At 69.3% G+C, this 57,169-nt stretch carries 48 protein-coding genes (2 of these 48 cut by a window edge); 29 read left to right on the forward strand and 19 right to left on the reverse strand.

Going from position 1 to position 57,169, the window contains the following annotated elements:
* On the forward strand, positions 1-334 hold the 3' portion of the coding sequence (locus EV670_RS09410; RefSeq protein WP_130431574.1) for a hypothetical protein. It extends 92 nt beyond the left edge of the window; only the last 334 of its 426 coding nucleotides appear in the window; its start codon lies beyond the left edge, outside the window; its stop codon occupies positions 332-334.
* A gap of 58 nt (positions 335-392) precedes the next feature.
* Here EV670_RS09410 and EV670_RS09415 read toward each other — a convergent pair whose 3' ends face one another.
* From EV670_RS09415 to EV670_RS09445, 7 genes are all read right to left on the reverse strand, one after another.
* On the reverse strand, positions 393-1,565 hold the full coding sequence (locus EV670_RS09415; RefSeq protein WP_130431575.1) for an ABC transporter permease: 1,173 nt from the start codon (positions 1,563-1,565) through the stop codon (positions 393-395).
* 177 nt (positions 1,566-1,742) lie between these two features.
* A complete protein-coding gene (locus EV670_RS09420; RefSeq protein WP_130431576.1) occupies positions 1,743-2,909 on the reverse strand; it encodes an ABC transporter permease in 1,167 nt (388 codons plus the stop codon).
* A 5-nt stretch (positions 2,910-2,914) separates the two neighbouring features.
* Positions 2,915-3,220: an HVO_A0114 family putative DNA-binding protein gene (locus EV670_RS09425; protein WP_207225037.1), complete on the reverse strand. Its 306-nt coding sequence runs from the start codon at positions 3,218-3,220 to the stop codon at positions 2,915-2,917.
* Positions 3,221-3,336: 116 nt separating this feature from the next.
* Entirely contained in the window at positions 3,337-4,047 is a 711-nt protein-coding gene (locus tag EV670_RS09430) for an ABC transporter ATP-binding protein (protein ID WP_130431578.1), read from the reverse strand.
* 3 nt (positions 4,048-4,050) lie between these two features.
* On the reverse strand, positions 4,051-5,319 hold the full coding sequence (locus EV670_RS09435) for an efflux RND transporter periplasmic adaptor subunit (protein ID WP_130431579.1): 1,269 nt from the start codon (positions 5,317-5,319) through the stop codon (positions 4,051-4,053).
* Between the two features lie 63 nt (positions 5,320-5,382).
* Entirely contained in the window at positions 5,383-6,519 is a 1,137-nt protein-coding gene (mnmA, locus tag EV670_RS09440; RefSeq protein WP_130431580.1) for a tRNA 2-thiouridine(34) synthase MnmA, read from the reverse strand.
* Between the two features lie 2 nt (positions 6,520-6,521).
* Complete coding sequence (locus tag EV670_RS09445) at positions 6,522-7,034, reverse strand: NUDIX hydrolase (protein ID WP_130431581.1); 513 nt, start codon at positions 7,032-7,034, stop codon at positions 6,522-6,524.
* Positions 7,035-7,233: 199 nt separating this feature from the next.
* Here EV670_RS09445 and EV670_RS09450 point away from each other — a divergent pair, with 199 nt between their 5' ends.
* From EV670_RS09450 to EV670_RS09465, 4 genes are all read left to right on the forward strand, one after another.
* Positions 7,234-8,364, forward strand: a complete 1,131-nt coding sequence (locus EV670_RS09450; RefSeq protein ID WP_130431582.1) for a Re/Si-specific NAD(P)(+) transhydrogenase subunit alpha — start codon at positions 7,234-7,236, stop codon at positions 8,362-8,364.
* A 9-nt stretch (positions 8,365-8,373) separates the two neighbouring features.
* Positions 8,374-8,682, forward strand: a complete 309-nt coding sequence (locus tag EV670_RS09455; protein ID WP_130431583.1) for an NAD(P) transhydrogenase subunit alpha part 2 — start codon at positions 8,374-8,376, stop codon at positions 8,680-8,682.
* Positions 8,679-10,100, forward strand: a complete 1,422-nt coding sequence (locus EV670_RS09460; protein WP_130431584.1) for an NAD(P)(+) transhydrogenase (Re/Si-specific) subunit beta — start codon at positions 8,679-8,681, stop codon at positions 10,098-10,100. The genes EV670_RS09455 and EV670_RS09460 overlap by 4 nt, the downstream gene beginning before the upstream one ends.
* A 110-nt stretch (positions 10,101-10,210) precedes the next feature.
* Positions 10,211-11,407: a Fic family protein gene (locus EV670_RS09465; RefSeq protein WP_130431585.1), complete on the forward strand. Its 1,197-nt coding sequence runs from the start codon at positions 10,211-10,213 to the stop codon at positions 11,405-11,407.
* 298 nt (positions 11,408-11,705) lie between these two features.
* Here the strand turns inward: EV670_RS09465 and EV670_RS09475 are convergent, their stop codons facing one another.
* A complete protein-coding gene (locus tag EV670_RS09475; protein ID WP_130431586.1) occupies positions 11,706-14,147 on the reverse strand; it encodes a DNA/RNA helicase domain-containing protein in 2,442 nt (813 codons plus the stop codon).
* Between the two features lie 25 nt (positions 14,148-14,172).
* On the reverse strand, positions 14,173-14,523 hold the full coding sequence (locus EV670_RS09480) for a nucleotide pyrophosphohydrolase (protein ID WP_130431587.1): 351 nt from the start codon (positions 14,521-14,523) through the stop codon (positions 14,173-14,175).
* A gap of 74 nt (positions 14,524-14,597) precedes the next feature.
* On the opposite strand from EV670_RS09480, the gene EV670_RS18675 reads away from it, so the two are divergent.
* The 4 genes from EV670_RS18675 to EV670_RS09495 all read left to right on the forward strand — a co-directional run bounded on the left by EV670_RS18675 (position 14,598) and on the right by EV670_RS09495 (position 18,288).
* A complete protein-coding gene (locus EV670_RS18675; protein WP_165393284.1) occupies positions 14,598-14,750 on the forward strand; it encodes a hypothetical protein in 153 nt (50 codons plus the stop codon).
* 273 nt (positions 14,751-15,023) lie between these two features.
* A complete protein-coding gene (locus tag EV670_RS09485) occupies positions 15,024-16,700 on the forward strand; it encodes a long-chain-fatty-acid--CoA ligase (protein ID WP_130431588.1) in 1,677 nt (558 codons plus the stop codon).
* Between the two features lie 105 nt (positions 16,701-16,805).
* Positions 16,806-17,468: a hypothetical protein gene (locus EV670_RS09490; protein ID WP_130431589.1), complete on the forward strand. Its 663-nt coding sequence runs from the start codon at positions 16,806-16,808 to the stop codon at positions 17,466-17,468.
* Positions 17,469-17,529: 61 nt separating this feature from the next.
* Positions 17,530-18,288, forward strand: a complete 759-nt coding sequence (locus EV670_RS09495; RefSeq protein WP_130431590.1) for a 5'-methylthioadenosine/adenosylhomocysteine nucleosidase — start codon at positions 17,530-17,532, stop codon at positions 18,286-18,288.
* Positions 18,289-18,294: 6 nt separating this feature from the next.
* Here EV670_RS09495 and EV670_RS09500 read toward each other — a convergent pair whose 3' ends face one another.
* Positions 18,295-19,794: a M20 family metallopeptidase gene (locus EV670_RS09500; RefSeq protein ID WP_130431591.1), complete on the reverse strand. Its 1,500-nt coding sequence runs from the start codon at positions 19,792-19,794 to the stop codon at positions 18,295-18,297.
* 182 nt (positions 19,795-19,976) lie between these two features.
* Here EV670_RS09500 and EV670_RS09505 point away from each other — a divergent pair, with 182 nt between their 5' ends.
* The 3 genes from EV670_RS09505 to EV670_RS09515 are packed head-to-tail and all read left to right on the forward strand — an operon-like array spanning position 19,977 to position 25,911.
* Positions 19,977-21,152: an efflux RND transporter periplasmic adaptor subunit gene (locus tag EV670_RS09505; protein WP_130431592.1), complete on the forward strand. Its 1,176-nt coding sequence runs from the start codon at positions 19,977-19,979 to the stop codon at positions 21,150-21,152.
* A gap of 18 nt (positions 21,153-21,170) precedes the next feature.
* Positions 21,171-24,425 carry an efflux RND transporter permease subunit gene (locus tag EV670_RS09510; RefSeq protein ID WP_130431593.1) on the forward strand — a complete coding sequence of 1,085 codons (3,255 nt, stop codon included), beginning with the start codon at positions 21,171-21,173 and terminating at the stop codon, positions 24,423-24,425.
* Positions 24,418-25,911: an efflux transporter outer membrane subunit gene (locus tag EV670_RS09515; RefSeq protein ID WP_130431594.1), complete on the forward strand. Its 1,494-nt coding sequence runs from the start codon at positions 24,418-24,420 to the stop codon at positions 25,909-25,911. Before EV670_RS09510 ends, EV670_RS09515 begins: the two co-directional genes overlap by 8 nt.
* 26 nt (positions 25,912-25,937) lie before the next feature.
* On the opposite strand, the gene EV670_RS09520 is transcribed toward EV670_RS09515, so the two are convergent.
* The 4 genes from EV670_RS09520 to EV670_RS09535 all read right to left on the reverse strand — a co-directional run bounded on the left by EV670_RS09520 (position 25,938) and on the right by EV670_RS09535 (position 32,544).
* Complete coding sequence (locus EV670_RS09520; RefSeq protein WP_130431595.1) at positions 25,938-26,804, reverse strand: alpha/beta hydrolase; 867 nt, start codon at positions 26,802-26,804, stop codon at positions 25,938-25,940.
* Positions 26,805-26,907: 103 nt separating this feature from the next.
* Entirely contained in the window at positions 26,908-27,555 is a 648-nt protein-coding gene (locus tag EV670_RS09525) for a hypothetical protein (RefSeq protein WP_130431596.1), read from the reverse strand.
* A 5-nt stretch (positions 27,556-27,560) separates the two neighbouring features.
* Positions 27,561-30,134, reverse strand: coding sequence for a cyanophycin synthetase (gene cphA, locus EV670_RS09530; RefSeq protein WP_130431597.1), 2,574 nt, complete (start codon positions 30,132-30,134; stop codon positions 27,561-27,563).
* Between the two features lie 178 nt (positions 30,135-30,312).
* Entirely contained in the window at positions 30,313-32,544 is a 2,232-nt protein-coding gene (locus tag EV670_RS09535) for a cyanophycin synthetase (protein WP_130431598.1), read from the reverse strand.
* Between the two features lie 194 nt (positions 32,545-32,738).
* Between EV670_RS09535 and EV670_RS09540 the strand changes: the two genes are divergently transcribed.
* From EV670_RS09540 to EV670_RS09560, 5 genes are all read left to right on the forward strand, one after another.
* Positions 32,739-35,057 carry a cyanophycin metabolism-associated ABC transporter gene (locus tag EV670_RS09540; protein ID WP_130431599.1) on the forward strand — a complete coding sequence of 773 codons (2,319 nt, stop codon included), beginning with the start codon at positions 32,739-32,741 and terminating at the stop codon, positions 35,055-35,057.
* Complete coding sequence (locus tag EV670_RS09545; protein WP_130431600.1) at positions 35,057-35,542, forward strand: cyanophycin metabolism-associated DUF1854 family protein; 486 nt, start codon at positions 35,057-35,059, stop codon at positions 35,540-35,542. The genes EV670_RS09540 and EV670_RS09545 overlap by 1 nt, the downstream gene beginning before the upstream one ends.
* A gap of 25 nt (positions 35,543-35,567) precedes the next feature.
* Positions 35,568-36,365, forward strand: coding sequence for a MipA/OmpV family protein (locus EV670_RS09550; RefSeq protein WP_130431601.1), 798 nt, complete (start codon positions 35,568-35,570; stop codon positions 36,363-36,365).
* 271 nt (positions 36,366-36,636) lie between these two features.
* Complete coding sequence (locus EV670_RS09555; RefSeq protein WP_130431602.1) at positions 36,637-38,151, forward strand: lipopolysaccharide biosynthesis protein; 1,515 nt, start codon at positions 36,637-36,639, stop codon at positions 38,149-38,151.
* The gene (locus EV670_RS09560; protein WP_130431603.1) at positions 38,148-39,227 is read left to right on the forward strand and encodes a polysaccharide pyruvyl transferase family protein; all 1,080 of its coding nucleotides are present in this window, start codon (positions 38,148-38,150) and stop codon (positions 39,225-39,227) included. Before EV670_RS09555 ends, EV670_RS09560 begins: the two co-directional genes overlap by 4 nt.
* 4 nt (positions 39,228-39,231) lie before the next feature.
* Here the strand turns inward: EV670_RS09560 and EV670_RS09565 are convergent, their stop codons facing one another.
* Positions 39,232-39,786 carry an Lrp/AsnC family transcriptional regulator gene (locus EV670_RS09565; RefSeq protein ID WP_130431604.1) on the reverse strand — a complete coding sequence of 185 codons (555 nt, stop codon included), beginning with the start codon at positions 39,784-39,786 and terminating at the stop codon, positions 39,232-39,234.
* Between the two features lie 184 nt (positions 39,787-39,970).
* Between EV670_RS09565 and EV670_RS09570 the strand changes: the two genes are divergently transcribed.
* On the forward strand, positions 39,971-43,528 hold the full coding sequence (locus EV670_RS09570) for an indolepyruvate ferredoxin oxidoreductase family protein (RefSeq protein WP_130431605.1): 3,558 nt from the start codon (positions 39,971-39,973) through the stop codon (positions 43,526-43,528).
* Between the two features lie 138 nt (positions 43,529-43,666).
* Entirely contained in the window at positions 43,667-44,299 is a 633-nt protein-coding gene (locus tag EV670_RS09575; protein WP_130431606.1) for a hypothetical protein, read from the forward strand.
* Positions 44,300-44,301: 2 nt separating this feature from the next.
* Here EV670_RS09575 and EV670_RS09580 read toward each other — a convergent pair whose 3' ends face one another.
* Positions 44,302-45,378 (reverse strand): phospholipase A, encoded by a 1,077-nt coding sequence (locus EV670_RS09580; protein WP_130431607.1) that lies wholly within the window; start codon positions 45,376-45,378, stop codon positions 44,302-44,304.
* Positions 45,379-45,519: 141 nt separating this feature from the next.
* Here EV670_RS09580 and EV670_RS09585 point away from each other — a divergent pair, with 141 nt between their 5' ends.
* From EV670_RS09585 to EV670_RS09595, 3 genes are read left to right on the forward strand one after another with little or no spacing between them, the layout of a single operon-like run.
* A complete protein-coding gene (locus EV670_RS09585) occupies positions 45,520-46,077 on the forward strand; it encodes a cytochrome b (RefSeq protein WP_130431608.1) in 558 nt (185 codons plus the stop codon).
* Between the two features lie 15 nt (positions 46,078-46,092).
* Complete coding sequence (locus EV670_RS09590; RefSeq protein WP_130431609.1) at positions 46,093-46,674, forward strand: YceI family protein; 582 nt, start codon at positions 46,093-46,095, stop codon at positions 46,672-46,674.
* Positions 46,675-46,708: 34 nt separating this feature from the next.
* Positions 46,709-47,275, forward strand: a complete 567-nt coding sequence (locus EV670_RS09595) for a YceI family protein (RefSeq protein ID WP_130431610.1) — start codon at positions 46,709-46,711, stop codon at positions 47,273-47,275.
* 62 nt (positions 47,276-47,337) lie between these two features.
* On the opposite strand, the gene EV670_RS09600 is transcribed toward EV670_RS09595, so the two are convergent.
* Positions 47,338-49,125 (reverse strand): ATP-binding protein, encoded by a 1,788-nt coding sequence (locus EV670_RS09600; protein ID WP_130431611.1) that lies wholly within the window; start codon positions 49,123-49,125, stop codon positions 47,338-47,340.
* A 133-nt stretch (positions 49,126-49,258) separates the two neighbouring features.
* Between EV670_RS09600 and EV670_RS09605 the strand changes: the two genes are divergently transcribed.
* The 5 genes from EV670_RS09605 (at position 49,259) to EV670_RS09625 (ending at position 53,364) form a co-directional block, all read left to right on the forward strand.
* Positions 49,259-49,855 carry a YceI family protein gene (locus EV670_RS09605; RefSeq protein WP_130431612.1) on the forward strand — a complete coding sequence of 199 codons (597 nt, stop codon included), beginning with the start codon at positions 49,259-49,261 and terminating at the stop codon, positions 49,853-49,855.
* 114 nt (positions 49,856-49,969) lie between these two features.
* A complete protein-coding gene (locus tag EV670_RS09610) occupies positions 49,970-51,421 on the forward strand; it encodes a histidine kinase (protein WP_130431613.1) in 1,452 nt (483 codons plus the stop codon).
* Complete coding sequence (locus tag EV670_RS09615) at positions 51,418-51,921, forward strand: hypothetical protein (RefSeq protein ID WP_130431614.1); 504 nt, start codon at positions 51,418-51,420, stop codon at positions 51,919-51,921. Before EV670_RS09610 ends, EV670_RS09615 begins: the two co-directional genes overlap by 4 nt.
* Before the next feature lie 9 nt (positions 51,922-51,930).
* A complete protein-coding gene (locus EV670_RS09620; protein WP_130431615.1) occupies positions 51,931-52,806 on the forward strand; it encodes a LytR/AlgR family response regulator transcription factor in 876 nt (291 codons plus the stop codon).
* Between the two features lie 177 nt (positions 52,807-52,983).
* Positions 52,984-53,364, forward strand: coding sequence for a COG4315 family predicted lipoprotein (locus tag EV670_RS09625; protein ID WP_130431616.1), 381 nt, complete (start codon positions 52,984-52,986; stop codon positions 53,362-53,364).
* A gap of 47 nt (positions 53,365-53,411) precedes the next feature.
* Here the strand turns inward: EV670_RS09625 and EV670_RS09630 are convergent, their stop codons facing one another.
* Both EV670_RS09630 and EV670_RS09635 read right to left on the reverse strand, forming a co-directional pair.
* Positions 53,412-54,092: a lysoplasmalogenase gene (locus EV670_RS09630; RefSeq protein WP_130431617.1), complete on the reverse strand. Its 681-nt coding sequence runs from the start codon at positions 54,090-54,092 to the stop codon at positions 53,412-53,414.
* The gene (locus EV670_RS09635) at positions 54,092-56,224 is read right to left on the reverse strand and encodes an ATP-dependent helicase (protein WP_130431618.1); all 2,133 of its coding nucleotides are present in this window, start codon (positions 56,222-56,224) and stop codon (positions 54,092-54,094) included. The genes EV670_RS09630 and EV670_RS09635 overlap by 1 nt, the downstream gene beginning before the upstream one ends.
* A 269-nt stretch (positions 56,225-56,493) precedes the next feature.
* On the opposite strand from EV670_RS09635, the gene EV670_RS09640 reads away from it, so the two are divergent.
* Together EV670_RS09640 and EV670_RS09645 are read left to right on the forward strand one after the other, a co-directional pair.
* Complete coding sequence (locus EV670_RS09640; protein WP_130431619.1) at positions 56,494-56,814, forward strand: hypothetical protein; 321 nt, start codon at positions 56,494-56,496, stop codon at positions 56,812-56,814.
* A gap of 53 nt (positions 56,815-56,867) precedes the next feature.
* Positions 56,868-57,169 carry the start of an AEC family transporter gene (locus EV670_RS09645; protein ID WP_130431620.1) on the forward strand. Its footprint extends 679 nt past the window's final position, so 302 of the gene's 981 nt are visible here — the first part of the coding sequence; its start codon is at positions 56,868-56,870; the stop codon falls past the right edge of the window.

Consider the following 57,169-nt stretch of genomic DNA (forward strand, 5'->3'; position numbering starts at 1 on the left):
CTGGGTCGGCATGCCGGTCGAAGCACTCGACACACATTCGTTCTTCATTACCGTGCCGATGGTTCGTACGAAAACGGAGAGTGGCATTGAGATACGCAACTATGCCAACGGCCAGAACTTCGGCAGTTGCTCTGGGTATGGCTCCGCAAAGGTCGCCGGCTCCTGGGTAAACAGCAGCGCGTTCTCAAACTGCTCCAGCGGATGGGTCGGCTGCAACAACATTTTCTATATCAAAGAAGGAAGGGTCGTTGAGTACGCCCCGACCGGCCGTTGCTACACAGACTCAACGGTTCAGCCGCAAGAGCGCTACAAGCGCCTCAGAGCCGCAGGCTGACGATGGGGCTGGCCCGTGGGTCAGTCGAGCGCGAGTTGCGCATCTGGATCGCCTCGCCCTACGCCGCCCTCAAGCAATCCACGATCTTCAACCGCGCCGCCCGCCACGCCGGGATGAAGCCACCGACAAAGCCCATCGCCAGCGCGAACAGGATCGTCTGAAGCGCGATCTTCGGCGTCAGCCGGAACTGGAACGCTATCTCGGAGAAAGTCTGGAAGTTGGTGGTGGACAGGCTCACCGTCGTCATCAGCGAAGCCGCCGCCAGCCCGACCAGGCCGCCGACCAGCGCCAGCAGCAGTGACTCGCTGAGGAAGGCCGTCAGCACCGCGCCGCGCCTGAAGCCCAGCGCGCGCAGCGTGCCGATCTCGCCGATGCGCGAGGCGACCGCGGCGAACATCGTGATCGTCGCGCCGACCACCGCGCCGATCGAGAAGATGATGCTCAGCGTCAGGCCGAGGATGCTGATGAAGGTGGCCAGCGCGGCGCTCTGCTCGGCGTAGAACTTGTCCTCGCGCTTGGCATCGAGCTGCAGGCGCGGGTCGTTCTCGATCTCGGCCTTGATCGCGTCCAAGCGCTCGGCGTCGGCGAGGCGGAACACCACGCTGGAAAAGCTGTTGCGGCGGTAGGCCTGCATCATCTGCTCGGCATCGCCCCAGATCTCCGAGTCGAAGGCGCTGCGCGCGGCGTCGAACACGCCGACCACGTGCCAGTCGCGGCCGGCAAAGCGCAGCGTCTCGCCCAAGGCGGCGCCGCGAAAGCCCTTGGCCACCGCGCTGCCGGTGACGATCTCGCTGGTGCCGGGGCGGAACATGCGGCCCTCGACGATGCGCACCTGCGGTCGCAGCTCCAGCCCCTGCGGCGTGGTGCCGCGCACCGTCACGTTGGCCGGCTTGCCGGTGTCTCGCTTGGGCAGGTTGTTGAGCACCACCGGCTCCTTGCTGACAAGGCGCAGGCCGGTGGCGTCGGTGGCGATGCCGGGCAGGCTCTCGATGATCGCGGCCTGGCCGCGCGAGATGCCGGAGTTGATCTCGGAGCCGGCGCCCTTGCGCAGCACCATCACGTTGTCGGGCTGGCCGGTGGCGACCAGCGTGGCGCGGATGCCCTCGCTCATCATCAGCACCGTCGCGAACACATAGACCACCAGCGCCATGCCGCCGGCGGTGAGCGCGGTCGTGACGCGGCGCACCCAGAGGTTGCGCGCGATGTAGGACAGCGGGATGGCTTTCACGATGCGGCATCCCTCGCGTGCGGGACGGAGGAGTCGCTGGCACGGTCGGCGCCCCGCAGTCCTACGCCCTTTTGCGCTCCCGCCCCTTCCCCTCCCTCCAGGCGGGAGGGGTGGAGGGCACCCACCCTGTCCCTCCCGCCGGGCGGGAGGGGACGCGTGCCGGCGCCAAGCACCAAAGCGCTACGCGACATGTCGAAGGCCGTCGACGATGTCGATGCGGCTCATCTTCCAGGCCGGCCAGGCGGCGGCGACGACGCCGACACCGGCCGCGGCCACGAGCTGGAGCACGAGCGTGAGCTCGCTCAACTGGAACACCGGGAACAGCGTGCCGGCCGCGGTGCGGAATGCGGCCGCGAGCGGAAAGCTCAGCGCGATGCCGATCACGCCACCGATCAGCGCGATCAGCAGGCTTTCGCCAAACAGCAGCCGCACCACGAAGCCGGGTGGAAAGCCCAGCGCCTTGAGCGTGGCGTACTCGGCCAGCCGCTCGCGCGCCGTCATGCTCATGGTGTTGGCCATCACCGCCAGGATGATGAGGATCACGATCAGGCTGACCGCGCGGATGGCAGCGATGATCGCGTCGCTCATCGCGACGAAGCCGAGCTGGAAGGCCTTCTCGGTCTCGGTCAGCGTTTCGCCGAGCGAGTTCTGGAACAGCTTGTCGATGCGCTGCGAGACGCTGGCGGCGGCATCGGGATCGCGGATGCCGACGACGTAGACGCCAACGTAGTTGGCCGTTCCGGCGCCGCCACCGGCGCGCTGACGCATGCGCTCGGACAGCAGCTTCCAGTGGAACAGCATCTGGCTCTCGTCGGTGCTCGCGTCGGCACCGTCGTAGATGCCGCGCAGCGTGAAGTTCCACGTGCCCGGGTAGATGGTGCCGCGCAGCGGGATCTGGTCGCCGAGCTTCCAGCCGAACTTGTCGGCCAGCTTGCGGCCGACGATGGCGCCCTGGCGGTCACGAATGAAGGCAGTGCGTTCGGCGTCGCTGAGCTTGTACTCGGGATAGAGCGCCAGGTAGCTCTCCGGCTCGACCGCGAACTGTGCAAAGAAGTTGCGCTCGGTGATGTAGACGCCGCCAAACCAGTTGGCCCAGCTGACGCTGGAGACGCCGTCGACGGCCCGGATGCGTTCGGCGTAGTTCAGTGGCAGCGGAAAGGTCAGCGAGATCGCGTTGCGGGTGATCAGCCGTGTCGACGAACTCGCCTCGACGCCGGCGTACCAGGCGTCGACGATGGTGCGCAGCAGGCCGAAGGCGCAGACCGCGACCACCAGGCCGAGCAGCGTGAGCAGCGTGCGCAGCTTGTGGCGGAAGGCGTTCTTCAGCAAGAGGCGGAAGGTGAACATGCGCTCTAGGCCGCCTGCAACACGAACTCGACCTTCACCGCCTCGAACGGGAACACGATGCCGCCGCCTGCGGCGCGGTCGAGCAGGCCGGCATTTAGCAGCGCCGTGACGTCGCCGTGCACCGCCTTCACGTCGCGCTCGACGCGCCGCGCCGCCTCGCGGATCGAGACCGGCCCGGCGCCGCACAGCGCCTTGAGCAGCGCCCAGCGCTTGGCGGTGAGCACGCGCCACAGCAGCTCCGGGCTGGCAAAGCTGATCCGCACCGACTTCTCGGCCTTGCCGGATTGCCAGGTGCGCGCGAAGTCCGACATCGCTGCCGCGGGGGCGCGTATGGCAAGCGTTACTACCTTCATGCCTTCACCTCGTAGCATCGGTGCAAGGGCTTCGATCCCTCAGCCCGAACGGAGTTTGATCCGGCGGGCGGCAACTACCGCTCCGCCTCCTCGTCATCCACCAGCACCCCCTTCTCGAGGTGCACCATCCGCCCCGCCCGCGCCGCCGCCTTCGGGTCGTGCGTGACCATCACGATGGTCTTGCCGAGCTCAGTGTGGAGCGCGTCCATCAGGCTCAGCACCTCCTCGCCGGTGGCGCGGTCGAGGTCGCCGGTCGGCTCGTCGGCGACGATCAGGGTCGGGTCGCTGACCAGCGCGCGCGCGATCGCCACGCGCTGCTGCTGGCCGCCGGAGAGTTCGTTCGGGTAGTGGTCGAGGCGGTCGCTCATGCCGACCATGTCGAGCACCGCCTCGGCCTGCGCGCGCCGTTGCGAGGACGATAGGTTCGTCAGCAGCAGCGGCAGCTCCACGTTCTCGAGCGCGGTCAGCACCGGCATCAGGTTGTAGAACTGGAAGATGAAGCCGACGTTGGCGGCGCGCCAGTCGGCCAGCTCGCCCTCCGAGAGGCGCCCGATGTCGACGCCGCCGATCTCGATGGTGCCGCCGCTGGGCTTGTCGATGCCGGCGATCAGGTTCAGCAACGTGCTCTTGCCGGAGCCGCTCGGCCCCATCAGCGCGACGAACTCGCCGGCCTGTACCTCGAGGCCGATGTCGAGCAGCACCGGGATCGCCTGGCCGCCGCGCACATAGCCCTTGCTGAGCTGGCGGATGCGGATCAGCGGCTCGGCGCCGCCGTTGCTGGCCACGGCCTACTTCCCGGCGGCGATGCGAACCGCCTGCCCGTCCTTCAGTTCGGCCGGCGGGTTGAGCACCAGCTTGTCGCCGCTCTTGAGCGCATTGCCGCTCACCTCGAGCGACTCGCCGAGCATGCGGCCGGGCGTGACCGCCAGCGCCTGCACCACGGGCGCCTCGCCGTCCTTGCCCGGCTTGCCGACCCGGAACACCAGCTTCTTGCCGTCGCGCTCGACCACCGTGGCCGGGTTCACCGCGATCACGCTCCTGAGGTCGGCGTCACTCACCGCCTGCGACAGGAAGCTCACCTTGGCGCTCATGTCGGGCAGGATGCCGGGGTCGAGCTGCTCGAACTGGATCTTGGTCATCACCGTGGCCTTGGCCCGGTCCACCGTCGGCACGATGGTCGCGACCTTGCCGCGAAAGCGCTTGTCGGGCAGCGCATCGAGCGTGATCTCGACCGGCTGGCCGATCCTGGCCTTGGCGAGATTGCTCTCCGAGACGTCGGCCTCCACCTCGAGCGTGCCCATGTCGGCCATCGTCACCACCGAGCCGAGCGAGCCGGCTGCGCTGGAGAACGGCGTGATGATGTCGCCGACGTTGGCGTTCTTGACCAGCACCACGCCGTCGAAGGGCGCGCGAATCTCGGTGAAGTCGCGGTTGACCTGCTGCAGCTTCAACTGCGCCTGGCCCTGGCCCACGGCGGCCTGGGCCGACGCGATGGCGGCGCGCGCAGAGGCGGCCTTGGCGGTGCTCACATCGAGCGCGGCCGGCGACAGGAATCCTTGCGCCACCAGTTGCTGGTTGCGCTTGAGTTCGGCCTCGGCGTTGGCCGCCTCGGCCTGGGCCTGCTTCACGGCCGCCTCGGCCTGGCGCACGCCGGCGCTGGCGGCGTCGATCTGGGCCTGCACGTCGGAGGCGTCGACGCGAGCGATGAGGTCGCCCTTCTTCACGCGCGAACCCTCGCGGACGTTGAGTTCGAGCAGGCGGCCGGTGGCCTTGCTCGCAACCGCGGCACGCCGCTGCGCGACAACGTAGCCGGAGGCGGTGAGCTGCGCGTACTGCTGCGAGGGCGTGGAGAGCAGCACGCTGCTGGTCTGCACCTCGGGTGCGCGCGGTCTCAGTGCGACCGCTGCTGCTGCCGTGATGCCGACCGCGACCGCGATCCACAGCCCCCAGCGGCGGCGCTTGCGGCCGGGCTTGGGTCCGCCGCGGTCGATCTTGAGTTGCGAGAGCCTTGACGCAGGGTTTGCGGCGGCGGGGCTCGAAGCTTGGGCTTCACTCATGGGCGGCGCGGAGGTTGGGGCCGCCGCATTGTGTCCGAGCCCGCCGCGCCGCGGGCGGTCCGATCAGGGGGCGGCGCCGTCGATCACGCCGCCGCCCAGGCAGAGCTCGCCGTCGTAGACCACCGCCGACTGACCCGGCGTGACGGCCCATTGCGGTTCGTCGAAGCGCAGGCCGAAGCTGCCGTTGGCGTTGCCCGCCAGCGCGCAGGCGCTGTCGGCCTGGCGGTAGCGGGTCTTGGCGGCCAGCTGGCCGGCAGCCGGCGGTTGGCCCGCGACCCAGCTCGCATCCTCGGCGCGCAGCGAGCGCGACAGCAGCAGCGGGTGATCGTGGCCCTGCACCGCGACCAGCACGTTGCGCGCCATGTCCTTGCGCGCGACGAACCAGGGCGCGTGGTCGCCATCGGCCGCCGCCACCGGGCGCGCACCGCCGCGGCCGGGCTTGACGCCGCCGATGCCCAGGCCCTGGCGCTGGCCCAGCGTGTAGAAGCTCAGGCCCACATGCTCGCCGATCACGCGGCCGCGCTCGTCCTCGATCGCGCCCGGCTGGTTGGCCAGGTAGCGCGCCAGGAACTCGCGGAAGGGCCGCTCGCCGATGAAGCAGATGCCGGTGCTGTCCTTCTTCTTCGCCACCGGCAACCGGATTTCCTCGGCGATGCGGCGCACCTCGGTCTTGGGCAGTTCGCCGACCGGGAACAGCGTCTTGCTCAGCTGCGCCTGCGTCAGCCGGTGCAGGAAGTAGCTCTGGTCCTTGGTGGTGTCGAGGCCCTTGAGCAGTTCATGGCGCTGCGCCGCTTCGTTCAAGCGAACGCGCGCGTAGTGACCGGTCGCGATTTTCTCGGCGCCGAGGCGCAACGCGTGGTCGAGGAAGGCCTTGAACTTGATCTCGGCGTTGCACAGCACGTCCGGGTTGGGCGTGCGGCCGGCCTGGTACTCGCGCAGGAACTCGGCGAAGACGCGGTCCTTGTAGTCGGCCGCGAAGTTGACGTGCTCGATCTCGATGCCGAGCACGTCGGCCACCGAGGCGGCGTCGAGAAAGTCCTGGCGCGAGGAGCAGTACTCGTCGTCGTCATCGTCTTCCCAGTTCTTCATGAAGATGCCGACCACCTCGTGGCCCTGCGCCTTGAGCAGGTGTGCGCTGACGGCCGAGTCGACCCCGCCGCTCAGCCCCACCACCACCCGTTGCTTCTTCTGGCTCGTCATGCTCAGGATTTGATCTCAGGCTGGTAGATGCTGGGGTCTACCCAGACCGAATCCAGTGGCAGCGTGCGGCCTTCGCGGTCGCTGCAGATGCACTTCCACAGCAATGGGCTGCGGTGGCGCGCGCGCTCGGCGTCGATCTCCGCCGGGGTCAGCCACAGCGTGCGCACGATGCCATCGTCAAGCTTGCGGCCGGGCTCGGGCTCGCCGACGCTGCCGACGAAGGCAAAGCGCAGGTAGGTGATGTCCTCGCCGGTGGCCGGGCGCCGGAAGCGCGACATGCAGACCGGCAGCATCGCCGTCGGCGTGAAGCGGCAGCCGGTCTCCTCGAGCACCTCGCGCTGCACCGCCTCGATCAGCGACTCGCCCGGCTCCAGGTGCCCGGCCGGGTTGTTCAGGCGGATGCCCTCGCTGGTGTGTTCCTCGACCAGCAGGTAGCGGCCATCGCGCTCGATGACGGCGGCCACGGTCACGCTCGGGCGCCAGCGCCTGTCGCCGGGATCAGCAGTGTTTTGCATGCGGCGATGCTAACGAGGGCCGGCGCGCGTCAGTTTCTGTAAGGTAAGCTCGCCTGCAAATTCAAGGGGGCCACGAGCCTGCGGCCGGGCGCGGCGTCGAAGACGATGCCGGGCACCGCCCCGACCCGCGAGAGATGATGATCGGGCCATCCGCGCCGCAGGACTGCGCGGGGCACCATGTTGCTGGAGGAGAGCTCACATGCTGATCGGAGTACCCGCGGAAACCGCCGCCGGTGAAACCCGGGTTGCCGTCACGCCGGAGACCGCCAAGAAGCTGGTCGGCCAGGGCCACCTGTTGCGCGTGCAGTCCGGCGCCGGCCTGCGCGCCAGCGCCACCGACGCCGCCTACACGGCCGCCGGGGCCGAGATCGTCGACGCCGCCGGCGCGCTGGCGGCCGACCTCGTGCTCAAGGTGCGCTCGCCGAGCGAGGGCGAGCGCGCGCAGATGAAGCCGGGCGCGGCGCTGCTCGGCATGCTCGACCCCTTCGACAAGGCCGGCCTGCAGGCGCTGACCGACGCGCGGCTCACCGCCTTTGCGCTCGAGGCCGCGCCGCGCACGACGCGCGCGCAGAGCATGGACGTGCTGTCCTCGCAGGCCAACATCGGCGGCTACAAGGCGGTGATGATCGCGGCCGACAACTACCCGCGGCTGTTCCCGATGATGATGACCGCGGCCGGCACCATCAAGGCCGCGCGCGTCGTGATCCTGGGCGTCGGCGTCGCCGGGCTGCAGGCGATCGCGACCGCCAAGCGCCTGGGCGCGGTGATCGAGGCCAGCGACGTGCGGCCCTCGGTGAAGGAGCAGGTCGAGTCGCTCGGCGCCAAGTTCATCGAGGTCGCCTACGAGACCGCCGAAGAGAAGGAAGCGGCCGAGGGCGTCGGCGGCTACGCGCGGCCGATGCCGCCGAGTTGGCTCGAGCGCCAGAAGGTCGAGGTCGCTAAGCGCGTGGCCGCGGCCGACGTGGTGATCTCGACCGCGCTGATCCCGGGCCGGCCGGCGCCGGAACTGATCACCGAGGCGATGGTGCAGAGCATGAAGCCGGGCTCGGTGATCGTCGACATGGCGGCCGGACGCGGCAACGGTGGTGGCGGCAACTGCCCGCTGACCGAGGCCGGCAAGACGGTGCTCAAGCACGGCGTGACGATCGTCGGCGAGACCAACCTGCCGGCCCTGGTCGCGGCCGACAGCAGCGCGCTCTACGCGCGCAACGTGCTCGACTTCCTTAAGCTCGTGCTCGAGAAGGACGCTGCCGCGCTCAAGATCGATCTCGAGGACGACATCGTCAAGGCCTGCCTGATGTGCCGCGACGGCACGCTACTTAGAACTTGAGGAGCCAAGATGGAAGCCGTCTCTCCCACCGTCATCAACCTCATCATCTTCGTGCTCGCGATCTACGTGGGCTACCACGTGGTGTGGACCGTCACGCCCGCGCTGCACACGCCGCTGATGGCGGTGACCAATGCGATCTCGGCGATCGTCATCGTTGGCGCGATGCTGGCCGCGGCGCTTACCGAGACCACGCTCGGCAAGAGCATGGGCGTGCTGGCGGTGGCGCTGGCGGCGGTCAACATCTTCGGCGGCTTCCTGGTCACGCGCCGGATGCTGGAGATGTTCAAGAAGAAGGACAAGAAGGGAGACGCCAAGTGAGCCTGAACCTCGTCACCCTTCTCTATCTCATCGCCAGCGTCTGCTTCATCCAGGCGCTCAAGGGCCTGTCGCACCCGACCACCTCGATCCGCGGCAATCTCTTCGGCATGGTCGGCATGACCATCGCCGCGCTGACCACGGCGGCGCTGATCGTCAAGCTCGCCGGCAGCGGCCTCGGCCTGGTCTGGGTGTTGCTGGGCCTGGTGGTCGGCGGCAGCTATGGCGCCTGGCGCGCCAAGACGGTCGAGATGACCAAGATGCCCGAGCTGGTGGCCTTCTTCCACAGCATGATCGGCCTGGCGGCGGTGTTCATCGCCATCGCCGCGGTGGCCGAGCCCTGGGCCTTCGCTATCGTCGAAAAGGGCGGCCCGATCCCCGGCGGCAACCGCATCGAGCTGGCACTCGGGGCCTTCATCGGTGCCGTCACCTTCAGCGGCTCGGTGATCGCCTTCGGCAAGCTCTCGGGCACCTACAAGTTCCGCCTGTTCAAGGGCGCGCCGGTGGTCTTCCCGGGCCAGCACTGGCTCAACCTCGGGCTCGGGCTGGCGGCGCTGTTCTTTCTGTTCGGCTTCTGGCATTCGCAGAGCCCGATCGACTTCGCGCTGATCTGCGCCTTGGGCTTCATCCTCGGCGTGACGATCATCATCCCGATCGGCGGCGCCGACATGCCGGTGGTGGTGTCGATGCTCAACAGCTACTCGGGCTGGGCCGCGGCCGGCATCGGCTTCTCGCTCAACAACCCGATGCTGATCATCGCGGGTTCACTGGTGGGCAGTTCGGGCGCGATCCTGAGCTACATCATGTGCAAGGCGATGAACCGCTCGTTCTTCAACGTGATCCTGGGCGGCTTCGGCGGCGAGGCCGCCGCTGGCGCAGCAGGTGCCGCCGAGCAGCGGCCGGTCAAGAGCGGCAGCGCCGACGATGCGGCCTTCGTGCTCGGCAACGCCGAGACCGTGATCATCGTGCCGGGCTACGGCCTGGCGGTGGCGCGTGCGCAGCATGCGGTCAAGGAACTGGCGCAGAAGCTGATCGCCAAGGGCGTGACGGTGAAGTACGCGATCCATCCGGTGGCCGGTCGCATGCCGGGCCACATGAACGTGCTGCTGGCCGAGGCCGAGGTGCCCTACGACCAGGTGCACGAGATGGAAGACATCAACGGCGAGTTCCAGCAGGCCGACGTCGCGATCATCCTCGGCGCCAACGACGTCGTGAACCCGGCCGCGTTGACCAAGGGCAGCCCGATCTACGGCATGCCGATCCTCGAGGCCTACAAGGCGCGCACCGTGATCGTCAACAAGCGCTCGATGGCAGCTGGCTACGCCGGCCTCGACAACGAGCTGTTCTACATGGACAAGACGATGATGGTCTTTGGCGACGCCAAGAAGGTGGTCGAGGCGATGGTGAAGGCGGTCGAGTAGCGAAGCTCCGGAAACCTGTCTTCAAGCAAGTTGAAATAGACGACGCGTCTAATCCAATTTAGCCGCTAATTTGGATTAGCATTGGCTGCTATTCCAATCTCACCCGCTGAATGAACCGTATCCCGACCGGTCGGCTCGAACCCACCGTAGCCGCCGGCATGGCCTGTCAGGGCTTCGTTCCCGATCCCTTGCCGCCGCGTCCGCCGCTGACCGTCGATGCCGCGCTCCAGCAGCGGCTGGATGATGCTCACCTGGCGCTCGGCAGGCTCGACAGCCTGACCACCTTGCTGCCGGATGCGCAGACCTTTCTCTACAGCTACGTACGCAAGGAGGCGGTGCTGTCGTCGCAGATCGAGGGCACCCGTTCGTCCTTGTCGGACCTGCTGCTGTTCGAGGAAGAGGCAGCACCGGGTGTGCCGATCGATGATGTCTCGGAAGTCTCGTGCTACGTCGTCGCGCTCAATCGCGGCATTCAACGCCTGGCCGAAGGGCTGCCGATCTCCTCGCGCCTGATCCGGGAACTCCATGCCGAGCTGATGCAGTCCGGCCGCGGCGCTGGCAAGGCTCCGGGCGAATACCGGCGGGTGCAGAACTGGGTCGGTGGCATGACACCCACTTCGGCCGAACTGGTGCCGCCGCCGCCCCAGTTTGTCGAGTCCTGCATCGCCGATCTGGAGCGCTTCGTCAACGACGTGCCGCAGCGGCACCCGCCACTCGTCAAGGCCGCATTGGCGCATCTTCAGTTCGAGACCATCCACCCCTTTCTGGACGGCAACGGCCGCGTCGGACGGCTCCTGATTCCGCTGTTGCTGATGAAAGAGCGGGTCCTGCAACAACCGCTGCTCTACCTGAGCCTCTACTTCAAGGTCCACCGCGCGCGCTACTACGAGTTGCTGTCCGAAGTGCGCCGAACGGGCGACTGGGAAGCCTGGCTCGGCTTCTTTGCCGACGCCGTCACACATTCGGCCACGCAGGCGGTTCAGACCGCACGCGCGCTCACCGACCTGGTAACGGTCGACCGCAAGCGCATCGTCACGCTCGGCCGGCATGCCGCCAGCGCCATGCTCGTCTTCGACACGCTGGCGCGGCGGCCGGTGCGCAGCATTCCGCACGTCTGTGCCGAAACACAGCAGAGCGCCACCACGGTCGGCACCACCATGCAACGCTTGACGGAGATCGGACTGGTTCGCGAGCTGACCGGACTCAAGCGCAATCGCGTGTTCGGCTACATCGCGTACCTCGACCTGCTAAACCGCGAGGCATTGTTCGACGCGCCGCGCGCAGCGCCTGCCTCACCCTCGATCTGAACTCATCGGCGATTCATGCCCACCCTCGACTGGCTCAACCGCGACGCCGCCTTTCGCATTGCCGAGCGCGTGCCCACCCCGCGTGTTGCGCCCGCACACGGCGGGCTATCAATTCGGCGAACCCGGCAGCACCGACACCCTGCTGATCCGGGGCGACAACCTTGAGGCGCTGAAGGCGCTGTTGCCTCTCTATCGTGGCCGCGTGAAGTGCCTCTTCATCGGCTCACCGTACAACACCGAGAGCGCGTTCGCTGCCGGCACGCCGGTCGAACGGCGCCGCTGGAGCCGAAGGGCACCTTCAGGCAGCCGCTTCGGCCACGACCATCAGCATTTCAGCAACAACGGAGAAGCCGTCCTCGTCCTCGCCAATGTCGATGACGATCGGTTCGAACTCGGGCCGATCGGAGTCAGGGTGCAGGGTAATGCGTTGGTGTCTCCAGTCACCGTACTCGGCAGGGATCTTCTCGCTCGCGTAGCGTTTGATGGTGTATCGCCCACCTGTGTCCGGGTCGGAGATGCTGCGATGCTGAACCACCACCACTTTGCCTTCGCGCGTCCCCGCTGGGTTTGCGCGGAAGAGGCACCACGATCCATTCGGGATGCTGCGGTTCATCGATTCACCCACGACCTGCGCGACAAACAGGCCGGGTTGCGGGCGCACCCAATCGGGAAGAGCTACCCAATCGTCCGCACCGTCCCCGAGGGCCTGCGCGTCGGAAAAGGCGCCGGCAGCAATACGCAGGTCGATGAGCGGCGCCGCCACCACGCCCGCGGCACGTTCCTCCTTCGAGACCCGTCGCAAGGGAATGACGTTCGACGGAGCATGGACCGCCACCGAGGAGACAGCTTCCGCGACGTCAGTGAAAGCGGTCTCCGACACTGTCTGCAACCGGGTGCGCAGGTATGCCGCCAGCGGCGCGTCGACGCAGTACACGTAGCACCCCTTCATACCTCGGGTCATGAGGGTCCGGTACGTGTTCTTGACGATGGTGTCGGCCAGGGCGCGGGCCCCCTCGTGTTCGGCCTTCAGCATCTGCTTGAGCCCCTTGACCGTCTGGTCCGAGGACGCCCGCTTCGTCGCGTCGGTCACGATGCGCCCGTCGCGGTAGGCGAGATCCGGGCCGATGATGACGCCGACGTAGTCCAACTCGAGCCCCTGGCAGGTGTGGATGCAGCCCACTTGCTCCACTGACCCCAGGGCCACGATCCACAGGCTGCCGTCCTTGTCCAGGTTCCAGCGGCGTCGATAGTCGAACTGGGGCAGTTCGATGTCCCAGGCTTGCGCATCCTTCCTGCTCGGCCACTTCCAGCAATATCCCGCGACAACGCGCGACCGGTTGTTGGTGCGGTTCTTCAGTTCGACCAGCGCGTGCAGTTCGGCTGGGTTGTCGAAAACACGAAAGTCGTACTCGACGGCATCGAGGGTTTGGTTCGCGGTCGGGCGTATGTCGAGCGTGTCGTCGAGCCACGCAAGATAGCCGTCGGACCCATTGCATCTAAATTGCGACGAGAGTTCGAGCTCGGTTACCTCGGCGCCGAACTCATGGGCGCAGCGTCGAAGTTCTTCAGTGTGTCCAATATCGAGCAGCGTGACCCGCTGGTCGTCATCGACAAAGAAGACGGTGCAGCGAGCGGACCGGATCAACTCCTTCACCTGGTTGTCGCCGAGGTTGCGGTACAGGCCGCTCTTCTCGTTGAGGCGGTGGGCTTCGTCGACGATCAAGGTGTCATAGGTGTCGGGTTGGTCGTTGACGAACGCGCCGGAACCGCTGAACAGGTTGCTGATTCGCGTCTTCGTGAACGTGCCAGTCAAACGTGCCTCGTACACCGCACGTGGCGCCGCGTTCTTGGATACGTAACGCGCGTTTCGCTTGCGCCCGATGAGGGCTCCAAGCAGGTTGATGGCAACGACCGACTTGCCCGTCCCCGGCCCACCCTGAACGATCACGACCTGCTTGCGCTGCACGGCGCGCGCATCGACTTGCAGGATGCTCTCGTGCACCAGCTTTTGGTCGTCGATCAACACGAACTCAGGCTTGCCCTGGAGCAGTCCGGCCACGCTGTCGATCAGCATCTTTGACGGCCGGATGCGCCCGTTCTCGATCGCGTACAGCGCGCCCTTGCGGTCGCCATGGCACACATGCTCGCGGATGAAGGCCTGCAGCTTTGAGCGCTCGCGCGCCAAGAACAGCGGCGCACGCGCCAGGTGGTCACGATAGTGCGGGTGATCGATCTCACCGTCGCGCGGGTGGTTGTGCAGGTAGGCGCAGGGCTGCAGCGTCATCGCGCCGTCCTGCACCGCGGCGTTGAAGTCCTGCAGGTAGGCGGCATAGGACCACGCCTGATACGAAGGGTGCGGGCCTTCGCGCTCGCCCGCGCGGCCACCGCGACGCGCCCAGACGATGGCGTCTTTGTCGCTGCGCCGCGACTCCGACCACTGCTTGAGCTCGACGATGATGACCTTGGTGTGCGCAGCGGCGTCCTCGCCGGTGATGACAAAGTCGATGCGCTTGGAACTTTGCGGAAGTTGGTACTCGATGGCCACGCCCGCGTCGCCCGGGATCTCCTCATCGTGCAGCACCTTGGCCATCTCCAGCAGGGAGTGCTTCCAGGACTGGATTTCGGATGGCCCTACGCCTCGGCCAGTCGCGTCGCGGAACTGCCGCGACACGATGTCTTCGATGTCGTCGTGGAGTGCGTGCTGGAGGAACAGGCTCTTCGTGGCCTGGTAGATGATCACGGGTGCTTCCTCTATGGCGCCGCACTCATAGTTCGTCGTACTTCTTGCTGCTACCGCGCGCCCGGTCGACCGGGTACTTCAACTCGTTGAGCTTCAGCTTCGACTGCGCTGCCGCGATGGGGTCGATGCCCAGAGCGGCCGCCAGCTGAATCAAGTACAGCAGCACATCCGCAAGCTCGGCACCCACGGCGTCTCGCTTGTCAGGCGCCAGTTCGCGGCTCTGCGCTTCTGACATCCACTGAAAATGCTCCAGCAACTCCCCGGCTTCCACCACGAGCGCCGATGCGAGGTTCTTCGGGGAATGGAATTGCTGCCAGTCGCGGTCTTTGGCGAACAGGTCGAGTTGCTGTGCGAGTCGGCTGAGGGAGTCAGTCATGGATTTTCGAGCGTGCAACTACAGCCAGCTACGGTCGGCTGGCTCCAATAGTGTCGCCAATTTTGAACACGAAGTTGGCACGGTTCGCGCACGGCTTCTACAACTACTTTGCCGATGCCAGCTTCTACCTAAATCTCGTCTGCGAACTCCGCTTGTTCGTTGCCGAGTACAAGGGCGAGCACCTGAGAACGGTGCCGCGCGAGATCGAGAAGGCGCGGGTCGGATAGCTCGGGCGCAACGCAGTGGTGGCCGCCGTGTGTTTGCCATGTCGTGCAAGGTCGAGCGGGGCATGAAACTGTCTCAGTAGCTAGACGTTGCCGCGAAGGCCTGAGCAAAGCCATTGCCGCTCGCAACCAACAAGCGTGAACGATTGCGCGACTTGGTGCGGCTGGTCGCTGGACGCTCGCCCCTACCCTCCGCTATCGAAAGCCCCGATGCGGTTGCCATCGCCACCGACTAAGAATCCAAGACCTCCCGCCAACAACTCGAACGAAGACATCATGGAAGCAACCTGGTTCAAGCATTACCCGGCCGGCGTGCCGCACACGATCGACCCCGATCAGTACAGCTCGCTGGTGCAATTGCTCGACGAGAGCTTCCAGAAGTTCAAGGAGCGTCCGGCCTATCACTTCATGGGCAAGACGCTGAGCTTCGGCGAGGTCGACGCGCTGTCGCAGGCCTTCGCGGCCTACCTGCAGTCGCAGGGCCTGGTCAAGGGCGACCGCGTCGCGGTGATGATGCCCAACACGCCGCAGTACCCGGTGGCGGTGGCCGGCATCCTGCGTGCTGGCCTGACGCTGGTGAACGTGAACCCGCTGTACACGCCGCGCGAGCTCGAGCACCAGCTCAAGGACTCCGGCGCCAAGGCGATCGTCATCATCGAGAACTTCGCGGCCACGCTGCAGGCGGTCTACGCCGCGGTGGCGACCAAGAAGGTGATCCTGGCCTCGATGGGCGACCTGCTCGGCTTTCCGAAGGGCATGGTCGTCAACTACGTGGTGCGCAGCGTCAAGAAGATGGTGCCGGCCTTCAGCCTGCCCGGCGCGACCAAGTTCAACGACGCGCTGGCCGCGGGTCGCGGCGCGAGCTTCAAGGCGCCCAAGATCACGAGCGACGACATCGCGGTGCTGCAGTACACCGGCGGCACCACCGGTGTCTCCAAGGGCGCGGTGCTGAAGCACCGCAACATCATCGCCAACGTGCTGCAGAGCGAGGCCTGGAACGGCCCGGCGATGAAGAAGATCCCGCCCGGCGAGCAGACCATCACCATCTGCGCGCTGCCGCTGTATCACATCTTCGCGTTCACCGTGAACATGATGCTGAGCCTGCGCATCGGCGGCGCCAACGTGCTGATCCCGAACCCGCGCGACCTGCCGGCGGTGTTCAAGGAACTCTCCAAGCACAAGTTCCACAGCTTCCCGGCCGTCAACACGCTGTTCAACGCGATGGCCAACCATCCGCAGTTCAACACGGTCGACTGGTCGAGCCTGAAGATGAGCCTCGGCGGCGGCATGGCCGTCACCGCCGGCACAGCCAAGCTCTGGCTCGAGAAGACCAACTGCCCGATCGTCGAGGGCTACGGCCTGTCCGAGACCTCGCCTTCGGCCAGCTGCAACCCGGTCGACAGCACCGCCTACACCGGCACCATCGGCGTGCCGATCCCGTCCACCGAGCTCAAGTTGCTCGACGACGACGGCCACGAGGTGGCGCCGGGCCAGCCGGGCGAGATCGCGATCCGCGGCCCGCAGGTGATGGCCGGCTACTGGCAGCGCCCCGACGAGACCGCCAAGGTCATGACGGCCGATGGCTACTTCCGCAGCGGCGACGTCGGCATCGTCGACGAGCGCGGCTTCTTCAAGATCGTCGATCGCAAGAAGGACATGATCCTGGTCAGCGGCTTCAACGTCTACCCGAACGAGGTCGAGGACGTGGTCTCGTCGATGCCCGGTGTGCTCGAGTGCGCCGCGGTCGGCGTGCCCGACGAGAAGGCTGGCGAGGCGGTCAAGCTGGTGATCGTGAAAAAGGACCCGGCGATCACCGAAAAGGACGTGCGGGCGTATTGCGAAGCCAACTTGACCGGCTACAAGCGGCCGAAGGTTGTGGAGTTCCGCACCGAACTGCCCAAGACGCCGGTCGGCAAGATCCTGCGGCGCGAGTTGCGCGACAAGAAGCTCTGACAATGGCGCGCGGCCGCCCATGAGGCAGCCGCGCCGCCGCCTGGCATGCGCCGCACATGACGCCGCCGCCGGCGTCATTGATTCGACGACGTTGGGAAGCTGAAGATGGAAGCGCGCTACGCCAAGACCGAGTCCGGTCGCGAAGAGATCCGTACCCGCAGCCGCGGCCTGCCGCGCACCACACGCAACCTGCTGCTGATGATCGACGGCGAGCGCAGCTCGGCCTACCTCCTCGAGAATCTGCAGGGCGTGGGCGTGGCGGACCTTGAGCAGCTGCACGCCGAAGGGCTGATCGAAGCGGTGGCCGGCGCGGTCGAGGCACCCGCTGCGGTGGCGGTGCCGGCGGCGCCGGCGAGCGCCCAGCTTGTAGAACTCGACCTCACGCTCCACAGCATGCCGGGCACCCTCGGCGAGAGCATCGAGGCGGCCGCGCCGGTGGCCGCGGCAGCGCTGCCGGCTGCCGTGGCGTCGTCGTCGTCGCTTGGTGAAGCCTCGCTGCCGATGGGTGGCGCCCTGCGCGCCGAGGACCGTGAGGTCCGGGCCGCGATCGAGGCACTCAACTATGAGCAGCTCTACAAGCTGCTGTCCGACCAGGCGCGCGAGCGGCTCGGCATGATCCGCGGCTACAAGCTGACGCTCGACATCGAGCGTGCCCAGAGCCTCGACGCGCTGCGCGTGCTGGCGATCCAGTTCGTGACCACCGTGCGCGAGCTGCGCGGGCCGGTGATTGCCGGCGAACTGCGGCGCGAACTCGAGAACGCGGCCTGACGCGAGCCGGGGGCCGCCCCGGCGTCGTGGCACCATCCGCGGCCTGCAACCAGGAGCCGCGATGCTTGCCCTGATGGCCGCCCTGCCCGAGGAACTCGGGAGCCTGCGCGCCGCGCTCGATGCGCCGGCCGTCCATCACCACGCCGGACGCGAGTTCACGACCGGCCGGCTCGATGGCTACGAGGTGGTGCTGGTGCTCGCGCGGATCGGCAAGGTCGCGGCGGCGATCACCGCGACGCTCGCGGTCGAGCGCTTCGGCGCCCAGGCCGTGATCTTCACCGGCGTTGCCGGCGGCTTGCATCGCGAGGCGCGGGTCGGCGACATCGTCGTCGCGCGCGAACTGCTGCAGCATGACCTCGACGCCTCGCCGCTGTTCCCGCGCCACGAGGTGCCGCTGACCGGACGTGCCCGCTTTGCCACCGACGCCGTGCTGTCCGACGCCCTGGCGCTGGCCGCGCAGGAGGCGCTCGCGATCGAGAGCCAGGCGCTGGCTGCCTCGTGGGCAACCTTGGGCATCGTTGCGCCGCGTGTGCACGAGGGCCTGGTGGTCAGCGGTGACCGCTTCGTGGCCACCGCGCTCGAGAGCGAGGCGCTGCGCCACGAACTGCCCGACGCGCTGGCGGTCGAGATGGAGGGCGCCGCGCTGGCGCAGGTCTGCCACGACTGCGACCTGCCTTTCGCGGTGCTGCGATCGATCTCCGATCGCGCCGACGAGCAGGCTCATGTTGACTTCGGCCGCTTCCTGCGCGAGGTCGCGGGACCGATGAGCGCCGCGGTCGTGCGGCGCTGGCTGTTCAGCGGGGCGGTGGGGCTGCGCTGAGGCAGCTCAGCGGCTCGGGACCGCCGCGATCACCTCGGCCACCGCGGCGGTGAGCTTCTTGCCGTAGGGCAGGTGCAGGAACTCGTTGGGCCCGTGGGCGTTGCTCTTGGGGCCGAGCACGCCGCAGACCATCATCTGGGCCTTCGGGAAACCCTGCTGCAGCAGGCTCATCAGCGGGATCGTGCCGCCCTGGCCGATGGTGCCGCAGGGCGCGCCGTAGTGGGCATTCGATGCCGCGTCGAGCGCGCGCTGCAGCCAGGGCTCGATCTCGGGCGCGTTCCAGCCGCTGGCGCCCCAGGCGCCGACCCGGCCGTCGGGCACGAAGGTGACCTTGGCGTTGTAGGGTGCGTTGTCCTCGAGCAGCTTCTTGAGTTGCACCGCCGCACCATGGCCGTCGACCAGCGGCGGCAGGCGCAGGCTGAGCTTGAAGGCGGTGTAGGGCCGCAGCACGTTGCCGGCGTTGGCGATGCTCGGAAAGCCCTCGGCGCCGGTCACGGAAAGCGTCGGCCGCCAGGTGCGGTTGAGCAGTGCCTCGGTGCCGTCGGTGGTGGTCGGCAGCACGAGGCCGCCATCGGCGCCACAGGCCCAGGGCATGCGCTTCCAGACCTCGTCGCCGAGGATCTGCGCGGTCACGCGGGCCTGCTCGATGCGGGCCTGCGGGATCTCGCAGTGCAGCGCTGCCGGCAGCAGGCGACCGGTGGCGCTGTCCTCGAGCCGGTCGAGCAGCTGGCGCAGGATGCGCACGCTGCTCGGCACCAGGCCGCTCGAGTCGCCGGAGTGGATGCCCTCGGTCAGCACCTCGACCTTGAGCGTGCCGGTCACGTTGCCGCGCAGGCTGGTGGTGAGCCAGAGCTGCTCGTAGTTGCCGGCGCCGCTGTCGAGGCAGACCACGAGCGAGACATTGCCGAGACGCGCATTGAGCGCATCGATGTAGGCCGGCAGGTCGCCCGAGCCCGATTCCTCGCAGCTCTCGATCAGGCCCACGCAGCGCGGGCGTTCGATGCCCTGCGCGTCGAGTGCCTCGAGCGCCGAGATCGCGGCGTAGATCGCGTAGCCGTCGTCGGCGCCGCCGCGGCCGTAGAGCTTGTCGTCCTCGATCTTCGGCGTCCACGGCCCCAGGTCGGCGCGCCAGCCGCTGAACTCGGGCTGCTTGTCGAGGTGGCCGTAGAGCAGCACCGTCGGCGCGTCGGCGTCGTTGCCGCCGGCGCGCGTGGCCGGCAGCTCGAAGAAGATCACCGGCGTGCGCGGGCTGCCGTCGTCGTTGGGGATGCGCACCACTTCGAGCTTGAGCCCGGCCAGCTTGCGCGACTCGACCCAGGCCGCGGCGCGGCGCACCACGTTGTCGATGTGGCCGTTGGCGGCCCAGTCGGCGTCGAACATCGGGCTCTTGGCCGGGATCGCGATGTAGTCGCGCAGCTCGGGCACGATGCGCTGATCCCAGGCCTCGTCTACAAAGCGTGCAATGGCGGCCGTGTCGAGCACGGGCAGGCGTTCGGGCGCGTTCATGGTGGGGCGACTTTCGGGATTGGGGGCGCTCACGGGCGCAAGCTGTCGATTTTAGGCGCGGGTCTTGCTGCCAATAAGACCTCGCCAGCGAACTGACTTATTGGTCAGTAAGATGCCGCCGGTTCACCCGGCCACGAGCCGGGATGCTCTCCCTGACCGCACCCTCACCAGGAAGTCCTGCCATGCGCGTTGTCCGTCGTGTCGCCATCGTGTCGCCACTCCTTGCCCTGCTCGCGCTTGCCGGCTGCAGTCGGTCGGAGGGTCCGCCGCACGGCGGGCCGCAGGCGGCGCCGGTCGGCGTGGTCGCGGCAGTCAAGCGGCCGGTGCGCGAGATCGAGGAGTTCACCGGTCGCCTGGAGCCGGTCGAGAGCGTCGAGATCCGGCCGCGCGTGGGCGGCACCATCGAGAAGCTCAGTTTCCGCGAGGGCTCCTACGTGAAGGCGGGCGACCCGCTGTTCACGCTCGACGCCAAGCCCTATGCGGCCGAGGTCGCGCGGGCCGAGGCGCAGGTCGCCTCGGCGCTGGCCCAGGGCGAGTACGCCAAGACCGAACTGGCACGCGCGCAGAAGCTGCTCGACGCCAAGGCGGTGTCGCGCCAGGAGTTCGACCAGCTGACCTCCGGCGAGCGCACCACCGACGCCAGCCTGAAGGCGGCGCGCGCCGCGCTGCAGACCGCGCAACTCAATCTTGGCTACACGCGGGTGCTGGCGCCGATCTCGGGTCGCGTCTCGCGTGCCTTCGTGACCGTCGGCAACCTGGTCGACGACAAGACGGTGCTGACCACGATCGTGCGCACCGACCGGGTGTTCGCCTACTTCGATGCCAGCGAGCGCACCTACCTGAGCCGGCGCAACGCCACTGCCGACAAGGGCGCGCTGAAGGTGCGCATGGGCCTGGCCAACGAGGCCGGCCATCCGCACGAGGGCACGATCGACTTCGTCGACAACCGGCTCAACGCCAGCAGCGGCACGATCCGCACCCGGGCCGTGTTCGACAACTCCAAGGGCCAGTTCACGCCGGGGCTGTTCGCGCGGGTGCTGGTGACCGGCGGCGAGCCGGTCGACGCGGTGCTGGTGCCGGACCGCGCGATCGGCACCGACCAGACCAAGAGATTCGTGTTCGTGGTCGGCGCCGACAACGTGCCGCAGTTCCGCCCGGTCCAGCTCGGCGCCCTGCAGGACGGCATGCGCGTCATCGATAGCGGACTGAAGGCCGGCGAGATGGTGGTGGTCGAGGGCCTGCAGCGGGTGCGGCCCGGCATGCCGATCACGCCCGAGAAGCTGGCGGTCGACCCGCGCGGCATGCCGCTGCCGCCGCAGGCGGCACCTCCTGCCGCGCCGGCGTCCAAAGCCGGCTGATCCGCGGGAGTCGCGCGCATGAACATCTCCAACTTCTTCATCGACCGCCCGCGCTTTGCCGCGGTGCTGTCGATCTTCATCTTCCTGGTCGGCCTGATCGCGATCTTCAGGCTGCCGATCTCCGAGTACCCCGAGGTCGCGCCGCCGCAGGTGGTGGTGCGCGCGCAGTTCCCGGGTGCCAACCCGCGCGTGATCGCCGAGGCCGTGGCCACTCCGCTCGAGGAGCAGGTCAACGGCGTCGAGAACATGCTCTACATGAACTCGCAGGCCACCGCCGACGGCTCGATGTCGCTGACGGTGACCTTCAAGATCGGCACCAATCCCGAGGTCGCCGAGACCGCGGTGCAGAACCGCGTCAACCGCGCGCTGCCGCGGCTGCCCGAGGTGGTGCGCCAGATCGGCGTGACGACCGAGAAGAGCTCGCCGAACCTGACGATGGTGGTGCACCTGTCATCGCCCGACGGTTCGCGCGACGCGCTCTACCTGCGCAACTACGGCACCCTCAACGTGCGCGACGAGTTGCTGCGGATCCAGGGCATGGGCTCGGTGCTGACCTTCGGCTCGGGCGACTACGCGATGCGGATCTGGCTCGATCCCGACAAGCTCACCGCGCGCGGCCTGGCCACCAGCGACGTCACCAACGCGATCCGCGAGCAGAACGCGCAGGTCGCCGCCGGCGTGATCGGCGCGCCGCCGGCGCCCAAGGGACTGGAGTTCCAGCTCTCGATCAACACCCAGGGCCGGCTGTCGACGCCCGAAGAGTTCGGCGACATCATCGTCCGCGTCGACCCCAGGGACGGTGCGCTGACGCGGATCAGGGACCTCGGCCGCGTCGAGCTGTCGAGCAACTCCTACGCGCTGCGCAGCCTGCTCAACAACAAGGAGGCCGCGGCGATCGCGGTGTTCCAGGCGCCAGGCTCCAACGCGCTGCAGTTGTCCAACGACGTGCGCGCCGCGATGGAGCGGCTCAAGCCGGGCTTCCCGCCCGGCGTCGACTACCAGATCGTCTACGACCCGACCCGCTTCGTCGCGACCTCGATCGAGAAGGTCGTGACCACGCTGTTCGAGGCGGTGCTGCTGGTGGTGATCGTCGTCATCATCTTCCTGCAGACCTGGCGCGCGTCCATCATCCCGCTGCTGGCGGTGCCGGTGTCGATCGTCGGCACCTTCGCGGTGCTGCTGGCGCTGGGCTTCACGATCAACACGCTGACGCTGTTCGGCCTGGTGTTGGCGATCGGCATCGTGGTCGACGACGCGATCGTCGTGGTCGAGAACGTCGAGCGCAACATCGAGGCCGGACTGCAGCCGCGCGAGGCGGCGATCAAGGCGATGCGCGAGGTCTCGGGCCCGATCATCGCGATCGGCCTGGTGCTGTGCGCGGTGTTCGTGCCGCTGGCTTTCGTCTCCGGCCTCTCGGGCCAGTTCTACCGCCAGTTCGCGGTGACGATCGCGATCTCGACGGTGATCTCGGCCTTCAACTCGCTGACGCTGTCGCCGGCGATGGCGGCGATCCTGCTCAAGGGCCACGACGAGCCCAAGGACTGGCTCACGCGCGGCATGGACAAGGTCTTCGGCCCCTTCTTCCGCGCCTTCAACCGCTTCTTCCACCGCTCGTCGGAAGCCTACGGTCGCAGTATCAGCAAGATCATCACCCACAAGTCGCTGGCGCTGGTGGTCTATGCGATCGCGATCGGCCTGACGGTGCTGCTGTTCACGCGCGTTCCGCCCGGCTTCGTGCCGAGCCCCGACAAGCAGTACCTGATCGGCATCGCCCAGCTGCCAGACGGCGCCAGCCTCGACCGCACCGAGGCGGTGATCCGCGAGATGACCGACATCGCGCTGAAGACGCCGGGCATCGTGGATGCGGTGGCCTTTCCCGGCCTGTCGATCAACGGCTTCGCGGCCCAGCCCAACGCCGGCATCGTGTTCTTCGGGCTCGAGGACTTCGAGAAACGAACCACGCCCGACAAGAGCCTGTTCGCGATCCTCGGCAACGTCAACGGCGCGCTCCAGGGCATCAAGCAGGCCCAGATGTTCGTGGTGCCGCCGCCGGCGGTCGACGGCCTCGGCAACGCCGGCGGCTTCAGGCTCGAACTGCAGGACCGCGACTCGCTCGGCGAGCAGGCGCTCTATGCCGCCGCCTGGGGCGCGCTGGGCCAGATCTACGGCAACCCGAACTCGAGCATCGGCCTCGCGTACTCGAACTACCAGATCAACGTGCCGCAGCTCTACGCCGACGTCGACCGCAACAAGGCCAAGCAGCTCGGCGTGAACATGGGCGATGTCTACGAGACGATGCAGACCTACCTGGGTTCGCTCTACGTCAACGACTTCAACCGCTTCGGCAAGACCTACCAGGTCATCGTGCAGGCCGATGCCGACTACCGCGCGCTGCCGGAAGACATCGTCAAGCTGCGCGTGCGCAGCAGCAGCGGCGAGATGGTGCCGCTGGGGTCGCTGATGAAGGTGACGCCGACCTTCGGGCCGTCGGCGGTGACGCGCTACAACGGCTTCTACTCGGCCGACATCAACGGCTCGCCCAAGCCCGGCTTCAGCTCGGGCCAGGCCCAGGCAGAGATCGAGCAGGTGCTCAAGAACAGCCTGCCGCGCGGCATCAGCTTCTCGTGGACCGAACTGGTCTACCAGGAAAAGATCGCCGGCAACACGATGGCGTTCATTTTCCCGCTCTGCGTGCTGCTGGTGTTCCTGGTGCTGGCGGCGATGTACGAGAGCTGGAGCCTGCCGTTCGCGATCATCCTGATCGTGCCGATGTGCATCCTCTCGGCGCTGTTCGGGGTCTGGCTCAGCCGCTTCTTCGGCCAGCCGGGCGACTTCAACATCTTCACCCAGATCGCCTTCGTGGTGCTGGTCGGCCTGGCCTGCAAGAACGCGATCCTGATCGTCGAGTTCGCCAAGCATCTCGAGGAGCAAGGCGAGTCCACCGTCAAGGCGGTGGTGCATGCCTGCCGCATGCGGCTGCGTCCGATCCTGATGACCTCGATCGCCTTCATCGCCGGCGTGGTGCCGCTGATCCTGGGCAGCGGCGCCGGCGCCGAGATGCGCCGCGCGATGGGCATCGCGGTGTTCAGCGGGATGATCGGCGTGACCATCTTCGGCATCTTCCTGACGCCGGTGTTCTACGTGCTGATGCGCCGGCGGCCCAAGGGTGAGCCGGTGCTCGAAGGGCCGCACCCGCATGCGCCGGGTGGCGGCGGCGGGCATGCGCACGTCGTTCCGCACGACGCCGCCGAGAAGGGAGCCGGCCATGTCTGAAGCACGCAAGCCTGTGCGTCATTGGCTGCTGACGCCGCTCGCCGCGGCGACGCTGCTGGCCGGTTGCGCGGTCGGCCCCGACTATTCGCGCCCGGCAAGCGCGCTCGACGCCGGCTTCATCAACGCCGGCACCGAGCGCAGCAACGCCGCGCAGCCCGGCGCCGAGATCGCGAGCTTCTGGCGCGGCTTCAACGACCCCGCGCTCGATGCGCTGATCGAACGCGCGATTGCCGCCAACGGCGACGTGCGCATCGCCCAGGCGCGGCTGCAGGAGGCGCGCGGCCTGGGTCGCGAGGCCGATGCGCAGGCGCTGCCGACGATCGGCGTGCAGGCCGGCGCCACGCGGGCCGTGACGCCGGAGTACGAACTGCCCGGCACCTCGCGCAGCCAGCGCACGTCGACCCTCTACGACGCCGGCTTCGTCGCCAACTGGGAGCTCGACTTCTTCGGCCGCGCACGGCGCGGCGCGGAGGCGGCGGCGGCCCAGGTCCAGGCCAGCGAGGCCGGGCTCAACGCCGCGCTGACTTCGGTCGCGGCCGAGGTGGCTCGCAACTACATCGAGCTGCGCGGGCTGCAGCAGGCCTACGCCGTCAACTCGGACTCGCTGGTCAACCAGCGCGAGTCGCTGGCGCTGACCCAGGCCCGGCTCGACGCCGGTCGCGGCACCCAGCTCGACGTCGAGCGCTCGCGCTCGCTGGTGGCCAGCACCGAGGCCGGGTTGCCGGCGCTGCAGGCGGCGATCGACCGCTCGATCTACCGGCTGGCGACGCTGACGGCACAGCCGCCGCGGGCGTTGCGCGAGCAGCTCCTGACGCCGGCGCCACTGCCCTCGTTGCCGGTGACCGACCTCGCCACGCTGCCGATCGGCACGCCCGAGCAGTGGCTGCAGCGGCGGCCCGACATCGCGGTCGCCGAGCGCCAGCTGGCGGCGGCCACCGCCAACATCGGCGTCGCCAAGGCCGATCTCTATCCGCGCATCTCGCTGACGGGCCTGCTCGGCCTGGCGGCGCTGGGTGCCGGCGACCTGTTCGACAGCAAGGCCGGCATCTACTCGCTTGGTGCCGGCATCAGCTGGACCCTGCTCGACTTCGGTCGCATCCGCGGCCGCATCGATGCCAGCGACGCGCGCGCCCAGGCGGCACTGGCGAACTACGAGCAGACCGTGGCCACCGCCCTCGAGGAGACCGAAGGCGCGATGAGCCAGTTCACCCGCACCGCCCAGCGCAGCGAAAGGCTGGCGGTGGCGGCCGAGGCGGCCGAGGCCGCGGCGCGGCTGGCGCGGCTGCGCTACGACGCCGGCGTCACCGACTTCCTGGCGGTGCTCGATGCCGACCGTGAGGTGCTGCGCACCCGCGATCTGTACGTGCAGTCGCAGAGCGCGACCGCGTCGGCGCTGGTGGCCGTCTACCGCGCGATCGGCGGGGGCTGGGCGGCGCCGGCGGTGGGCGGCGTGGCGGCCGCGCCGGCGTCGACGCAGCCGCGCTGAGCGTCAGCGCGCCGCCGGGGGCCGGCTCAGCGTGGCGGGAAGCGCGCCTCGAGCCAGGCGACGACGCGGCCGATCGGCCGCTCGCGCTCGGGCTCGTTGAAGAGCTCGTGCGACCAGCCGGGGTAGCACTCGTGCTCGAGCGCCGCGCGCGGCGCGGCGGCGGCGAAGGCGGCGCTGCCGGCCGGTGAAACGCAGCGGTCGGCGCCGGCCCACTGCAGCAGCGTCGGCGTGACCCAGCGCGGCGCCGCCGCGATGACCGCCGCACCGCCATCGACGACCAGGCTGGCGACGGTGGCGCTGACGCGGTCGTGCACCAGCGGATCGGCGAGGTAGTCGGCCACGACCTGCGGGTCGCGGCAGATCCAGGCCGGGTCGAGCCCGTTGCCGACCTGCAGGTGCGGCGCCAGCCGCCTTGCGGCGGCCAGCATCAGCTTCTGATGCGGGCGCAGGCCGGGGTCGAGCGCCGGCGACGAGAGCAACAGCGCGTCGACCGCGCGCGACCACGCAGGCGCCGGCGACTCGAGCGCGGCGGCGACGAAGCGCGCGCTCAGCATGCCGCCCAGGCTGTGGCCGAGCAGCACCAGCGGCGTGCCGGCCGGCGCTTCGGCACGGGCCGCGTCGAGGCTGGCGGCGATGTCGCGCAGCAGGGCCTCGCCATCGGGCGCGTCGCCGCGCCGTCCCGGCGAATGGCCGTGGCCGCGCAGGTCGCAGCCGCTGACGGCCCAGCCGGCCGCGGCCAGCTTGGCCGCGACATGGGCGTAGCGGCCGATGTGCTCGCCGAGGCCGTGCACCAGCACGACGCTGCCGCGCGCCGCGGCGCCGTTGTCGAGCGTGGGCGGCCAGCGGCGGCGCGCCAGCGCGAGGCCGTCGAAGGTGGCAAGGGTGCTGTTCACGCTCGGGAGGGGATCACGCGGATCCGGTGGCTGCGATGGGCCCGAGCATGCCGCGCCGGCGCCGGCGGCGCATCGGCAACTTCTCGCGGTCGGCGCCGGGCGCTCAGGGCGCCGTCACCCGCAGTTGCACGACGTGGTCGCGAGAGCTGCTGCCGCTTTGCGTCGACAGCAGGCCGCGCTCGGTCTGCTGGCCGGCTTCGCTGCTGCGAGCCACCGTGATCCATTGTCCGAGCGGCACCGCGACCGTGCTCAGCGTGGTGGCGCGCGCGACGCTGCCGTCGCGCCCGAGCGAGGAGGCGTCGCTGCGCAGTTCCACCGTGACCGGCGCGTCACCGCCCGGCCAGCTCGGCCGCACTACGACGCTGCGGCCGGTGTCGACCATCAGGCTGGTGCCGACCGGCTTCGGACCGCCCGGCGTCCAGACCCAGCTCAGCCATTGCAGCGGGGTGCTGCTGCCGAGGCCGATCGAGGCGCTGCCGCCGTTGAGCACGCGCAACTGCTGCTGCGCCTGGGCGCCGCTGTCCTGCGAGCGCGCCGCCAGCGTGGCATCGGCCGCGCCGCGCACGGAGCCGTCGCTGCCGATCGCCACGCGTGCGCTGTCGATGCCGGCCGATTGCTGTCCCAGCCGCGCGCTCTCGCCCTGGCGCACCTCGACCAGCAGGTTGCGCAGCGGCAGGCGCGGCTCCTGCGCCAGCGCGGCGAGGCCGATGAAGGCCGGCAGCGCCAGCAGCAGGCCGCGGCGCAGCAGCATCGGATTCAGGCCTGCGCCGCCACCCGCCTGGCCAGGTGCGCCAGCGCCTCCTCGACCTGGTCGACCAGGATCAGGCACAGGTCGCCGGACTGCAGCCGCTCGAGCGCGGCGTCGATGGCGACGAACTCGCCGCGGATCTCGTCGATGCGCTGCGTGCGCGCGGCACCCTTGAGGCCGTCGCGCAGCAGCGCCATCACCTCGCCGTCGGCGCGGCCGCGCTGGGCCGCGTCCTGGTAGAGGATGACGTCGTCGAAGGCGGCGCCGAGGATCACCGTCTGGTCGCGGATGTCCTCGTCGCGGCGATCGCCGGCGCCGCTGATCACGACCGAGCGGCGCCGCGCCGGCATCGCCTCGACCGCCTGCACCAGGGCGCGCATCGCGTCGGGGTTGTGGCCGTAGTCGGCGATCAGCGTGGCGCCGCGGTAGTCCATCACGTTGAAGCGGCCGGGCGCGTTGTCGGCGTCGTTGACGAAGCTGGCGAGGCCGCGCCGCACGGCGTCCCAGTCGAGCCCCACGCTCCAGGCGGCGGCGACTGCGGCCATCGCGTTCTCGACCTGGAAGCCGATCAGCCCGCCGCGCGTCAGCGGGATCTCGGCCAGCGACAGCCGCTCGCGCCACGATCCCTCGGCGGCGACGATCGCGTCGCCCTCGACATAGACCACCCGCTTGCCCTGCGCGCGGTGGGTCGCCATCACCGGGTGCTGGCGATCGGTGGCGAAGAAGCACACATGGCCGGGGCAGGTGGTGGCCATCGAGGCGACGATCGGGTCGGCCGCGTTGAGCACCGCGTAGCCGCTGGTCGCGACGTTCTGCACGATCACGCGCTTGAGCACCGCGAGGTCCTCGACCGTGGTGATGTAGTTCAGGCCCAGGTGGTCGCCGTCGCCGAGGTTGGTGACGACCGCGGCCGAGCAGCGGTCGAAGCCCAGGCCCTCGCGCAGGATGCCGCCGCGCGCGGTCTCGAAGACCGCGGCGTCCACGTCCGGATGGGCCAGCACGTTGCGCGCGCTCTTGGGGCCGCTGCAGTCGCCGCTGTCGATCTGGCGGCCCTGCACGTAGACGCCGTCGGTGTTGGTCATGCCCACGCGCAGCCCGCTGCTGGCCAGCAGGTGCGCGATCAGGCGGGTGACGGTGGTCTTGCCGTTGGTGCCGGTCACCGCCACGGTCGGGATGCGGCCGTCGTCGCCGGGGCCGTAAAGATGGCCGATGATCGCCTCGCCGACGTTGCGACCCTTGCCGTAGGACGGCGACAGGTGCATGCGCAGCCCGGGCGCGGCATTCACTTCCACCACGCCGCCATGCTGTTCCTCGAGCGGGCGCAGCACGCTCTCGCAGACCACGTCGACGCCGCAGATGTGCAGGCCGACCATCTGCGCCGCCGCCACGGCGCGCGCCGCGACCTCGGGATGCACGTCGTCGGTGACGTCCGTGGCGGTGCCGCCGGTGCTGAGGTTGGCGTTGTTGCGCAGCACGACGCGCTGGCCCTTGTCGGGCACCGACTCGGGCTTCAAGCCCTGCACGTCGAGGCGCGCGATCGCGATGTCATCGAAGCGGATCTTGGTCAGCGAGGTCGCGTGGCCCTCTCCGCGGCGCGGGTCGGCGTTGACCTTGTCGACCAGCTGGCGCACCGTCAGCTCGCCGTCGCCGATCACGTGCGGCGGGTCGCGCCGCGCGGCCGCGACCAGCTTCTTGCCGACCACCAGCAGGCGGAAGTCGGCACCGGGCAGGTACTTCTCGACCATCACGGTGCCGATCTCGTCGGCCGCCTTGAAGGCGATGTCGAGGTGCTCGCGGCTGACGACGTTGACGGTGACGCCCTTGCCCTGGTTGCCGTCCTGCGGCTTGACCACCACCGGCAGTCCGATCTCGAGCGCGGCGGCCCAGGCGTCGTCGGGGTCGCTGACCGGCCGGCCGATCGGCACCGGCACGCCGGCGGCCTGCAGCAGGATCTTGGTCAGGTCCTTGTCCTGCGCGATCGACTCGGCGACCGCGCTGGTGGTGTCGACCTCGGCGGCCTGGATGCGGCGCTGCTTGGCGCCCCAGCCGAACTGCACCAGGCTGCCCTCGGTCAGGCGGCGGTAGGGAATGCCGCGCACGACCGCGGCATCGACGATCGATCCGGTGGACGGGCCCAGGCGCACGTCCTCGTCGGTCTCGCGCAGTCGGGCGATGGCGGCGGGCGCGTCGAAGCTGCCACCCTCGACCGCGGCCTTGATGAGTTCCTGCGCCAGCTGCAGCGCCATGCGGCCGGCCGCTTCCTCGCTGTACTCGACCACCACCTGGTAGACGCCGCGCTCGACGGTGGCGGTGGTGCGGCTGAAGGTCACCGGGCAACCGGCCTGGGCCTGCAGCGCGAGCGAGGCGACCTCGAGCAGGTGGGCCAGCGTCAGCGTCGACGGCGCCACGCTGCCTGGCCACGATTCGCCGATCGCCGGGAACAGCGCCCGCACGCGGGCCTCGAGCTCGGGGCGCTCGCCGACCGCTCGTTCGTCGGGACCGCAGTGGACGATGGCCTCGATCGCCGTGTGCCGGCTCCACAGGTTGGGGCCGCGCAGCGCGCGGATGCGGGAGACTTCCATCAGGCGGTCTTTCTGTCCGAGTGTCTTGAATTGGATGTTCGTTGGACATCGTCGCAATGGCCGAGCCACTGGTGCGAATCCTGCCGAAAACGGCCGAAGCCTAGGCACGGCGCGGAGCCGGGTTCGCTACCCGGCGAGCACTGCAACGACGGATGCGGTCGTTTCTCGGCGGGATTCATCAACGAACTTCCGATTCGAGACGCTCCAGCGGGGCACGCAACTCGGCGGGGCGGGCCGGCAGCAACGCCGGCTCGAAGGTCTGGATCCCGGCCGTGATCAGGTCGGCGGTGATGCCCATGGCCCAAGCTGCGGCCACCGCGGCAAGCAGGGCCTCGGCGGCCGGCGCGCTCGGCGGCTCGGTGTGGGCGGCGAAGGGGTTCAGGCGCGGCAGCAGGGTCTCGCTCGAACCCTCGGCCAGCACGCAGCGGTGATCGCGCAGGAAGACCGCGCGGCCACCGGCGGCGAGCTGTTCGGCGAGCGCCGGCAAGCGCTCGTCCAGGGCATAGAGAATCACGCTGCCGTCGCACAGATCGGCCAGGTCGGCGATCCGCTCGTCGGCCGCGTTGAGCACCGCGACGCCGTCGGACAGCACCACGTCGACCTGCGTGCGCAGCACCTTGACCAGCTGGTCCGATTCGCGCACGTCGTAGTGCTCGAGTGTCTCGGCACCGTCGAGGTCGGTCACGATGCCGACCGTGCAGCGGTCGTAGGCCAGGCCGTCGCGCAGGATCGCGGCGGCGTCGTTCTCGAACACCGCGGCCTCGACCGAGCGGTTGATCAGTAGCCGGCGCCCGGCTTCCCAGCGCGTGCAGTCGCTGGCTTCGACCTGGCGCCGGTCGAGGAACAGCCCGTCGCGGCAGGCCAGGCCCACGTGACGGCCGCTGAGGTGCATGACCCAGGCCACCAGGCGCGCGATCTGCGCGGTCTGGCGGGTACCGGCGACGCCGACGATGGGGATCCGGCCACTGTCGTCCGGGTCGGGGAAGAGGTGATCGACGATCGCGCGGCCGACCGGCTGCGGCGCGCCCTCGGCCGGGCGCAGGTGCATCAGCAGGCCGGGACCGGCGTTGACCTCGACCACCGCGCCGCCCTGGACGGAAAGCGGCTTGGAGATGTCCTCGGCCACCACGTCGACGCCGGCGACGTCCAGGCCCACGGTGCGCGCGGCCAGCGAGACCTGGTGCGCCACTTCGGGGTGCACGGCATCCGTGCAATCGATCGCGACGTTGCCGTTGCGCTGGATCAGCACGCGCTTGCCGGCGGCCGGCACGCTGTCGGGCGTCAGGCCCTGGCGCTGCAGGTCGAGCAGGATCACGCCGTCCTCGCGCGGGTCGAGCCGGTTCAGCGGGTGGTCTTCGGTCAGGCCGCGGCGCGGGTCGCTGTTGATCTGCGCATCGACCAGCTCGGCCACGTTGCCGCGGCCGTCGGCCGTGACCCAGGCCGTCTCGCCGCGCGCGGCCGCGACCACCTTGCCGCCGACGACCAGCATGCGGTGCTCGTCGCCGCGCACGTGGCGCTCGACGATCACCTCGCTGCCGTGGCGGTCGGCGACCGCCCAGGCGGCCTCGATCTCGGCCTGGGTGCTGAGGTCGAGCGTGACGCCGCGGCCGTGGTTGCCGTCGGTCGGCTTGACCACCACCGGCAGGCCGATGTCCTGCGCCGCTTCCCAGGCCTCGGCCGGGCTGGCGACGACGGTGCCTTCGGGCACCGGCACGCCGACGGCCTTCAGCAGGCTCTTGGTCAGGTCCTTCTCGCTGGCGATGCCCTCGGCGATCGCGCTGGTCAGGTCGGTCTCGGCGGTCCAGATGCGGCGCTGGCGCTTGCCATGACCGAGCTGCACCAGGTTGCCGTCGTTGAGGCGGATGTGCGGGATGCGGCGCTCGGTGGCGGCGGCGACGATCGCCGCGGTACTCGGCCCGAGGTAGCAGTCGTCGAGCTTCTCGCGCACCGCGGCCACCGCGGCCTGCACGTCGAAGGGCTCGTTGTTGATCGCGCACATCAGCAGCCGGTGGCCCTGGGCCAGCGCGGTGCGGGCGACCTGCTCGTCGCGGGCGCGGAACACCATGCGATAGACGCCGCGCCGGCTGGTGCTGCGGGTCTGGCCGAAGCCGGTCGGCATGCCGGCCAGGTTGAGCAACTCGATCACCACATGCTCGAGCACATGGCCGCACCAGGTGCCTTCTTCGAGCCGCTGCAGGAAGCCGCCGCGCTCGCCGACGCCGCAGTGGTGCTCCATCAGCGCCGGCAGCCAGGCGCACAGGCGCTGGTTGGCCCCGGGCAGGGTGTTCGAGGGATGGTCCTCGAGTTCGCCGAGGTCGAGCCAGGTCTCGAGCACGGCACGGTAGGTCCAGACGTTGGGGCCGCGCAGGTAGTTGATGCGCAGCAGCTGGATGTCGTCCTTCTTGTTCATCGTCAGCGCTTCATTGGGTCCGGGACGGCCGGCGGAGGATTGGAATTGTGCGCCCGCCGGGCGCGGCCGAGGCCCCGCCGCCGGTGCCGGAGCAGGCCCTAGGTTTTGCCGCGCCGGGGGCATCGGCGAGAATCGCCGCGCTGCCGTGGCGCCCGCAAACGCGTGCCGGCGCCTCCTGCCGCTTCATCTCCCCCATGCCGAACCATCCCCCCGAGCTCTTGTTGGACGGTCCCGCCGATGCCACGAAGGCCGCGCTCTGGACCGATCTGCAAGCCAGGCTTGCACCGCAAGAGAACGTGCTGGCCACGCTGCCGGTTGACCTCGACGCGCGCTTGCATTTCGGCGGCGGCCTGCTGGCGCTGACCGAGCGCCGCCTGCTGGTGCGCGAACCCGGCGCCGCCGACTGGTGCGAATGGCCGCTCGGCGCCGGGCTGCAGCTGCGCCATGGCGACCACGGCGGCGTCGGCAGCCTCGAACTGCTCGATGCCCGCGCGCGGCTGGCGCAATGGCGCTTCACGCTGGGAGCCAACACCCAGGCGCTGAAGCTGCTGGAGGCCTTCGAGCGGCGCCAGGCGGTGCTGGCGGGCGAGAGCCAGATCGACGACGAGGCCGAGGCCGACGACGACGCGCTCGGCCCGCGCGAGCAGCAGGGCGCGCCGTCGACCTGGGTGCTGCTGCGCCTGTGGCGCTTTGCCAGGCCCTACCAGACGCAACTGATCATCGGCTTCCTGCTGACGCTGGCCTCGACCGCGGCCACGCTGGTGCCGCCGTACCTGACGATCCCGCTGATGGACAAGGTGCTGATCCCGTTCCAGAACGGGCAGCAGATCGAGCCGCGCTTCGTGATGCTGCTGCTGGCCGGCCTGCTCGGCTCGGCGCTGCTGGCCTGGAGCCTGGGCTGGGCCCGCACCTGGCTGCTGGCGCTGGTCTCCGAGCGCATCGCGGCCGACCTGCGCACCACCGCCTTCGAGCACTTGCTGCAGCTGAGCCTCGACTACTTCGGCGCCAAGCGCACCGGCGACCTGATGGCGCGCATCGGCTCCGAGACCGACCGCATCTCGGTGTTCCTGTCGCTGCATGCGCTCGACTTCGCGACCGACGTGCTGATGATCGGCATGACCTCGGTGATCCTGTTCTCGATCAACCCCTGGCTGGCGCTGGTCACGCTGATCCCCCTGCCCTTCATCGCCTGGATGATCCACCTGGTGCGCGACCGGCTGCGCACCGGCTTCGAGAAGATCGACCGGGTCTGGGGCGACGTCACCAATGTGCTGGCCGACACCATTCCCGGCATCCGCGTGGTCAAGGCCTTCGCGCAGGAGGGCCGCGAGGCGGCGCGCTTCAAGGAGGCCAACCGGCTCAACCTGGCGGTCAACGACAAGCTCAACAAGACCTGGAGCCTGTTCTCGCCGACCGTCTCGCTGCTGACCGACATCGGCCTGCTGGTGGTCTGGGCCTTCGGCATCTGGCTGGTCAGCAAGGGCCAGATCACGGTCGGCGTGCTGACCGCCTTCATCGCCTACATCGGCCGCTTCTACACGCGCCTGGATTCGATGAGCCGCATCGTCAGCGTCACGCAGAAGGCCGCGGCCGGCGCCAAGCGCATCTTCGACATCCTCGACCACGTCAGCAACGTGCCGGAGCCGGTCAACCCGGTGAAGATCCAGAACCTGCAGGGCCGCATCGAGATGCGCGGGCTCGGTTTCCGCTACGGCAATCGCACCGTGATCCGCGGCCTCGACCTCGAGATCCGGCCCGGCGAGATGATCGGCCTGGTCGGCCACAGCGGTTCCGGCAAGAGCACGCTGGTCAACCTGATCTGCCGCTTCTACGACGTCAGCGACGGTGGCATCTACGTCGATGGCACTGACCTGCGCCGCTTCGGCGTCGCCGACTACCGGCGCCACATCGGCCTGGTGCTGCAGGAGCCCTTCCTCTTCTTTGGCACCGTGGCCGAGAACATCGCCTACGGCAAGCCGGGCGCGAGCCGGGCCGAGATCGTTAGCGCCGCGCGCGCGGCGCATGCGCACGAGTTCATCCTGCGCCTGCCGCAGGGCTACGACTCGCTGGTCGGCGAGCGCGGCCAGGGCCTCTCGGGTGGCGAGCGGCAGCGCATCTCGATCGCGCGTGCGCTGCTGATCGATCCGCGCATCCTGATCCTCGACGAGGCCACCTCGAGCGTCGACACCGAGACCGAGAAGGAAATCCAGAAGGCGCTCGACAACCTGGTGCAGGGGCGCACGACGATCGCGATCGCGCACCGCCTGTCCACGCTGCGCAAGGCCGACCGGCTGGTGGTGATGGACCGCGGCCGGGTGGTCGAGGTCGGCCCGCACGAGGAACTGATCGCACGCAAGGGCGCCTACTGGCGGCTCTACGAGGCGCAGGCGCGCCGCGTCGAAGGCAGCGACCTCGACGCCCACGCCGGCGAACCGCTGATCGCGGCCCAGATCGCCACCGTCGCCGCGACCCATGCCTCGGTGCATGCCGAACTGACGCCGGGAGGAGCCTGATGGCAGGCGCGACGAGCAAGAACGATTCCTTTTCCCTGCGCCGCAACGCCTTCGGCCGGCTGGTGCTGCTTGATGCCGCCGGCGTCGAGCACGAGGGCGTGGTCCCGGTGCGCGCGTTCCCGATCGCCGCGCCCGGCGAGGGCCTGTCGCTGGTCAGCGGCGACGGCCACGAACTGGCCTGGGTCGACCGGCTCGAGGCGCTGGATGCAAGCGAGCGCGCGCTGATCGACGAGGAGCTGGCGGCGCGCGAGTTCACGCCCGAGATCCGGCGCCTCGTCAGCGTCAGCACCTTCTCGACCCCGAGCACCTGGCAGGTCGAGACCGACCGCGGCGCCACCAGCTTCGTGCTCAAGGGCGAGGAAGACATCCGCCGCATCGACCGCGGCATGCTGCTGATCGCCGACAGCCAGGGCATGCAGTTCGTGGTGCGCGACGTGCTGGTGCTGGACCGCCACTCGAAGCGGCTGCTCGAGCGCTTTCTCTGAACCCTGGCTCTCAACGACCCCCCCCATGTCGAAACTTTCGCTGGTCCGTGCGCTGCGGCCGCTCGCGCTGTGCGCCGCGCTGCTGGCGCAGGGTGCGGCCCAGGCCGCCAACGGCCTGATCCTGATCGGGCCGCCGCCCGCCGAGGGCTACAAGCTCTCGCTCGGTGCCGACCTGCTGGTGTTCCCCAAGTTCCCGGGCTCGGATGAAAGCCGCGTCTGGCTGATTCCAGGCATCGAGTTCAAGCACCACAGTGGCGCCTTCGTTTCGACCGACAACGGCCTCGGATGGAACTTCGGGCGCGGCAAGGAACTGCAGTACGGCGTGCGCCTGTGGCCGCTGTTCGGGCGCGACGACGACGCGCTGCCGGGCCTGCCCGGCGTCAAGGACCGCATCGGCGGTGGCCTGTTCGCCAACGTCGCGCCGCTCGAGTTCCTGGTCCTGCAGAGCAGCCTGATGGCCGGCTCGGGGCGCAACGGCAGCGGCCTGATGGGCGAGCTCGGCGCCACCGTCGGTGCGCCGGTCGGGCCGGCGATCCTGGCCCTGACGCTCGGTGGCAGCTGGGCCAACGCCGAGTACCGCCAGAGCTATTTCGGCGTCAGCGCGGCCGACGCCGCCAGCAGCGGGCTGCCGGTGACCACGCTCGGCAGCGGGCTGCAGGACCTCAACCTCGGGCTCTCGCTCGATGCGCCGATCGACGATCGCTGGCGGCTCTCGGGCCAGCTACTCGTCGCGCGCCTGATGGGCGATGCCGCGAGCAGCCCCATCACCCAGTCGCGCCAGCAGACCACGCTGGCGATGACGCTCTGGTACCGCTTTCGCTGACGGCTTCGGGCGGCCCGCGCGACCTCGCTAGCGCAAGCGAGCCGAGGCGTGCGAAGCGCCCACCAACTGTGGTGCGGACTGTACGGATCGACACACGAGCGCGGGGGTCGCGTGCTATGGTTCAACGTGCACAAGAAGATCGCGAGTGCACGTCCGGCCCACCGTATCCAAGAGCATGAGCAGCGTCTCCCTACCGAGCACCTGGAGCCTTGAGACCGGTGGCGACCGCGCCAGTGTTGCGCTGGCCGGCGCTCGCTAGCCAGCGCCGCCGATGCCCCCGCCCAGCTCGCATCCATCGGCCATCGAGCTGGAGACTGTCAAGCGCAGTTCGGTTCGCGCTGGCGCGGTGACGCTGAGTGCGCAGTTCGCGTCGCTGGCCATCCACCTGCTCGGCACGGTGCTGCTGGCGCGGCTGCTGAGCCCGGCGGATTTCGGCCTGATGGCCATGGCGCTCGCGTTCACCGCCTTCGCCGGCCTGTTTCGCGACCTCGGCCTGTCGACCGCGACGGTGCAGCGTGAACAGCTGAGCGAGGCGCAGACCAATGCGCTGTTCTGGCTCAACGTGGCCTCCGGCGCGGCGCTGAGCCTGCTGACCGTGCTGATTGCCCCGCTTGTCGCCAACTTCTACGGCCGGCCTGAGGTGCGCGGGCTGCTCTGGGCGCTGGCGCCGGTGTTCCTGCTCGGTGGCCTCGGCGCCCAGCCGGGCGCCTTGCTGCAGCGCCAGATGCGCTTCGGCCGCAAGGTGACGGCCGAACTGGCGGGCGCCGTTGCCGGACTGCTCGTGTCGGTCCTGGCGGCCTGGCGCGGACTCGGCTACTGGTCACTGGCCGCGGGTGCCGTGGCCGGCGCGGCCACCACGGCGCTGCTGATGCTGGCGCTGTCGCCACTGCGGCTGGCGCGCCCGGCGCGCAGTGGCGGGCTGCGCGAGATGCTCGGCTTCGGCGGTCACGTGACCGCCTTCGAGTTCATCAACTACTTCCATCGCAATCTCGACCAGATCCTGATCGGCCGCCAGCTCGGCGCCGAGATGCTGGGCTACTACAGCCGCGCCTACCAGCTGCTGATGCTGCCGATCACGAACCTGCGCGCCCCACTGACGGCGGTGGCCCTGCCCGCGCTCAGTCGCCTGCGCCGCGAGCCGGCGAGCTTTCGCACCTACTACCTGCGCATCACGCGGGTCATGGCCTACGCGTCGATGCCGCTGGTGGCCGGGCTGTTCGTCCTCGCGCCGCCGCTGATCCGGGTCGTGATGGGGCCGGGCTGGGACGAGGTCGTGCCGATCTTCCGGGCCCTGGCGATGGCGGCGCTGGTGCAGCCGGTGGCGACCCTGCGCGGCGTGGTCACGCTGTCCACGGGGCGCGGGGCGGACTACCTCAAGCTCGGCATCATCAATGCCGTCGGCGCCTGCATCGCCTTCGTCGTCGGCCTGCCGTACGGGCCGCTGGGGGTGGCCCTCTGCTACAGCGCGGTCAACTACCTGCTTCTGTGGCCGACGCTGGGCGTGGCCTTTGCCGGCACCGAGATCCGCCGTCGCGACTTCTTCCGCACCATCGCCCGTCCGGCGCTGGCCTCGGTGGCAACGGCCGCGTTGCTGATGCTGCCGATCGTGCAGCAGGCCTTGCCGGCATCCGCGCTGGCGACGCTGCTGATTGGCGCGCCGGCCTTCGCGCTGCTCTGGTTCGGCGTGCTGCTGCTGCTGGGCGGGCGGGCCGACCTGGTCGACCTGCTGGCGATGCTGAAGCTGCTGCGGCGCGATCGCGCCGGGCGCAAGGAGCAGCGGGCATGAAGGTCGGCCTGCTGAGCTTCCAGCGCTCGCTGAACTACGGCGCCTTCTTCCAGTGCCTCGGGCTGCAGAACGCGCTGCGCGCGCTCGGCCACGAGGTCGAGGTCATCGACTACCACCCGCCGCACCGGCGCGACAAGGCCAACCTGCGCTTCAGCCGGCGCCGCCTCTGGTTTCATCGCGTCAACCTGCTGCGCGTGCGGCAGCTGAAGTTCTTCGACGACGCGCTGCGCAACGAACTGCTGCTGGCGTCGACGCGCTGTACCGGCCTCGATGAACTCGCCGCGCAGGCCGCGCGCTACGAGGCGCTGGTCTGCGGCAGCGACCAGATCTGGAATGCCGAGCACACCGGCGGCGCGCTCGATCCGGCCTACTTCGGCGCCTTCGGCACGCCGCAGCTGCGTCGCGTTGCCTACGCACCGAGCTTTGGCGGCGCCACGCTGGACGCCGAGCACCATGCCGCCTTCTGCGCGCTGGCCGCGGGCATGGACGTGGTCTCGGTGCGCGAGCTCAGCGGTGCCGCGTTCGCGGCGCGGATGCTCGGTCGCCCCGTGTCCCAGATGCCCGATCCCTGCCTGCTCTGGCCGGGCTTCGAGGAGATGGCGCGGCCACCGGCCATCGAGCCGGGCTACCTCATGAGCTACCGCATGCAGCCCTCGCCGCTGTTCGACGCGGCCTTGCGTGCGGCGGCCGCCGGCCGCCAGCTGATCCATGTCGACGACGGCTGGCCGCTGGCGTTGCCGGGGCGCAGCGTGCTGCCCGATCCTGCGCAGTGGCTGGGCCTGATCCGCGGTAGCGGCACGCTGGTGACCAACTCCTTTCACGGCGTGGTGTTCGCGCTGCTGTTCGAGCGGCCCTTCGTCGCGGTGCCGCGGGCCGGCGCCTATGCCGGGCGCACCGAACGCATCAGCTCGTTCCTCGACTGCTTCGGCCTGCGCACGCTGCTGTGCGAACGCGAGCAGGACGTCGGGTCGGCGCTGGCCGCCGCCGGCCAGGTCGATTGGGATCGGGTCCGTCGCGTGCGCGAGCAGGAGCGTGCACGTGGCCTCGTCTTCCTCGCCGAGGCGCTGCGCGACTGAAGAATCAGTCGGGGCCGCGCGCCAGGTGCCCCAGGGGCAATGCCGCCCCGGCCTTCACCTCGCCCAGCGAGAAGCTCGTGTGGATGTCCTTGACGTTGGGCAGCGCGAGCAGCTTGTCGAGCGAGAACTTCGAGAAGGCGTCGAGGTCGGTCGCCATCACCTGCAGCTCGAAGGTGCCCGAGCCGCTGATGTAGTGGCAGGCGATCACTTCGGGCAGCTCGCGGATCGCGGCCTCGAGGCCCTTGGTCGCCTGCGCGGTGTTGCGCTCGGCGTCGACCCGCACGAAGGCCAGCACGCCGAGGCCGATCTTGCGGCGGTCGAGTTCGGCCCGGTAGCCGGTGATGTAACCCTGCTGCTCGAGCCACTTGACGCGGCGCCAGGTCGGCGCCGGCGACAGGCCGATGCGGGTGGCCAGTTCGGCGTTGGACAGCCGCGCCTCGCGCTGCAACTCGCTCAGGATGGCGATGTCGTAGCGGTCGAGTCCGGCGCCGTGGGCGCTGTCGTCGGCCTCGCCATCGGACCCTCGTGGTTTCCCTAGTTTTGAGTTTCTGGATGGCACTTGCTTGCTCCGGGCCTGTTTGGCGCAAGAGTATTGCTCTTTGCCATCGATTCAAGGCAAAGAAAGCAAGGACTTCAGCGGGCGCATTTCCTACACTGAGCGCAGCCCGCCGGGGCTTCGCATCGCCGTGCGCCACAAGCGCCGAGATCGGGATCCCGGACCAGCCATCCGCCGGAGATCCCGCATGAACGCCCCGCTGCCAGAACACATCCGCCTCGCGCTCGAAACCGTCTCGCTCGACGACAAGTACGCGCTCGACACCGGCCGCGCCTTCATGAGCGGGGTGCAGGCGCTGGTGCGGCTGCCGATGCTGCAGCGGGTGCGCGATGCCGCGCTCGGTCTCAACACCGCCGGATTCGTCAGCGGCTACCGCGGCTCGCCGCTTGGCGGCTACGACCAGGCGCTGTGGAGTGCGAAGAAGCACCTCGCTGCCAACAACGTGGTGTTCCAGCCCGGCGTCAACGAGGAACTCGGCGCGACCGCGGTCTGGGGCACGCAGCAGCTCGACCTCTATCCGCAGAAGAACAAGTTCGACGGCGTGTTCGGCATCTGGTACGGCAAGGGTCCGGGGGTGGACCGCTGCTCCGACGTCTTCAAGCACGCCAACATGGCCGGTACCGCCAAGCACGGCGGCGTGATCGCGATCGCCGGCGACGACCACATCGCCAAGAGCAGCACCGCGGCGCACCAGAGCGACCACATCTTCAAGGCCTGCGGGCTGCCGGTGTTCTTTCCGGCCTCGGCACAGGAGATCCTCGACCTCGGCCTACACGCCTTTGCGATGAGCCGCTTCTCGGGCGTCTGGGCCGGCATGAAGACGATCCAGGAGATCGTCGAGTCCTCGTCGAGCATCAGCGTCGATCCGGACCGCGTCAACATCGTGCTGCCGGAGGACTTCCCGATGCCGCCCGGCGGCCTGCACATCCGCTGGCCCGATGCGCCGCTCGAGCAGGAGGCGCGGCTGATGGACCACAAGTGGTACGCGGCGCTCGCCTACGTGCGCGCCAACAAGCTCAACCACACGGTCATCGACTCGCCCAACGCGCGGCTGGGCCTGATCGCCAGCGGCAAGAGCTGGAACGACACCCGCCAGGCGCTGCACGACCTCGGCCTCGACGACGACACCTGCCGCCGCGTCGGCATCCGCCTGCACAAGGTCGGCGTCGTGTGGCCGCTGGAGGCGACGATCACGCGCGAGTTCGCGACCGGCCTGCAGGAGATCCTCGTCATCGAGGAGAAGCGCCAGGTCATCGAGTACCAGCTCAAGGAAGAGCTCTACAACTGGCGCGCCGACGTGCGGCCCAACGTGCTCGGCAAGTTCGACGAGCCCGAGGGCGACAACAGCGGCGGCGAGTGGAGCCGGCCCAACCCGAGCGACAACTGGCTGCTGCGCGCGCAGGCCGACCTGACGCCGGCGATCATTGCGCGCGCGATCGGCAAGCGCCTGATCAAGCTGGGTGTGGATGCCGACACCCGCGCGCGCATCGAGTCGCGGCTGGCGATCATCGACGCCAAGGAGCGCGCGCTGGCGGTGATGGACGACAACACCGGCGAGCGCAAGCCCTGGTTCTGCTCGGGCTGCCCGCACAACACCAGCACCAAGGTGCCCGAGGGCTCGCGCGCGGTGGCCGGCATCGGCTGTCACTACATGACGGTGTGGATGGACCGCAGCACCGACACCTTCACGCAGATGGGCGGCGAGGGCGTGCCCTGGGTCGGCCAGCAACCCTTCACGACCGAGAAGCACATCTTCGCCAACCTCGGCGACGGCACCTACTTCCACAGCGGGCTGCTGGCGATCCGCCAGAGCATCGCTGCCGGCGTCAACATCACCTACAAGATCCTCTACAACGACGCGGTCGCGATGACCGGCGGCCAGCAGGTCGGCGAGCGGCCCGAGGGCCACTCGGTGCTGCAGATCATGAAGAGCCTCGACGCCGAGGGCGTCGCGAAGCTCTGCATCGTCACCGACGAGCCGCGGAAGTACGACGGTGTCGCGCTGCTGCCGGGCGTTGTGGTGCACCACCGCGACGAACTCGACCGCATCCAGCGCGAGTTCCGCGAGCTCAAGGGCACCACAGCGATCATCTACGACCAGACCTGCGCCACCGAGAAGCGGCGCCGCCGCAAGCGCGGCACGATGGCCCAGGCGACCAAGACGGTGATCATCAACGAGCTGGTCTGCGAGGGCTGCGGCGATTGCTCGACGCAGAGCAACTGCCTCTCGGTCGAGCCGGTCGAGACCGAGTTCGGCCGCAAGCGCCGCATCAACCAGAGCAGTTGCAACAAGGACTACAGCTGCGTCAAGGGCTTCTGCCCGAGCTTCATCACGGTCGAGGGCGCGACGCTGAAGAAGCCGAAGAAGGACAAGGCGCGCGACCCCTTCGCGCTGCCCGCGCTGCCGGAACCGGTGCTGCCGCTGGCCGAACAGCCCTGGGGCATCGTGGTCGGCGGTGTCGGCGGCACCGGCGTCATCACCATCGGCCAGCTGCTCGGCATGGCGGCCCACCTCGAAGGCAAGGGCATCGTCACGCAGGATGCGGCCGGCCTGGCGCAGAAGGGCGGCGCGACCTGGAGCCACATCCAGATCGCCAACCGCATGGACGCCATCCGCACCACCAAGGTCGGCAATTCCGAGGCCGACCTGGTGATCGCCTGCGATCCGCTGGTCGCCGCCAAGAAGGACACGCTGGCGGTGATGCGCGAGGGCCGCACCCACGTGGCGCTGAACACCCATGGCGCGCCGACTGCGGCCTTCGTCAACAACCCGGACTGGCAATTCCCTGGCGGCAATTGCGAGGCGGCGGTCGAGGGCGCGGCCGGTGCCGCCCAGGTGAGCAAGCTCGACGCCGATGCCCTGGCGACCCAGCTGCTCGGTGACGCGATCTACGCCAACCCGCTGATGCTCGGCTTTGCCTGGCAGAAGGGCTGGATTCCGCTGTCGAAGGCGGCGCTGGTGCGCGCGATGGAGCTCAACGCGGTGCAGGTCGAGAACAACAAGCTCGCCTTCGAGTGGGGCCGCCGTGCCGCGCATGACCTGGCGGCGGTGCTGGCGACCACGACCACCGCGCAGGTGATCCGCTTCGCCAAGCAGCCCGCGCTGGAGGAGACGATCGCGCGCCGCGTCGAGTTCCTGACCGGCTACCAGGACGCCGCCTATGCGCAGCAGTACCGCGACTTCGTCGAGAAGGTGCGTGCCGCGGAGGCGCCGCTGGGCTCGAAGAAACTGACCGCCGCGGTCGCGAAGTACCTGTTCAAGCTGATGGCCTACAAGGACGAGTACGAGGTGGCGCGGCTGCACACCGACCCGGCCTTCCTTGCCAGGCTCAGAGAGCAGTTCGATGACGATCTCAAGCTCAACTACCACCTCGCGCCGCCGATCTTCGGCAAGACCAACGACAAGGGCGAGGGCGTCAAGCAGCCCTTCGGCCCGTGGATGCTGAAGGCCTTCGGCGTGCTGGCCAGGCTCAAGGGCCTGCGTGGCGGTGCCTTCGATATCTTCGGCCGCACCGAGGAGCGCAGGAGCGAGCGCGCACTGATCGGCGAGTACCGAGCCAGCATCGACGAGGTGCTGGTCGGGCTCAGCGCCGAGCGGCTGGCGCTGGCGACCGAGATCGCCTCGATCCCCGAGCAGATCCGCGGCTACGGCCACGTCAAGCACCGCCACCTGGTGGCGGCGCGCGCCAAGTGGGACGCGCTGATGCAGCAATGGCGCGTCGGCGGACTGCAGGCCGCGGCCTAGAGGTCGAAGGACCTTCGTTGCCTGCAGTTGCGGCAGCGCCCAGCTCGACGCCCTGACCTGCGACGCGCTGGCGCTTGCCCTGCGCAACGGTTGCCGGCACCATAGCGAGAAGAGGCCGATCAAGGAGCACACCGTCCCATGCGCTCACGCCCGCTTCAAATCGGAGTCGCGCTGCTGCTGCTGAGCGCAGTCGGCGCTGCCAGGGCGGCACCGGACGCACCGGGCCAGCAGGCCGCCGATGCGTGCGAAGCGGCGGTCGCCGAGACTATCCGCGGCATGCGCGGTCGCGCTGCCGCGCAGGACGTTCAGTTCATCGCGGCGCGCCGCGTCGCGCTGCCCCGGACCGCAGACGAAACTGCCGTCAGGGGCGAGGGCCGCTACAGAGGCGCCGCGGGCCAGTCGCGGCCGTTCACCTACAGCTGCGCCTTCGACACAAGGTCCGGCACGACGAGCGGCATTGTGTTCAAGGAAGCCCTCGCCGCTGCTGCAGCCGGTCCTGAGAAGCCGTGGGAGCCGGACCTGACGCGCCTGTCGCCGGAGGCCTGCGAAACGGCGGTCGCCGCGGAGCTGACGGGCCGCTACCCGCGCGCCAGCCGCATCAACTTTCAGTCCGACACGCGGCGGCTGCGGCCCGCGCCCGACGCGCGCACCAGCCTCGACGGTCTGGGGCAGCTCGAGCGAGCGCCCGGCATGAACCCGATCCGCTTCACCTACCGCTGCGAGTTCGAGCCGCGCACCGGCCAGTTGCTTGCCGTCCAGACGGGCGACTAGGCTCAGAACTCGATCAGGGCCACGCCGACACCCAGGCTGGTCTGGCGGAAGTTGTAGTCGAGCAGGTTCTCGCCATAGCCGGTGAAGAACTGCGCGTACCAGCGCAGCGCGCGCATCGAGTCGGTCTTGATCGGGTAGCTCCAGTCCAGCGTCAGCGAGCCGCGCCGCGGCAGGCCGAAGCTGTACTTGTAGGTGGCGAGCGCCGTGGCCCGCCCCGGCGCCCAGCCCACCTGCAGCTCGTTGCGGCCGATGTAGTCGGTCAGGTCGGGGTTGTCGTCGGTCTCCGGGCTTTCGCTGAAGCGGTGATTGAAGCGCGCCACGATCGAGACATGCTCGTTCTCGAGCCCGAAGCCGACGTAGGCCCGGTTCCAGCTGCGTGACAGCGGATCCTGCTGTCCGTTGGACTGGTGCGCCAGTCCCAACTGCCCGAAGCGCCAGTGCCAGCCGAGCGGAAGTGCACCCAGGCGCTGGGGCACCGGCATCATGTAGATCAGCTCCGGTTGGTAGTCGGTGTTGCGAAACGGCGCCGAGTTCTCGGTGTTGTAGAGCTGCCAGACCGACTGCTGCGTGTAGGCGCCCCACAGGTCGGCACCCGGCAGCAGCAGGTTCTCGAACAGCTTGCTGCGCAGCGAGATCTGGAACTTGGCCTCGACACGCTGGAAGGGTTCGGGCGCGAGGTCGCGCGCCTGGGTCGGACTGCTCGGATCGGTGTTGATGTCGCTGGTCACGTGGACCGGCAGGAAGTAGTTCGGCCGGTAGCCGTTGAAGTTGAAGACGCCGCGCTTGTCGGCGGGCTCGAGTTCCCAGAAGCGCGACAGGAAGCTGGGCGTCGGCGCCCTTTCCTGGCCGGGCGCCGGGGCGATGACGTTGGGCGTGCGCCCGCCCGGCGAATACGGCGCGACGATCGGCGCGGTGCCGGCCGCCGCCGGCCGACCGGCGAGGCGGTCGTAGCAGGCCAGTCGAGCGGCGTCGTCGTCGATCGCGGCGCAGTCGGCCAGCGGCTGCTCCGGGGCCGGCGACTCTTGCGCGGCCACCATCGAAGCCAGCAGGCCGGTCGTGCGGACAAGGCGAGATTGCATGCGCGGATGCTACCGAGCGCGGCCTTGCCGAGGCCTTGGCCGGGCAAAGCCCTTTCAAGGTTTTTGCACCGAGGCGACAAGCGCTCTGAAATACTGGCGCCCGTCCGCGGCCTAAAGTGCCGCCATGAGCGAGACACACCCATGGCGTCAGAGATGAACGACCGCTACTCCGGCACGGCCATTGCGCTGCACTGGCTGCTGGCGCTGATGATCCTGGGCAGCATGGCGTTCGGCTGGTACATGAGCGGCCTGCCGTTCTCGCCGCAGCGACTCAAGTACTACAACTGGCACAAGTGGGCCGGCATCACGATCCTGACGCTATCGCTGCTGCGCCTGGCCTGGCGCCTGACGCACCGGCCGCCGCCGTTGTCGGCGCGCATCCAGCGCGCGATGCCCGGCTGGCAGACCGCCGCCTTCCACACGACGCACCGGCTGATGTACGCGCTGTTCTTCATCGTGCCGCTGCTGGGCTGGGCCTACAGCTCGGCGGCGGGCTTTCCGATCGTCTGGTTCGGCGTGCTGCCGCTGCCCGACTTCGTGCCCAAGGACAAGGCGCTGTCGGAGGCGATCAAGCCCTTCCACGGCATCGCGGCCTACACCCTGCTGGCGCTGGTCGTGCTTCACGTGGCGGCGGCGCTGAAGCACCATTTCGTCGATCGCGACGGTCTGCTGGCCCGTATCGGCCTGGGCCGCGCCTGAATTCAAGGACTCCGGATGAAGACCCTGCTCACCCTCGGCCTGGCGCTCGGCGCCAGCGTCGCCCTGCTTGCCGCGCCGGCGCCGGCCTGCGCGCAGGTCGCCAAGCTCGTTCCCGCGCAGAGCGAGGTGAGCTTCTCGGTCAAGCAGATGGGCGTGCCGGTCGAGGGCAAGTTCACGCGCTTCGACGCCCAGGTCCAGCTCGACCCGAAGAAGCCCGAGACCGGCAAGGTCGGCTTCACGATCGACATCGCCAGCGCGACGATGGGCAACGACGAGAGCGACGCCGAGCTGCCGAAGGCGCCCTGGTTCAACACCGCCAAGTTCCCGCAGGCCACCTTCCAGTCGAGCGCCATCAAGGCCGTCGGGCCGGGCAAGTTCGAGGTCGCCGGCAAGCTTTCGATCAAGGGCAATGTGCGCGACGTGGTGGTGCCGGTGACGCTGAGCCAGTCCGGCGCCAACAGCGTGGCGACCGGAGGCTTCGCGATCAAGCGCCTCGAGTTCAAGATCGGCGAAGGCGAATGGACCGACACCTCGATGGTCGCCAACGACGTGCAGGTGAAGTTCAAGCTCGCCCTCAGCGGCATGCCGCCGCTGTAGGTTCGACCCCTTTCCCACCCCGGAGATAGCCAAGATGAAGAAGTCCCTGACCCTGCTCGCCCTTGCCGCGGCCGCCTTTGCCGTCCAGGCCCAGAGCGCGAGCTACGCGATCGACCCGACGCACACCTTCGTGACCTTCGAGGCCACGCACTTCGGCACCTCGACGCTGCGCGGCCGCTTCGACAAGAAGGAAGGCTCGGTCCAGTTCGACCGCACCGCCAAGACCGGCAAGGCCGAGATCAGCTTCGACATGAGCTCGGTCAGCACCGGCGTGCCGCAGCTCGACAAGCACCTCGCGAGCAAGGACTTCTTCAACGTTGCCGAGTTCCCGACCGCCAAGTTCGTCGGCGACAAGTTCGCCTTCAATGGCGACAAGGTGAGCGAGGTGTCGGGCACGCTGACGATGCTCGGCAAGACCAACCCGGTCACGCTCAAGGCCAACCGCTTCAACTGTTTCGACCATCCGATGCTCAAGCGCGAGGTCTGCGGCGGCGACTTCGAGACCACCATCCAGCGCAGCCAGTGGGGCAGCGGCTACGGCCTGCCCGGCATTCCGGACAACATCCGGCTGCTGATCCAGGTCGAGGCGATCAAGCAGTAAGCGAGTCCTGCTTCCGAATGCACGGCCACCTGCGGGTGGCCGCTTTCGTTCCTGCCACGGGATCAGGACGCGGCCGAGGCCAGGAAGCGTTGCATCACCGCCGCCAGTTGCTCGGGGTGCAGCGGCTTGGCGATGTGCTCGTCCATGCCGGCGGCGAGGCTGCGGGCGCGGTCGTCGGCAAAGGCGCTGGCGGTCAGGGCGACGATCGCCACCGGCGGCCAGCCCTCGTTGAGCTCGATCGCGCGGATACGACGCGAGGCCTCGAAGCCGTCGAGCACCGGCATCTGGCAGTCCATCAGCACGGCGTCCGGGCGCCATTCGCGGAAGCGGTCCACGCACTGGGCGCCGTCGCAGGCGACTTCGACCACCAGGCCGAGCCGTTCCAGCTCGGCGCGTGCGACCAGCGCGTTGACCGGGTTGTCTTCGGCCACCAGCACCCGGCCCTGCAGCGTCACGGCCGCCGGCGCGCGGCCGGGCGGCCGTGCCTTGGTCGGTGCCAGCGCGGCGTCGAAGCTGAAGCACGAGCCGCCACCGGGGGCGCTGCGCACGCAGATGTCGCCGCCCATCGCGCGCGCCAGCTGGCGCGAGATCGTCAGGCCCAGTCCGCTGCCGGCGTGGCGCCGGGTGTTGCCGCGGTCGACCTGGTAGAAGGCTTCGAAGATTCGCTGCTGCTCGGCGATGTCGATGCCGGGGCCGTTGTCGCTGACCTCGACGTGCACGCGGTCCGCATCGCGCCAGGCCCGCACACTGACTTCGCCGGCGTCGCTGAACTTGATGGCGTTGCCGACCAGGTTGTGCAGCACCTGGCGCACCCGGGCGCCGTCGCCCTGCACCCAGTGCGGTCGCGGCAGCTCGAGTTCGAGCTGCAGCGTCAGGCGCTTGTCGGCGGCCGCGGCGGAGCCGAGCGCCACCACGTCGTCGATGGCTTGCGAGAGGTCGAAGGGCGCGGCCACCAGTTCGAGCCGGCCGGCCTCGACGCGGGCCACGTCGAGCACGTCGTTGATCAGCGCCAGCAGGTGCTCGCCCGAACGCTCGATCAGCGCCAGGCGCGAGATCGCCCGCTCCTCGACGCCGCGCGCCGCGCTCTCGCGCCGCAGCTCGCGCGTGAGCCCGAGCACGCCGTTGAGCGGCGTGCGCATCTCGTGGCTCATGTTGGCGAGGAACTGGCTCTTGGCCTGGCTCGACTGCTCGGCCATCTGCTTGGCTGCGATGTTCTCGCGCACCAGCTCGGCGCTGTTGAAGCGAAGCCGCAGCAGCTCGACGATGCGCCGCTCGGCCTTCCAGGCCTCGAGCGCCATCGCGATCGTGAACAGCGCCAGTCCGGCGCCACCGATCAGTCCGAGCTGCGACTCGTGCATGAACTGGTACAGCGTCGCGGGCACGGTCAGCACCAGCAGGAACAGCAGGCTGGTGTTGAAGCGAGCCTGCAGCACCAGCATGCCGACGGCAGCCACGCCGATGATCGCGGCCAGCAAAGCCGCGCTGACGCTGCCACGGACCACCGGCATCAGCAGGGTGCCCATCAGGCTCCAGACGATGGCGTCGATCAGCAGCGCCTGGTGAAAGCGCCGCAGCCAGCGTTGGGGGTCGTCGCGTCGGCGCCGGCGGTACAGCACCACCAAGCCCAGGCGCAGCAGCGCGGTTGCCACCTTCAGCCCGAGCCAGGACCAGAGCAGCGCGGCCGCCTGGTGCTCGCGCAGGTAGAGGCAGACCACGGCGGCGAACAGCAGGCCGAGCACCGTCGCCGTCATCGCATGCTCGTAGAGCATCCGTACCCGCTCGGCGTCGACCCGCTCGTCGAGCGAGGGTGTGGACGAGACCGGCAGGGCAACAGGCGGGAGCGAATGCATCTTGGTCTACGGCGGCGCCTTGCGGATCATTCTGCGCCGACCTTGGCGATGATCGCGCAGCCGGCGTCCGGGTGGCGGTGTTGGCCGACGCGCCCGCGGGGTCGCTGTGGCGCTGTGGCATCGTTCACCCATGATGACGAGAGTTCTTCCCGGCCGGCCGTGGTACGCGGCCACCCTGGCGCTGCTGCTTGCCGCCCCGGTGGTGGCGGCCGCCGAGCCGGTCGACTACGTGCTCGATCCGGAGCGCAGCTGGGTGCAGTTCGAGTTGCTGCACTTCGGCACCTCGACGATCCGCGGTCGCCTGGGGCCGGCGCGCGGCGTCGTCAGCCTCGACCCAGCGGCCGGGCGTGGCGAGATCAGCATCGAGCTCGACACCAGGACGCTCAGCACCGGACTGCCGATCTTCGATGCCCGCATCCGTCGCCCCGACCTGCTCGCGACCGAGGAATACCCCGTGGCTTGGTTCGTCTCGCGCAACCTGCAACTGGATCCGCGTGGCGGCGTGCGCAGCGCGACTGGCGAGCTGACGCTGCGGGGTGCGAGCCTGCCGCTGCGACTGGAGGCCGAGCGCTTCGGTTGCCGGCCCGATCCGGCGAGCGGGCGCGAGCGCTGCGGCGGCGACTTCGTCGGCCGGCTGCGGCGCAGCGAGGCCGGCATGAGCTTCGGCCAGCCCTTCGTCGGCGACGAGGTGACGCTGCGGATCCAGGTCGAGGCGCTGCGCCAGCCGTGAGTGCTGGCCAGCCTGCCCCCGGACTGTCGCGCAGCGCTGCAGTCCGTCGGCCGCAGCGCGCGGTGCGTCGCAGCGCCGTCGCCGGCCCCCGGCCGGGCCCGTAGAGTGCCGGACATGGACAACGCCAACCCTTCCCTGCGTCCCGCCGCCGCCAGCGGCTGGGAGCGTTTCAGAGCTGCCAGCGTGCGCGCCTTTCATGTCTACGCCACCTGGCTGGTCGGCATCAGCTGGTGGCGCTTCGCGCTGCTGTCGATCCTGCTGCTGATCGCCGCCGGCGTGCTGAGCAACCTGCCGCCGTTCAGCTGGACCATCACGCACGAGGTGCACTCGAAGCCGCCGGTTCGGGTGGCGCTGCCGACGCCGCCGAAGCCGCCCGAGCCGCCGGCCCGGGCGAAGAAGGAGCCGTTGATCAAGATCGAGAAGAACCGCGGCGAGGGCACCGGCGTCGAGATCAGCATCGACGAGAAGGGCGTGCGAATCCAGCCCGGCGTCGGCAAGGCGGAGAGGGCGGCGTCGGCCGCCGACGCCGCGGCGTCGGCCGCGTCGGCCGCGGCGTCGGCGGCCGAAGGCTCGCGCGACATCAGGATCGTGCTGCCGCCGGGTGCCACCAGCGACGCGGTCAAGGCCGCGGTCGAGGAGGCGCGCTCGGAGATCAACGCGGCGATCGAGGAAGCCAGGCGCGATGCCGAAGAGGCGCTGCGCGACGCCGAGGAGGCCCGGCGAGATGCCGAGCAGGCCGCGATGGACGCCGCCGAGGCCCTGGGCCAGCCGCATACCCGCATCGAGCGGGTCAGCATGGGCGAGTTCCTGCCGCAGTTGGCGCTGCTGTGGATCGTCGGCTCGATCATCATCAAGAGCACCTACAAGAGCCGCATCCAGGCCGAGGTCAAGGCGGCCCAGGCGACCGAGGTGGCGGAGTCCGAGTCGCTCAAGCGCCAGGTCATCGAGGCGCGGATGGCGGCGATGCAGGCCCAGGTCGAGCCACACTTCCTGTTCAACACGCTGGCCTCGATCGACCACCTGATCGAGACCGACGCCAGCCGCGCCAGCCGCATGCAGAAGAACCTGATCGCGCTGCTGCGCGCCAGCATGCCGACGCTGCGCGAGGCCAACGCCAGCGGCACCCGCGACCTCGGCCGCGAGCTGAGCGTGATCCGGCCCTACCTCGAGATCCTGAAGGTGCGCATGGAAGACCGGCTGGCCTTCAGCATCGACGTGCCCGAGGGTCTGCTGTCGGCCGAGTTCCCGCCGATGATGCTGCAGTCGATCGTCGAGAACGCGATCAAGCATGGCCTGGAACCCAAGGCCGAGGGCGGCCACCTGGGCATCAAGGCCGAGATCCTGCACGGCAAGCTGGCGATCACCGTGACCGACACCGGCCTCGGTTTCGGCAAGGCGGCGACCGCCGGCACCGGCACCGGCCTGGCCAACATCCGCGAGCGCCTGCAACTGCTCTACGGCAACAAGGCGCAGCTCAAGATCACCGAGAACACCCCGAGCGGCACGATCGTCAGCATCGTCGTGCCCTACATCCTGAGGACCGAGCAGGAGGACGCCGCCGCATGAACGCCGACTTCCAGACCCCGGCCATGGCCGCGCCAGCGGCGGCCACTGTGATCCCGACCGCGCTGGCGCGGCGCTGGCCGAAGCTGCTGCTCGCCCTCACGCTGGTCGGGGTGCTGGTGGCCGGCCTGATGCTGTGGCTGGTTGCTGACCTGCGCCACAGCCTGGCGCAGGCGCCGATCTACGTGTCGATCAACGATTTCGAGGTGGAGCCCGGCATGTTGCTGTCCCAACTGAGCCCGATCGAGCAGGTGTTCGCCCTGGCCGCGCTGGCCGGCTCGCTGCTGCTGGTGGCGGTGCTCGTGCCGGTGCTGCTGCTGTTGATGGTCGGCGGCGTGGTGCTTGCGGTCCTGCTGGCGCTGGCGCTGGGCATCGGCCTGCCGCTGCTGGCGGTGTTCGGCGTGCTGGCCGTGCTGGCGTCGCCACTGCTGCTGCTCGGCTGGCTAGTCTGGCGGCTGGTGCGCGGCGGCCCGGCACCGGCGGCGCCGGCGGCGGCGAACTAGGATGGCGGGATGAACAGTCCCCAGACACCAGAAGCGCCGCTGCGCGCCGTGATTGCCGACGACGAACGCCTGATGCGCGAGCAGCTGCGCGCCCGGCTGGCCGAGGTCTGGCCCGCGCTGCAGATCGTGGCCGAGGCCAAGAACGGCCGCGAGGCGGTCGAGCTCGTGGCGCAGCATCGACCCGAACTGGTGTTCCTCGACATCCGCATGCCGGGCATGACCGGCATCGAGGCGGCGCGCGAGATCGTGCAGATGGGCAGCGACGGCACTGGCGACGACTGGCCCGGCTGCGAAATCGTCTTCATCACCGCCTACGACGAGTACGCGGTCCAGGCCTTCGAGCAGGGTGCGGCCGACTACATCCTCAAGCCGGCCGAGCGCGAACGGCTGCTGCGCACGGTGGAGCGCCTGCAGAAGCGGCTGGCGCAGCTTCGGACCGGCGGCAAGGGGGGTGGCAACGGCAACGGCGGTGATGCCGACGAGACCGTGATGCCCACGCTGCCGATGCAGCAGCTCCTGCATCGCCTGACTGCGCAGATCAATCCGGCCGGGCTGAAGCCGGCGCTGCGCTGGATCCAGGCAACGGTCGGCCAGAGCATCCAGATGATCCCGGTCGAGGAGGTGCTGTTCTTCATCAGCGACGAGAAGTACACGCGGGTCCAGACCGCGCAACTCGAGGCGCTGATCCGCAAGCCGATCAAGGAACTGATCGACGAACTCGACCCCGAACTGTTCTGGCAGATCCATCGCTCGACCCTGGTCAACGCCAAGGCCATCGCCGGCATCACGCGCGACTTCCGCGGCCGCCAGATGGTCAGCGTCAAGGGCCACACCGAGAAACTCGAGGTCAGCCGGAGCTATACCCAGCTGTTCAAGGGGATGTGAGGCCGCGGAGCGTGGGGCGAGGGGCCCCGGCACGGGGATCGACCAGCGCAGCGGCCGGGCGAGCGTCGAGGGCCCAACGGCCCGAGGCGCGAGAGGTGGACCGCAGCGAGCCTGATTGATTTCCCTCCGGCTTGGGCGCGCGCCATACTGCGATCTCCAAACCTCAAGGAGAGCCCGATGAAGCTGCGTCTTGCAACCTTGTTTCTCTCGGCTGCCGTGCTTGCCGGCTGCGGCACGACGATGGGCCCGGCGGCGCCCGCCAAGGTAGCCGACGGGATCTACGTGGCCCCCAGCGGCATGACGCTCTACACCCTCGACCGCGACAGCGCCGGCTCCGGCAAGAGCGTCTGCAACGGTCCCTGCATCGCCAACTGGCCGGCCTTCGGCGCCCCGGCCGATGCCAAGGGCGAGGGCGACTGGAGCGTGGTCACGCGCGACGACGGCACCAAGCAGTGGGCCTTCCGCGGCAAGCCGCTCTACTTCTGGACCAAGGACACCAAGCCGGGCGACAAGACCGGCGATGGCATCAACGGCGTCTGGCACGTCGTCAAGCCCTGAAGGCTGGCGTCGAACTATGAATCTGGGGCCGCGTCAGCGGCCCCTCTTCATCTGCCTCGTGGCGGCAGTGCCAGCGCGATCAGCGCCTGGGCCGACCAGTAGGTCAGCAGGATCGCCAGCGGTGCCAGTGCGAACGGGGCCGCGAACTTGTTGAAGGCCAGCGTGGCGTCCGAGGCCACGAACAGGGCGCCGCCAATGGCCGCCGAGCGCGCCGGGCCGTCCGGCTCGGCCAGGGCCCAGCATGTGGCCTGCGCCGCCATGGAGGCCAGCGCCACGACGTAGACCACCACCGGCAGCCGCAGCGCGCCCGGCACGCCAGGCCACAGCTGCCACAGCAGCAACCCGGCCACCACGGCATAGGCGGCAAAGGCCAGCGGTTTCGCCGCCAGCCGGGTGCTGGCGGTGAACGCGACCAGGTAGGCCAGGTGGGCGAGCAGGAAGGCGACCAGGCCGATCAGGAAGCCCTCCTTCGGCCACAGCAGCGCAACGTCGCCGACCAGCGACAGCACGAGGCCGGCGAGGATCGCCGCGCGCCGCCGCGGCAGGCCGCCGCGCTGCCAGGCGCCAGCGATGATCAGGATCGTCGTCAGCGGCTTGGCCACGGCCAGCAGCGGCCAGTGACCGAGCAGCGCGGCGGCGATCGCCAGCGCGCCGCTGAGCGCGGCCGCGGCGAGCCAGGGCCAGGCCGGTGGCCGGGGCACGGCGGAAGCAGCAGTCGTCATCGTCATCAAGCCACCTTCTGTGCAGCGGCAGCGGCGGCCGCGCTCACGGCCGCGCGCTCGGCAAACTCGGCGCGCAGCTTCTTGAGCTTCTCGCGCGGGTCTTCGCGCACGGTGTTCTCGTCGAGCTTCATCTCGGCGATGAAACGGCTGGGCATGCCGGCAATCGTCTCGCGGCCGCGCTTGCGGCGCTTGAGCCAGCTCACCGCGAGCGTCGAGCGCGCGCGCGTGATGCCGACGTACATCAGGCGCCGCTCCTCCTCGATGCGCTGGGCGATCGCGGCGGCCGGCGCCTCGTCGGTGGCGTCGCTGCGAAAGGGAAGCAGCCCTTCGTTGATGCTGGCCAGCACCACATGCGGCCACTCCAGGCCCTTGGCGGCGTGCAGCGTCGACAGCGTCAGCACGTTCTGATCGTCGCCGCGCTCGGCCAGGCTGATGATCACGCTGATCGACTGCGCCACCTCGAGCACGCTCTTCTTCTCGCTCTCGAAGCTGCCGCCCTCGTTCGTGATCTCGCCACCGCAGCGCTTGGCGATCCAGTCGATGAAGTCGAGCACGTTGGACCAGCGGCTGGCGGCGAGCTTCTCGCTGTCCTCGCTGTCGAACAGGTGCTGCTCGTAGCCGATGTCCTTGAGCCAGCCCATCAGCAGCGGCTTGGCGTCCTCGGCGCCGGCGGTCGCGCGGGCGCGGTGTTCGAGGTCGTTCACGTAGCGGCCGAACTCGTGCAGCGAGTCGATCGCCTTCTTGCTCAGCGCCGAACCCAGGCTTTCGGAGAACAGCGCCTCGAACAGGCTCACTTTCCACTTGCCGGCGAACTCGCCGAGCGCGCCCAGCGTCTGGTGGCCGATGCCGCGCTTGGGCGTGGTGACGGCGCGCAGGAAGGCCGGGTCGTCGTCCTGGTTGACCAGCAGCCGCAGCCAGGCGCAGAGATCGCGGATCTCGGCGCGGTCGAAGAAGCTCTGGCCGCCCGAGACCTTGTACGGGATCTGCGCCTTGCGCAGCGCCTGCTCGAAGACTCTTGCCTGGTGGTTGGCGCGGTAGAGGATCGCAAAGTCCTTCCATTCGACGCCCTGGCCGCCGACCGCACCCGCGCCGGCGCCGCCCTGTGCGCGCAGCGACTGGATCCGTGCCACCGCGCGCTCGGCTTCGTGGTCCTCGCCGTCGCACTCGACCACGCGCACCGGCTCGCCGTCGCCGTACTCGCTCCAGAGCTTCTTCTCGAAGATCTTCGGGTTGGCCGCGATGACGTGGTTGGCGGCCTTGAGGATGTTGCCGGTGGAGCGGTAGTTCTGCTCGAGCGGGATCACCTTGAGCTGCGGGTACTCCTGCGGCAGGCGCTTGAGGTTGTCGATGGTGGCGCCGCGCCAGCCGTAGATGCTCTGGTCGTCGTCACCGACCGCGGTGAACATCGCCGGCCGCTGGCTGCCGTCGCCGACCAGCAGCTTGAGCAGTTCGTACTGCTGGGCGTTGGTGTCCTGGTACTCGTCGACCAGCACGTGGCGCAGCTTCTGCTGCCATTTCTCGCGCACCTCGGGGTGGCGCTCGAGCAGCACCACCGGCAGGCTGATCAGGTCGTCGAAGTCGACCGCCTGGTAGGCGTCGAGCCTTTCCTGGTACTTGAGCATCACACGCGCGGCGATGCGCTCGTCGTCGCTCTTGGCCGCCGCCTCGGCCTGGGCCGGCGTCAGGCCCTGGTTCTTCCAGAGGCTGATGTTCCATTGCCAGCCGCGCGCAATCTTGGCGTCGGTGGTGCCGCCGGCATCGCGCAGGATGCCGAGCACGTCGTCGGCATCGAGGATCGAGAACTGCGGCTTGAGGCCGAGCGCGGCGCCATCCTCGCGCAGCAGGCGCACGCCCAGCGCGTGGAAGGTGCAGATCACCAGGTCCTTGGCCGCGCGGCCGCCGACCAGTGCCTTGGCGCGCTCGCGCATCTCGGCCGCGGCCTTGTTGGTGAAGGTGATCGCGGCGATCTGCTTGGGGCTCAGGCCGGCCTGCGGATCGTCCTGCAGCAGGCGCGCGATCTTGTGGGTGATGACGCGGGTCTTGCCGGAGCCGGCGCCGGCCAGCACCAGGCAGGGGCCGCTCAGGTGGTGCACGGCCTGCATCTGGGCCGGATTCAGGGAGGCGGGAGCGGAGGACAAGGGCAGGCGCGGTCGAGGAAGGCGCGGCGATGATGCCAGAGCGTTTGCCGCGCTCACGCGTGCCGGCGGGGGCTGTTCGCGGCGCGCCGAGAGTCGCGCGTCTAGATGTTGGAGTCGGCTGTCGATTCGTGTCGTTTCGCACAATCCACTTGCATCGTGACGACGCGATGCCGCGCCGCCCGGGCGCGCGCCTGGCGCCACCCGCCCCGGCCGCTCGCGGGCTCGAACTCTGGTGCCGCACGACGGCACCGCGACCGATCCCGAATCCCATGAACTTCCGTTTCGCCTGGATGCGATGGCGCCGCCGCGCGCTGAGCGCCGTCGCGGCCCGACTCGAATGGCCGCAGGCGCTGCGCCGCCGGCCCGCGCCGCCGCCGCCGCTGCGCGAGCTCAAGACGCTCTGCGTCGAACTGGTGAACGACCTGCCGACCGACCAGCGGCTGGATCTGGTGACGCGCATCGGCGGCTCGCGCGAGGCGCGTGACCTCTGGTTCATGCGCAGCTGTTTCTTCCGCGCCGTCTCGCTGCACTTCGGCGAGCACGAGGCGCGCCGGCGCATGGCGCGGCTTGACGTCTGGCTTCAGGCCTGAGGAGGCACCGGCCGGCTGAGATACTGAGCGAGGAGACAAAGCCCGACCCGCGCATGCAGGCCATCCTCGCCGTCACCGTTCCCTTCTTCGCGCTGGTGCTGTGCGGCTACCTCGCCGCCCGGGCGCAGGTGCTGCCCGAGGCGGCGATACCGGGGCTCAATGCCTTCGTGCTGTTCTTCGCGCTGCCGTGCATGCTGTTCCGCTTCGGCGCCAGCCTGCCGCTGGTACAGCTGCTGAATCCCTCGGTGCTGGCGGTGTACCTGGCCGCGGCGCTGCTGATCGTCTTCTTCACGATCGCGGTCACGCTGTCGGCGCGGATCCATCTCAAGGATGCCGCCTTCGGAGCACTGGTGGC

Origin of the sequence: Rivibacter subsaxonicus (assembly GCF_004217215.1) — a bacterium.
Lineage (GTDB): Bacteria > Pseudomonadota > Gammaproteobacteria > Burkholderiales > Burkholderiaceae_C > Rivibacter > Rivibacter subsaxonicus.

What these genes read in the sequence shown, in the direction of transcription:
- EV670_RS09420 (WP_130431576.1), bottom strand. Translation starts at nt 2,909, where the DNA reads ATGTTCACCTTCCGCCTCTTGCTGAAGAACGCCTTCCGCCACAAGCTG.
- EV670_RS09425 (WP_207225037.1), bottom strand. Translation starts at nt 3,220, where the DNA reads ATGTCGGACTTCGCGCGCACCTGGCAATCCGGCAAGGCCGAGAAGTCG.
- EV670_RS09435 (WP_130431579.1), bottom strand. Translation starts at nt 5,319, where the DNA reads ATGAGTGAAGCCCAAGCTTCGAGCCCCGCCGCCGCAAACCCTGCGTCA.
- mnmA (WP_130431580.1), bottom strand. Translation starts at nt 6,519, where the DNA reads ATGACGAGCCAGAAGAAGCAACGGGTGGTGGTGGGGCTGAGCGGCGGG.
- EV670_RS09445 (WP_130431581.1), bottom strand. Translation starts at nt 7,034, where the DNA reads ATGCAAAACACTGCTGATCCCGGCGACAGGCGCTGGCGCCCGAGCGTG.
- EV670_RS09450 (WP_130431582.1), top strand. Translation starts at nt 7,234, where the DNA reads ATGCTGATCGGAGTACCCGCGGAAACCGCCGCCGGTGAAACCCGGGTT.
- EV670_RS09455 (WP_130431583.1), top strand. Translation starts at nt 8,374, where the DNA reads ATGGAAGCCGTCTCTCCCACCGTCATCAACCTCATCATCTTCGTGCTC.
- EV670_RS09465 (WP_130431585.1), top strand. Translation starts at nt 10,211, where the DNA reads ATGAACCGTATCCCGACCGGTCGGCTCGAACCCACCGTAGCCGCCGGC.
- EV670_RS09480 (WP_130431587.1), bottom strand. Translation starts at nt 14,523, where the DNA reads ATGACTGACTCCCTCAGCCGACTCGCACAGCAACTCGACCTGTTCGCC.
- EV670_RS09485 (WP_130431588.1), top strand. Translation starts at nt 15,024, where the DNA reads ATGGAAGCAACCTGGTTCAAGCATTACCCGGCCGGCGTGCCGCACACG.
- EV670_RS09490 (WP_130431589.1), top strand. Translation starts at nt 16,806, where the DNA reads ATGGAAGCGCGCTACGCCAAGACCGAGTCCGGTCGCGAAGAGATCCGT.
- EV670_RS09495 (WP_130431590.1), top strand. Translation starts at nt 17,530, where the DNA reads ATGCTTGCCCTGATGGCCGCCCTGCCCGAGGAACTCGGGAGCCTGCGC.
- EV670_RS09500 (WP_130431591.1), bottom strand. Translation starts at nt 19,794, where the DNA reads ATGAACGCGCCCGAACGCCTGCCCGTGCTCGACACGGCCGCCATTGCA.
- EV670_RS09505 (WP_130431592.1), top strand. Translation starts at nt 19,977, where the DNA reads ATGCGCGTTGTCCGTCGTGTCGCCATCGTGTCGCCACTCCTTGCCCTG.
- EV670_RS09510 (WP_130431593.1), top strand. Translation starts at nt 21,171, where the DNA reads ATGAACATCTCCAACTTCTTCATCGACCGCCCGCGCTTTGCCGCGGTG.
- EV670_RS09515 (WP_130431594.1), top strand. Translation starts at nt 24,418, where the DNA reads ATGTCTGAAGCACGCAAGCCTGTGCGTCATTGGCTGCTGACGCCGCTC.
- EV670_RS09525 (WP_130431596.1), bottom strand. Translation starts at nt 27,555, where the DNA reads ATGCTGCTGCGCCGCGGCCTGCTGCTGGCGCTGCCGGCCTTCATCGGC.
- cphA (WP_130431597.1), bottom strand. Translation starts at nt 30,134, where the DNA reads ATGGAAGTCTCCCGCATCCGCGCGCTGCGCGGCCCCAACCTGTGGAGC.
- EV670_RS09535 (WP_130431598.1), bottom strand. Translation starts at nt 32,544, where the DNA reads ATGAACAAGAAGGACGACATCCAGCTGCTGCGCATCAACTACCTGCGC.
- EV670_RS09540 (WP_130431599.1), top strand. Translation starts at nt 32,739, where the DNA reads ATGCCGAACCATCCCCCCGAGCTCTTGTTGGACGGTCCCGCCGATGCC.
- EV670_RS09545 (WP_130431600.1), top strand. Translation starts at nt 35,057, where the DNA reads ATGGCAGGCGCGACGAGCAAGAACGATTCCTTTTCCCTGCGCCGCAAC.
- EV670_RS09550 (WP_130431601.1), top strand. Translation starts at nt 35,568, where the DNA reads ATGTCGAAACTTTCGCTGGTCCGTGCGCTGCGGCCGCTCGCGCTGTGC.
- EV670_RS09555 (WP_130431602.1), top strand. Translation starts at nt 36,637, where the DNA reads ATGCCCCCGCCCAGCTCGCATCCATCGGCCATCGAGCTGGAGACTGTC.
- EV670_RS09560 (WP_130431603.1), top strand. Translation starts at nt 38,148, where the DNA reads ATGAAGGTCGGCCTGCTGAGCTTCCAGCGCTCGCTGAACTACGGCGCC.
- EV670_RS09570 (WP_130431605.1), top strand. Translation starts at nt 39,971, where the DNA reads ATGAACGCCCCGCTGCCAGAACACATCCGCCTCGCGCTCGAAACCGTC.
- EV670_RS09575 (WP_130431606.1), top strand. Translation starts at nt 43,667, where the DNA reads ATGCGCTCACGCCCGCTTCAAATCGGAGTCGCGCTGCTGCTGCTGAGC.
- EV670_RS09580 (WP_130431607.1), bottom strand. Translation starts at nt 45,378, where the DNA reads ATGCAATCTCGCCTTGTCCGCACGACCGGCCTGCTGGCTTCGATGGTG.
- EV670_RS09585 (WP_130431608.1), top strand. Translation starts at nt 45,520, where the DNA reads ATGGCGTCAGAGATGAACGACCGCTACTCCGGCACGGCCATTGCGCTG.
- EV670_RS09590 (WP_130431609.1), top strand. Translation starts at nt 46,093, where the DNA reads ATGAAGACCCTGCTCACCCTCGGCCTGGCGCTCGGCGCCAGCGTCGCC.
- EV670_RS09595 (WP_130431610.1), top strand. Translation starts at nt 46,709, where the DNA reads ATGAAGAAGTCCCTGACCCTGCTCGCCCTTGCCGCGGCCGCCTTTGCC.
- EV670_RS09600 (WP_130431611.1), bottom strand. Translation starts at nt 49,125, where the DNA reads ATGCATTCGCTCCCGCCTGTTGCCCTGCCGGTCTCGTCCACACCCTCG.
- EV670_RS09605 (WP_130431612.1), top strand. Translation starts at nt 49,259, where the DNA reads ATGACGAGAGTTCTTCCCGGCCGGCCGTGGTACGCGGCCACCCTGGCG.
- EV670_RS09610 (WP_130431613.1), top strand. Translation starts at nt 49,970, where the DNA reads ATGGACAACGCCAACCCTTCCCTGCGTCCCGCCGCCGCCAGCGGCTGG.
- EV670_RS09615 (WP_130431614.1), top strand. Translation starts at nt 51,418, where the DNA reads ATGAACGCCGACTTCCAGACCCCGGCCATGGCCGCGCCAGCGGCGGCC.
- EV670_RS09620 (WP_130431615.1), top strand. Translation starts at nt 51,931, where the DNA reads ATGAACAGTCCCCAGACACCAGAAGCGCCGCTGCGCGCCGTGATTGCC.
- EV670_RS09625 (WP_130431616.1), top strand. Translation starts at nt 52,984, where the DNA reads ATGAAGCTGCGTCTTGCAACCTTGTTTCTCTCGGCTGCCGTGCTTGCC.
- EV670_RS09630 (WP_130431617.1), bottom strand. Translation starts at nt 54,092, where the DNA reads ATGACGATGACGACTGCTGCTTCCGCCGTGCCCCGGCCACCGGCCTGG.
- EV670_RS09640 (WP_130431619.1), top strand. Translation starts at nt 56,494, where the DNA reads ATGAACTTCCGTTTCGCCTGGATGCGATGGCGCCGCCGCGCGCTGAGC.